This is a genomic window from Planctopirus hydrillae, from assembly GCF_001707835.1.
In the GTDB taxonomy this organism is placed as follows: domain Bacteria; phylum Planctomycetota; class Planctomycetia; order Planctomycetales; family Planctomycetaceae; genus Planctopirus; species Planctopirus hydrillae.
In genome coordinates this window covers 57,672-115,342 of the sequence record NZ_LYDR01000116.1, presented here as the reverse complement: position 1 = coordinate 115,342, position 57,671 = coordinate 57,672, and the positions used below count along the sequence as shown (strand labels likewise).

Sequence of the window (57,671 nt, the reverse complement as noted above, 5' to 3'; positions counted from 1 at the left end):
AATCGGGAAAGATTCCGTGAGCGGGTGGAGGTTGGAGCACAATGCGGAGTGCCAGTGGTTGGTTCATGGTTGGATGAGATCGATGGGAAAAGAGAAAGAAGAGATCTTCAATCGGCAGGGGAAAGAGCGTGGGCTGAGATCACCAGGAGTTCGGAATCCGGGAGTGGATGGACGTGGGTGACGGCCCAACTTCCCTGGGGAGTCGATAATTCAAGCAATGCACCGGTGGGAAGGAGAGGCCATGTGCTGGCTCGGACGAAGAAGCGGGTTTCTTGTGTGGCTGCTGATAATGTGCCTTGCAGAGATGACGCGGGTTGTCTGGCCAGAGTGTGATCGGGCAGGACGATGAGTGGCACGTCGTGAGACGTCAGCCAGGTGCGGCTGGGTGGCTCATGAGGCGAGGTTTCGAGCACAGCCAGCAATTGGGCCGGTTGGCCCCAGTCGCGAAACATGAGGTGCAGGTCGGTGGAGACCAGATCTGTCAGGGCAGGAGCGGGCATGATGACCTTTGAATCGGAAGCATCAAAGAATGCTCAGATGCGGGTGAACCACTGGGTGATGGCGACAGTCGCCATCGAAGTGATCAGAAAGACAAGGCCACCCACGAGTGGTGTCAGCCGGTGCTGATGAGTTTCCACAAGGCGCAGTCGCGTTTCGTGGTCTTTGGAAAGTTCCACCAGGACGTCGAGAGAGACCCTGAGCTGTTCGAGTTGAATGGCGAGGGACTGCAACGTATCGAGCAGGCGGTCGAGTCGTTCGTGAGCTGGTGGGGGTGGCATGGAGTGAGATCCTCAAGGGAAGGGATGTGAGGGTGAGCTGGCGATCAGGGAGGAGTGAGATCGGCGGAAGTGGTTTGCCAGAGGGGCAGATTGTAGAGGAGTTTCTGATAGCTTTCGCGGGCCTGGAGGAGAGCCTGGAGGTTGGCGGCACGATCGGTCTGCGGCCCGGCCCCTGGGGCAGAGTACTTGAGAGCGGCGAGTTTTCCATCACGGAGAAGATTGAGGATATCGAGATCGATCTGGGCGAGGATGCCGCAGATTTGCGACTCGGTGAGTGGCTCGCCTGTGGTTTGTGAGAGATCGGGGAGATCGGTCATGCTGAGGCCAAGTGAGGGGGGTTGGAAGTTGGAAGTTGGAAGTTGGAAATTTGGTGCAGGCGAGTCGCGCTGGATGGCAGCTTACGGTTGGAAGAGGGGAGAAGACCCTCACCCTGCCCTCTCCCACGAAGACGTGGGCGAGGGTTCCAGAGGGGATATGCGGTACTCATGATGATCTTCTTGGAGAACTTCGCGGCTACGAGTGAGGAGGGTTTGGAAGTTCGGAGGTTCACCACGAAGGGCACGAAGAACACGAAGGGAATTCAGAGATAAGATTGGGGCGATTGGCAGAAACGGGGAGAAGACCCTCACCCTGCCCTCTCCCACGAAGACGTGGGCGAGGGTTCTCGAGGGGCTGTTCAGATTGCTTCTTCGGACTGGCGGAGGAGTTCGTAGCCGAGGAGGTGGATTTGTTCTTCGAAACTCAGTTCGTAGAAACTGGCTTCTGCAAGATGGAGTCGTTCACAACAGCGGAGGATGTAGTAGTTGATTGAGCGGGTCGTGGATGCGGGGTTCAGCCGGTCGAACTCCCGCTGTCCGAGAAAGAGGCTTGAGCTGCCACCAGACGGTCGCTGATCAGATTGCTCAGGCGTGTGATCTCTGTGCAGGTGGCCAGGAGATCGCCCGCGAGCCAACCCGCAGAGACCAGCGTCTCGAAGAGTTGATCAGCCCAGGCCGTCCATTCTCCGGCGGGCGGTTGCTGCAGCACTGGCCAGCAACCTGCCAGAGGTGATGTGGGGTCGTGCCTTAAGGCAAAGGCCACCGCCAGGACCGCGATGCGCTGGTGATAGAGTTCACACTCGTTCTGATAAGTCTCGTTGGCTTCATCGATCAGACGGATAGGCTGACCGTGGCCATCTTTGACAGGTTTGCCGTTGCTGTCGCGAGCCAGACGCATGGGTGGAGCCGGGGCGATGATGCCATGCCGCTTGAGCAATTGCTGGAAGCCGAGCGGCAAGGGTCTCAGATCGAGCACGACGGGATCACTGTGGGGTCGAGGAAGGCAGAAAGGCATGGCCTGAAAACCTGCACGAGGATGGTGGAAGAGTCGGCAACAGAGGGATTGAGAGGCTCAGTGAACGATTATTCTTCGCTGCCATCGACTTTGGTGACAAAGACCGTATCGACGGCGGAAACTCCGCCGAAGTAACGGGCTTTCACCCGCAGGACGACATCGCGATCGAAAGCCGCTTCGCTCGTTTCCCGCTGGAGGAAGGTTTGCACCGGCCAGATTTCTGTCCAGACGAACTGACGCTTGAAATCGCCCAGGTACCACGCAGAGAGAGCACTGCCTCCCTGCTCATCAATGAACGGGGACGAGAGGACTTCGAACTGATCGCGAATGGGGTTGGCGAGGCGGGTTTCGCGGTCTTCGGTGGTGACGATGATCTCGCTGGCATGCACGAGGCTGCGCGCGGTACCACGCAGTTTTTCGGGGACAAGAATCTGCCGGGCGGGAACGAGAATGGGTCGTGGGGCACCATCGATGCGATCGTCTTTGATCTGTGTGGCGCGGTAATTGAGCACTTTGTCGATGTCGTCCCAGTTGGTGAGCGGGAGACTTTCGGCAAAGTCGATCGAGGTGATGTTGTCTGGCCCGATAACGTTCTGATGCGAACCATCCGCCTTGTAGAGGACCTGGCCCTGCCCCGAAGGTCGATAGACAAATCGCTGCTGGCCCGCGTCGGCATCAGTCACGGCCCGCACAATCGTCCGCTCTCGCTCCTGACGCAGATAGAAGCCCAGGGCCAGTGCCCGGCGGTTGATTTCGCCCGTCTGGTCAAAAGCAATCAGCTCTTCATTGATTGAGAGAATGCGGCCACGTTTGGCTTCTTCGGTGGTGATGAATTTTTCGCTGAAGGTCGATTCTTCATAGGGATGACCTTCCGAGACTTCCGTCGGGCCGCTCAAGGCGCGAAAGCCCGCGAGCTTCTGCGATCTTCCCCGGCTGGGAAGGACAGTCACCAGGCGATCGCCAATGAAGCCGGAATCGTCTTCGTAGCCTTCGAGAACTTTGCGGCCAATAAGTTCGGCCGTAACGACTTGAAAGAGCGACGAGTTCACGCCCGGGTTGGATTCTCGCAACAGTGCAGGAATGGGTAGATCGGTCGCGAGTGGTCGCGTGGAGCGCAGCTCCGGGAGGACACCGCAGGCTTCGGCGAGTTCGTAATAACTGAAATCATCGACGGAGAGCTGCTTCTCATTGAGCAGCGTACAGACCTTGTGATAGAAGCCTTCGGGGCCGAGTGAAGCGATGAGTGGTTGCAGGTGTGGCATGTGTGGGGTTCTTGGTAGGCGAAAAGAGGGGAAGGTAAGAAGGGGAGAAGCCAGAGGGATGAACCAGATGATTGAGAGGAAACTGCGAGAGTGGATTACGCTTCTGACTCCGGAATTGGACCGAGCTGAGCGTGAACGTTGCTGCTGGCGACGCTATAGGCACTCGCAAAATTGACCCGCAGTGTCGTCGCGCTGCTCACCGATTCAGCCGCCCGGGCAATAGCAGCCGTACTGACGGCAGGGGCTAACTGCTGCTTCGACAAGGCACTGGGAGCCCCATGAACTGCGATCGTCTGGCCCACGGTGTAGTTGCCGGATGAGACCGCGTATTCGTAAGTGGCGAGCGGGCTGATATCGATGGAGACGGGAGCATTTTGCCCCGCGGCCGAAGCCTGATGAGCCACACCCACGAAGGCAGCGGCAAAGTTTGTCTGAGTGGTGACGAGATTGGTTGTCCAGGGGAATGACGAAGCGGGCTTGATCGAAGTGCCATCGAAATAGACGAGATCGCCCGGTTCGATGACGGTTTCACTGGCGACGGGCCAGCGCTGAAGTTGAACCTGACCAGAACGGAAACGGAGTGCTGGAAGCATGAGGAGCCTTCAAGAGTGAGAGAAAGGAATCAGGAGATGAGCAGTGACTAAGAGGGCAGGGCTAGCGGGAGAAGCGTTTGCGGATGGTCTCGATGATCGACGCGTCCGTCGGGTTGGCAGAGCTGTGAGAAGTGCGTGATAGGCTGTGCGGGGTGGGTCTCCATTGTCGAGCGAGAGTGATGCGTTCCTGGATGAGAGCGGGCCTCAGGCCCGGAGGTATTTTCTCCAGCAGTTGACGAAACTCGGAAGTAAGCAGGTCGGGTGGCAGTTGGGCCGCTTCGAGCAGCGTCTGGACTTGTTGAGTTTGCAGCAGCTCGCGTTGCGATTCCTGGAGTCCCTGGATCTGCTGCCGCAACTCGGCATTCTCGCGCTGCAATTGCGTCAATTCACTGATTTGCGGCTGGCAGGCGGCACACGAATTCGCACAAGACGGGTTTGCGTGACATGTGGCGCCGGAAGTGGTTGACTCAGGCGGGATCGCACTTTCCGTTTGCTCGGCAAAGGTGGCGGCCGTGGCGGGAAAAGCGACGGCATCGACACTGATGACATCGACAATCGCCGTAATCGTTTTGGCAGCCGGATCCTGCTGGGCCAGGACGACATGGCTCATTCCCAAAGCCGGGCTTTGAGTTTCCACGAGCCCTAAGAAAATGCGGCCCGCTTCGGTATCGACCACTTCAATATCGCCACGAATGCGGCCTTCGACGTAGCGTGCCAGACGAATTGTCCCCACCAGATCGCGCATACTGCGATCACGGGGACGATTCGCGGCGGGAGCATGATCAAGAAAGACAGGTTTTCGCTCGTAGAGCGAAACGGCACGCTCCAGAGCTTCGGGGAGATAGCGATAGCCATTGGCCGATTCAGCGGCCGTCAAAGCGACGTCGTAAACCATGCGGGCATCGCGATCAACACGGAGGCTGGCCGAATGCCAGTCGTGCAGATGTTCAACAAGTGGTGTGGGCATGTGGAGACTTTTGACCGGAAGTGAGGTGGTGGAAGGGGAAGAAGGAGAGAAGGTGGGAAGGAGAAGAAGGAAAGAAGCGAGGAGGGGAGTGGGAGAGTTTCCAGCTCGTCTGGCGGGTATCATGAGACGGATCATGCAATGGGTGCGGCTTCTTCATTGAGTTCACGCCGCATGGTCTGTGGATCGGCGTGATCGCGGCGGGCCACTTCCGCCCGGCTGAGAATCCCCTGCTCAACCAGTTGCACATCCGCCAGCCGTTCGCGAGGACGATCTCGATTGACGAGTTGTGGAAATGACCAGTGAGGGACGATCCGATCGAGCAGATCTTCGGGCCAGCCTCGTGACATCGCGGCCGCCCGCAACACCGCCCGGCTCAAATGTTCGAACTCACGGGCGAAGAACTGCTGCTCACTCTCAAAGAGCTTGACGGCCGGGCCTTCTGCCACCATTGTCGACGAGTACGAGGCATTCGAGGCGTCGCTCGAAAGCATGAACTCCGGCAGACCTGCACCAGCCGCCACACATAGCAGCAGCAATCGACCCAGGGGGACGGCATCACCAAAGTTCGTATTGGGCGAGAGAAACTGCAGATCGGTGGTATGAGATGTCGTCAGGATACTTCCCGGCAGATAACGTTCGCGGGGAGCATGGCCACTCTCGGCCATTTGAGAGAGCTGGGCCGGTGAACCTTGAATCTTCCGCCATAAGACCAGCGAAGCCTGCAGCTTGCGGGCTGTCAGCTCGGTCTCCAGCCAGTGATCAAATCGGGACAGGGAATCGAGGATCGGAGCGAAGAGACTGATGCCGCGTCGTTCGTTCGAATCGATTCCGATTCGCGTGTGAATCACCTCTTCGGCGGGAAGATCTCCTTGCCACTGGCCCGTGAGTGGATCGACATGATGATAGGCCACCACCGATTCGACATCGCCCGGCAGAGTCACAATCCCCTCGTCTTCCGGCGTATGAGGCAAAGGAGCAATCGCTTCGGGATCGATAAACCGAACTTCGAGTGAACCATCGGGCATGGGGAAAAGTCGCAGGAAGACTTCACCATCCCGCCACGCCCGCCGGGCATATTCTCGCGGCGAGAAGTGGCGGGAATTCCGACTGAGAAACTCCTTCCACAGCCGGGAGGCGGCATTGGCCAGTTCCTGATCTTCCGGACGATGGGCCTGAAAAGTGAGTTCCAGACCGGCACCGACCACATAAATCTCCATGAGCCTCAGCAGGTTGCGAGCATGGGGATTTTCGCTCACCAGTTGACGGGCCTGATCGCGCAGATGCAGCTTGCGGGAGGCCCGCCAGGCACTCGCATGGCCGACGGAAAGCGAACTCTGCGGAGTGGCACCCGAGATCTGTTGCCAGCCAGCCGCATCATCGTCTTTCAGCGAGGTTTTTCGCTCAACCAGTTGAAGCAGTTGTTCACTCACACGGCGCCGGTAACGGGCCTGTGTCTGCCAGCGAGCCAGTGTATCTGCCAGAAATGTGAGCATGGAGCTTTCCGCCGTTAGAAGTGTGAGTGAACCGGCCTCTCACCCTAGCAGCGGTTGTTGCGCAAAATCTGGCGGAAATGTCTCCTTTCTGGCGATTCCGTCGGGTGATCGGGCGAACCTTTCGAGAGTTGCATCTGTCCGTGGCGAAAAGCTGTCCGGGAAACTTTTTGAAGAGGATTTCATCACGCATGACTATCCGCCGGAGTTTCCCTCCAGCGTCATTGCGGATACAACAAGAGGACAAGTTCACCATCCCGAGTGCCCCCAGGATTGTTCGTCATGCCTTTGAAAATCTTCCTTTCGGATCGCCTGGTTGACGAGGCCGATGCCAAAGTCAGTGTGTTCGATCACGGTCTGCTCTATGGCGACGGCGTCTTCGAAGGGATTCGAGTTTACGGCGGCAAAGTCTTCCTGCACGACGAACACATCGAACGACTCTACGAAAGTGCTCGCGCCATTCGTCTCGTCATCCCCATGGAAGCGGCTGCCCTGAAGAAGGCGGTCGAAGAGACTGTCGCCGCCAACAACCTTTCGGATGGATACATCCGTCTGGTCGTCACCCGTGGCGCCGGGAGCCTGGGTCTCGATATTCGCAAGACCTCGAATCCGCAGGTGATCATCATTGCCGATACGATCACGATGTACCCTCCCGAGACCTACACGAACGGCATGAAGCTGGTGACTGCCAGCACCATTCGTAATCATCCCGGCGCTCTCAGCCCGCGGATCAAATCGCTCAATTATCTCAACAACATCATGGCCCGTATTGAAGGGACAGATGCTGGTATGGTCGAAGCGTTAATGCTCAACCATAAAGGCGAAGTTGCCGAATGCACGGGCGATAATATCTTTATCATCAAGAAGGGAGTCCTGCTGACTCCTCCCAAGGATGCCGGCATTCTCGAAGGGATTACCCGCAATGCCGTCATGCGTCTGGCTCGCGAGGCGGGCTATCCCGTCAGGGAAGAGCCACTCACCCGGCACGATCTTTACGTGGCCGATGAATGCTTCCTCACAGGGACAGCCGCCGAAGTGGTGGCTGTCGTGAGCCTCGATGGTCGCCCGATCGGCACCGGCAAGCCCGGCCCCATCACCAACGACCTGCTCAAGCGCTTCCAGGAACTGACGAAAAAGGGCGGCTTCTAAAAACAGCCACTCACCCCACTCACCCGATTCACAAGCGTCGGGTGGCTGGGGTCAAACGTCCTCGTTTGCCCCCAGATCATGGGACTCACCTTATCAACGGCGCTCACACTCTGGTGCCATGCTTGCAGCTCTGGGCAAGCATGTTTCTGCGATCTTCAATGTGCGATTCCTGTTGCGGGAGAGTCGACACCTGAAGATGGTGCATTCCGAAGACTCCATGCACCCTACAAAATTCCTTCGCGCTCTTTGCGAGAGCCTGTCTTTTAGCTTCAAATTGGGAAGAAATCGGCTCACGCGAAGACGCGAAGGATTCCAAGAAGAGGATGCGCCTGGATGGGTGGTAGGGGTCAAACGTCCTCGTTTGCCCCCAGGTCATTGGACTCTGATCGTCACTGACGAACTTTCTCAACCGCCATGAAGCATCTTTTCAGATGCAATTCGGCTGGTGACCCGGATTGACCAGGGGGCGGATGAAGACATCCGACCCCTGCCACCCGTTCCAACGGGATGCTCTTGACCTTTTGCCACTGCCAAATCATCGGCGATGCTGCAACAGCCTGGCTAGTTGCGTGGAGGGGCCATGTTGCTGCTTTGACGGGGAGCATTGCCTGAAGGGGCGGGCTGCTGATTGCCAGCCGGGACCAGCTCGGCATCAACCTTGGGAGCCACCTGAACCATTTTGTAGCCATTCAAAGCCGGCTTAAACGGATCGCGACCCCAAAGGTTCGCCATGGCGGCTCGAATGCCCGCCTGGTTCGGCTGAAGATCACTGAACACGTAGACTGTTTCGAGCGTACCGGCAGGATCGATCAGCTTGACAGCACTGGGCAGGAACGACTTGAGATCGAGCATGATCTCGGCCCGTTTGTAGTTGTTGGCATCCATCTGCAAGCGAGGAATGACCTCGATCTTGGCCAGTTTGTCATTAGCAGCAAGTAACGTCAGCGAAAACCTGCGGCGAGCTTCATCGACCTTCATGCCAAACAGAAAAGGCAATGGCCCGTTGATAATGTTCTGCCCCTGCATATTGGGTGGCAAAGGGTAGATTTCGTAGGTCTTTTCGGTGTCGTTGATCTGCAGAACTTCCTGGCCAGTGCAGATCCAGCGTTCCTGCTTATCAGCTTCGATGCGAAAAGGCTTTCCCGAAGCACCAATGCGGCGTGAGACCGCATCTCGCGTGGGTTCAACACCCTTCATATCGATACGGCCCTGATCGGGCTGTTCGTAGAAGAACTGGCCTGTCGAGCGACGTTCGGTTTCGAAGACAACGTTGTAAACAATCCGGCTGTGCTTGCCCGTGAGTGTTTGAATCCGAGCCGAGTTGTACTCCCAGTCCTGCATGATCTTCAGCAGGTCTTCGGGCAGTTCTTCGACCACCATGGGATTGGGGGCAGGTCTTTGCAGTCGAACTTCACCAGCAGGGGCGGGGGGCACCTGTGCGGTGGCCTCCCGAATTCCGCTGCCGGAAAGGTGCATCATGCCTGGTAAAGCGGCGGCGAGTGCCAGACCAAGGAACTTGGCTGACCATTTTTTTGGCGCATTCATCGGAGCGCGGATCCTTCCGTAGCCAGGCAGGAAATTGACCGAATCCATTCGGAAATCTACTGCCTGCGGCCCGACAGTCTGTGGTGAATTTGATTCTCCAGAAAGGAACCACAAGCTGGTGCCTCTCCAGAGAACGGTGAGTTTAGCAGCGCACTTCAAAACCGGCCAACCCCACTTTTGACAATGGAAAACTGGATCTTTCGCGAGACTGGTGCATGACTTCGTCAAAACAGGAGAAGACAGTGGAAATGATGTCAGCGATGGGAGTTCGGTGAGCTAACGAGGTGTTTCTGGTACCAGATGACTGGCTTGTCGCAAGGGTCTTTCTTGGGACGGTGGTCCAGCAAAATCTGTGGGAACCGGTTGATCAAAAAGTAACTGTACATTCCGCAGCCAGTTTTCTTCAGACGCTGTCTGATCAGGTAAGGCATCGATGGCGAGGAGCCGTGGCCTGTTGAGATCTGACGTGGGTGTTGCCTGTTGAATGGCAAAGGAGGCTGGGGTCAGATCCGGATCGGGATATAGTCGTTCGAAAGGATCCAGCGTCCCTTGAAAGGCTCTGGAAAACGCATCTGAGAGCGGGAGTTCTGCCGGCTGACTTTCCAGCATCGCAATATGAAACTGCAGTGGTGCGATATCGGAACTCGAACTCCAGTTCACAATCACCGAGGGCTCGAACTGTGCATTGGGAAAGCGCGCCTTGATTTGCGCTGCAAAGTCATCGGCGTCCTCGCCCGCTTCCCAGACAATCATGCCGCCCGCAGAAAGAAAGGCCTGATCGTTGAGCCAGAGGCTCTTTTCAGGATCGAGATCGACATACACGCGCGATTGACCTGGCAGATAAAAGGCCACATTCCCTGCCGTCCACCACGGACCGGCGATAATCGGCGGTGAACCTGTGTGATTGCGTGCCCAGATGCGATCAATTTCCTGTGCGAGTTGTTCGCCGGGAAAATTGACGCGGGAGCCTTTACCAAGGACGTAAGGAGAAGCCATCCGCTGTGTGGTAAAGATGGCCACAAAGATCAGACTCACGACGGTAAACGAAGGCCAGAGCTGCTGTTCCTTCCAGGAAAGATGATGGGCTCTGGTCACGACCAGGAATGTCAAAGGTGCGAACGTCCACATGGGTGCTCCCCACATGGTGAGGATTTTGGCACCGGTGATCAACGACAGCAGCAGGACAAATCCGCAGGGAACAAGCGTGACGAGCAGCAGGTACTGTCGAATCCAGAGCTCATGGCTGCCAGTGGAATCGTGGGGATCGGGATCGATGTTGGAAGTGGCCAGAGTGACAGCAGAGAGCTGATTGTGCCGACGAGTCCACCACCAGCAGGAGGCAATCGACGGGCCAATTGCCAGAAGTTGAGCGATAAAAAACTTGGAGGGATGTTCGAGATGATCAAACCAGTTTTTGCTCCCTCCGGATCGCGCGAGGAAGTATCGAAACGTGGGGAAATCGTTGGCCGCCACCCAGATGAGATGCGGCAGGAAGACAACCAGAGAGATCGCGAGCAACAGCCACGGGCCGGATGTTCGCCAGCACGATCGTCCTTTTTGAGTGAACAGGGCAAACCCAAGGATGGCCATTGCCAGAAGTGCCGTGTCGTACTTGCTGAGCATGCCTAAACCCAGGCCCAGCCCTGCGAGCATCCAGTATCTGGGTTGTTGCCTGAGAACGCCAAAAAACAAACTGCTGATAGTGATCGCCCAGCAGCAGCGGGAGACAATATTGTTATTGAATTCAGGCGTGGTCAGTGTGAAGTAGTAAGACAGTTCCAGCGAGACCACCGCGAGTGCTGCAATGGGCCGGGGGGTAATGACTCGAGCGACGCACCAGACGCACCACATCGTGATGACGGTGCAGATTTGTGAGGCCAGGTAAATGGGCCACTCGCTGTTATCGCTCAGAGAAGAGAACGCCTTGGCAATCCAGGCTGGCAATGGGGGATGCTTGTAATAGCCCAGTTGCCATTCATGCCCCCAGATGGCCATTTCGATGCAGTCGAGAGGCAGATTGGGCTGGATCATCGCGGGAATGGCAGTCCAGACAACGAGATGCCCCAGCAAAAAGGCAAGGAGAATACGGGAGTATTTCCCCTCGAACATCTAGGCGGCCCTTCGCTCGATGATGGCGGATGCTTCCGCAATCTGGGGAGAATCGAAGGTCCTGGCGGCTCCCGATTCCTTCTCAATCGCAAATTCGGGTGCGGGAGTAAAACTGCCGCGCGACAGATAGATCCGCGCCAGTTCGCCAATCGCTTTGAGAAAGTCACTCGGTTTCAGTTTCGATCCCGCCACTTCCTGCCACGAATCCAGTGGGAATTCGTAAAGTGAATGCAGACTTTGCGGCTTCAGATCGATCAGCCTCGAAATCACTTCCACATCGAAAATCCAGCGGGAAAGAAACGGACGGCTGAACGCCATCTGCATTTCCGGTGTCACTCGAAAGAGCTTGGCACCACACTGGGTGTCTCGAAGCGCAACTCCCAGCACCTGAGAAGCAACTGTGCTGAACAGCCGGCCGAGAATACGACGCTGGCGGTTGCGATCGATGTTCCGCCCCTGGAGCTTGAGGCGGGTTCCAATCACAAGTTCAATCTGAGGAAGCCGGTTAAGGACATCGATAAAGCTGGGAATCGCCCCCAGTGGTGTCGCCAGATCGGCATCCCAGTAACCGACGAAATCGACCGATGTTCGACAGGCGGCAAGCACACCTTGCCGGACAGCTTCCGCCTTTCCTCGATTCTGAGGGAGATCCAGCACCGAAATGCGGCCATTCGAGGCCGAAGCCATATCTTCCAGCAGCGTGATGGTTTCATCCGAACTGCCGTCGTTCACCATGAGAAGGTGAACATCCGTCGATTTACGAATAAACTGGAAAAACGCCAGAGGCTTCAGTCGCACCGCTTCATTGAAGCAGGGGATGACAATGGTCGTGGTGGAGTTTGACACAGGTCATCCTTGACGGCTGAGTCGGATCGTATGAAAAACTATTGGCCAATACGGGGCGAACTACCAATACTCAGGCCATTCTTGCCTGAAAGTACTTCGCTGTAGCAGAGAATGCCCCAAAGCTGCAAGATCAGGTTTTTCCGACATGTGCCGAAAAGTCAACATCGGTCGTGGAAACACCAGGATTTCCGCCTGTGCGACTGCCAATTCGATCAGCCCATGGCTTCCAGTGTGCTGAGCGAGATTTCGGCGTCGTCCATCACCGGGAGCGTGCGGAGACCTTTGGGTTCGAGCCGCCACAGGCCAGCCGAACATGGTTCAAAAAACTGCCGGAACCAGAGCATGCTCTGCACGTTCGGCTGAGGATTGAGCAGATAGAACTGCACTTTGCGTTTTTCGAACCAGTCGAACAGCATGCCAAAGAAACCGCTGGGAATGTACTTCACAAAAGTCATATCCACAGCAATATCGCGATCGCGGTCGCGTTCGATAATCTGAGTCAGGCCTTCGCGCAAGAGAGCCAGATCGGCACCGTCCCAGATTTCCATATCGCCGATATGCAATAAGGTATGCCCGGCATGCGGTTCAATTCGCATCCGCTTAAAGAATCGCTCAACCTTCATGGTGGCGTCTTCCGTCACGTTTATCGCCTTGTGTAAACGATCGTTCGAGCGAGCAATCATGGTTATTCCTGACAGCAAACGTTGGGCCGACACATCACAAGCTGCGATTTCACGTCGAATCGTGCGGCAATGTTTAACTTTAGCACTGGAATTGCCGCGTGCTGGAAATCTGCGAAAATGTCTGATGTTGTTTTTCAGGAACGCGATGTTGCTGAATGACAACAACTGCCGGTGAATCGATCCCTCGTGCTCAACAGGTAAATACGTCGCGATCCATCAAATCGTTGGCCACTGCGAAATCGACACAGATCGCATAAGCTGTCGAACTGCGGCTCAAACGCCGGAAGTCGAGCCGCTCAAAATGGAGACTCTGATTCGGGCAGGGCGGACACGAGTGGGATCAGGCAGGGAATAAGTCATGACGCGCGGTCAACGACTGGCGGAAACCAATCCGGAATTTATCCACAGGCTGGCCAGTCTGACTCTGGATGAGGCCCGGCAGATGCTGGGAACATCCGGCGAAGCTTTACTGAAAAGCGTTGAATCCGAGCCGTTTGACAGTGAGCAGGCTTATCTCGCGGATGGATTGTTCCGCGTGATGATTCCTCAACGAAAAAATGATGGCAAAGCGTCCCGCCGCAAGGTGGTCGTGGCTGTCCGGCCTGATCGCAGACAACCTTCCGGCCTGGCACTTTCCTGTACAGCGTGCAGTGATGGTTGTACGCATCAGGCATTGGCACTGCACTATCTTCTGGCTTACAAAGTCGAACTGGGGCTCTTGCCCCCGTCTGACGAAGCGTTGCTGCAACTGGCACCGGAACCAAGTCCCGAAGAGTTGCAGAATCAGGCGATTTCGGATCGTCGCGAGCGAGCCCGGCTCGAATCGATGGAGATTCGTCCCCTCGCCCCGGATGTTGTCTGGAGTGATTACCTGGTGACCAGCCGCAAAAGTGGGCGGAACTATCGCGTCGCCTTACGCGGGATGGAACCGGGAGAGTCGTATTGCAGTTGCCCCGACTTTCGGGCCAATACGTTAGGCCTGTGTAAGCATCTGCTGCGCGTGCAGGAACACGTCAAGCGCGTCTACACAGCCGAAGCCCGGTCGAAGAAGTTTGTGCCGGAAGAGATTGCTGTCCATCTGACCTACGGCGAGCAGGTCGAAGTTCGCTTGCTGATCCCTGAAAACTTACCTGCCGAGATCGCCCCGTTACTGGAGTTGTACCGTGATCGCGCGGTGACCGATTTGAGCCACCTGGTGCATACTCTCGCGAAGGTTCGCATGGCTCAGGTGCCCGTGGTGATTTACCCGGATGCCGAAGAATTTCTGCAGCAGGAGTTTGATCGCCGCCGGATGAAAGCGATGACGGAATCATTAGGTCATGACGCGGAACATCACCCCTGGCGGACGGAGCTGCTCACCACACCTTTACTGGGATATCAGTTGGAAGGGGCAGCGTTTCTCGCCTGTGCGGGCCGCGCCATCCTCGCCGACGAAATGGGGCTGGGGAAAACAATCCAAGCCCTGGCCGCCATCGAGATTCTCTTTCGAGAGCTGGATATCTCGAAGGTCCTCGTGGTTTGCCCCGCTTCTGTCAAATCGCAGTGGCGAAATGAAATTCTGAAGTTCACCACGCATTCCGTACAACTGGTGGGTGGCTCGATAGAAACCCGTCACGAGCAATATGGGGCGGCTCCATTCACCATCTGCAATTACGAGCAGGTGCTGAAGGATCATGTCAGTATTGCTGCCAAACGCTGGGATGTCGTGATTCTCGATGAAGGGCAGCGCATTCGTAATTGGGAAACCCGCACGGCACAGGCCATCAAAAGTTTGCGATCCCGCTTTGCGTTTGTCCTGACGGGAACACCGCTGGAGAACAAACTCGACGACCTCTATTCGATCATGCAGTTCATTGATGATCGCCGACTTTCGCCCGCCTTTCGATTCTTTCCCAGGCACCGCATGATCGATCAAAAGGGGCGGTTTGTCGGTTATCGCAATCTTGACGAACTGCGTGAGAGGCTGGCCCCGGTCTTTCTCCGCCGCACGCGATCTCAGGTTCAGCAGCAGTTGCCTCCCTGCAGTGTCCATCAGGTGCTGATCGCCCCGACATCGGCACAAAGGCAGGTGCATACCCGGCATTTTGCCCAGGTTTCGAGAATTGCCCGCAAGCCGCACCTCCATGAACTCGACCTGATGCTCTTACGGAAAGAGCTGTTGTATTGCCGACTGGCGGCGAACAGCCCGGAACTCGTCGATGATCAAATCGTGGGGGAATCATCGAAGCTTGACCGACTGAGCGAGATGTTCGACGAGATGTTTGAAGGACACTTCGAGAAGGCGATTGTCTTTTCCGAATGGACGCGCATGCTCGATCTCATTGAACCGTTGCTCGACAGCCGCAATCTGCCGTATGTCCGGATCGATGGGCAGGTCTCGCAGCGTGAACGGGCCGCATTGGTCTCGCAGTTTGAGGATGATCCCGGCACCCGCGTGCTGCTGGCCAGCAATGCGGCTGCGACGGGTCTCAATCTTCAGGCCGCCAGCATTGTGATCAATGTCGATCTCCCCTGGAATCCGGCAATTCTGGAGCAGCGCATCGCGCGGGCGCATCGCATGGGACAGGAAAAACCGGTTCAGGTCTATGTTCTTGTGACGGAAGAAACCTTTGAAGAGCGGCTGCTCAAGACACTGGAAGGGAAAGAACAACTCGCTCGTGCTGTGCTTGATGAGGGGGCCGAGATCAAGGAGGTCTGGCTGACCAGTGGCAGCGACAGTTTGAGGGCCGAATTGCAAGGCCTGCTGGAGCCTGATCCTGCTTCGACGGGTGAACGACAGTCCGCGCTTCCCTCTGCGGGAACGCTCGTTGATCAGGCGACATCGGCCCAGGTGCACGCCATTCGCGACCGGTTGAAGCATTATCTGGAGCGCGATCCCCAAGGCCGCTGGCAATTGCGAATTCCTCTCGCCAGTGAAAACGCCCTCGATGAACTCGCGAAAACATTCCAGCAATGGGTGGGCGAGGCCATCGATTAAACACACGATGACCAGGCCCTTGCCTTAGATCTGCGAGCTGGTGAAGTGAATCGACCGCTCTGGCGACTGTTCGGAGGGCGACTGAAAAAGCGGGTGGCCATCCAGCGACGTTACGGCCCTGAAGACAAAGGGTGGATGAAGTTCCGACGAAGTGCACCAGATTTTTCTTCAGTCTTCCCCCAGCCTTCTCGATGAAATCTTCTTCTGGAACCCTCACCCGCGTCTGCATGGGAGAGGGCCAAGTGAGGGCACCTTTCTGCATCGTCGTGCCATGCTCACGGCTCGGAGTGAGCATGCCGGTTTGCGTCGAAAATTCTTCCTGAGGAAGCCGGACAACATGCTTGCGCAAAGGTGCCCATCCCTCAGCGTTTGAACGTGTATCGACCTGATACCTTGCATATGGTCAGCCATTCTTTGTGTCTATGAAAAGGCGGAACTGACAGTTCTATGACCCATTCCGAACCAGTGTCAGATACGGAGATGTCTGCATTACGTGACACGCCATTTAGTGCAGCAGCACCTAGCTCAAATGCACGCTCTTGGCTTTCCACGCAACCTCCTCGCAATAAGACAAGCCTAAGTTCATTGACCTTGATGAAGCTTACTACCTCAGGACGGTCTGACCCAAGCAAATGCCCGATCGTCCTTCGGATTTCCGTCTCGGCGTCAGCGTGCCCACGAAGAACCCAGAACATGAGGCTGAAATCCATGATGGAAAGGCAGTAGTTTGATTTTGGGCACGCAGGGTCCTTTGCCAATTTGGCTAAAAGCGGATAGTGCTCATGGTGCACCCCGAGCACGAGATCCTCATCTTGGCTGCAAAACAATAGATCCTCATCGTACGCCCAAGCCAATACTGCAGCTTCATCTATTGGTCCGCTATGGATGCGTTCAGCCATGAGTCGGGCTCTGTTTCTAAAATGAAAACGGATTTAGGATACTTAGCTCCGCTCTGCGGACCAAGTTCAGCCCACCACCACCCACACCATCTTCAAAAGTAGGGTGCATGCCAATGCACCAATCACTGCTTAATTCGACATGGCTGGTGCATTCCGAGGACTCCACGCACCCTACGGGCCGGCCAACATGCTTGCTCCGGGCCGCAAGCATGCCACGATCTTCAGAGCCGTTTTCCCTCTCCTAACCAACAATCGACAACCAACAACAATCAACCCCCAACTCACCCTCACGCCACCCGATTAAACCCATTCAATGCCGCCACACGATATGCCTCAGCCATCGTCGGATAGTTGAACGTCGTGTTGATGAAATAGAGCAGCGTGTTGTTCGGGGCCGGCTGGGCCATGATGGCCTGACCAATGTGAATAATCTCACTCGCATTGGCACCAAAACAGTGGATCCCCAGAATCTCCAACGTCTCACGGTGGAACAGGATCTTGAGCATCCCGGTCGTCTGGCCGGTAATCTGTGCACGAGCGAGACTCTTGAACTGTGAATGCCCCACTTCGTAAGGGACTTTCGCCTCGGTTAACTCGCGTTCGGTTTTTCCAATCGAGCTGATCTCGGGGCTTGTATAAATCCCGGTAGGAATCTCGCCAATCCCCACGAGTTGATCTTCCCCCAGCAGGTGCGAGGCGGCATGCCGGCCCTGCGAATACGCCGCACTCGCCAGAGCCGGGAAGCCAATCACATCTCCCACTGCGTAAATTGTAGGGACAGCCGTCTGATAATGCTCGTTGACCTTCAGATTCCCCCGCTGATCGGGCGTAATTCCGACGGCTTCCAGGTTCATATCATCCGTATTGCCCGTTCGCCCTGCTGCATAGAGCAGAATATCGGTCTTGAGCTGTTTGCCCGACTTCAAGTGGACAATCACGCAATCTTCGCGAGGTTCCACAAAGTCGAGTGTTTCATGATGGCGAATCAGCATGCCGCGATCGCGGAAGTGATAGCTGAGTGCATCGACAATCTCCTCGTCGAGAAACTCCAGCAACTTGTCGCGTGTATTGACGAGATTCACCTTGCAATCCAGGTTCCGGAACATGCTGGCATATTCACAGCCAATCACCCCCGCACCATAAACCGTGGCCGAGCGTACGTCGTAAGCCAGATCAAGAATCGTATCGCTGTCAAAGACTCGCGGGTGATTGAAATCGACTTCGGCTGGACGATAAGGCCGCGAACCCGTTGCCACCACAATATGTTCAGCGGTCACCAGCTTATGACCTTCATCATGTTCGGTGATCAGGATCGTATGCTGATCGATGAACTTGGCTGTCCCCTTGAGGACAGGTACGTCGTTCCGCTCATAAAATGTGCTGCGCATCTGCACCTGGCGTTCAATCACCGCCCGGGCTGTCCGGCGGAGTTTCTGAAAACTCAAATGAGCCGACAGACCATGTTCCGCAAACAGCTTGTTCGAATTCACTTCCATCATCTGGAAGATCGCGTAGCGCAAAGCCTTGGAAGGAATAGTGCCGCGATGAGTGCAGTTGCCACCAATCTGATGGTACTTTTCGACCATTCCCACCCGTTTGCCATGCTTGGCGGCCTGCATGGCCGCTCCTTCGCCACCCGGCCCGGAGCCAATCACCAGGACATCAAAGTCGAATGTCTCAGGCTTTGCGGGTGCAGTCGTCGCAGGCAAACCAGTCATCTTTCACGATTCCTTAGATCATCAAAACTGATCAATCCCCAACCTCCCTGAGCGCCCCGTCAAAATATCAGTCCCGCACAAGATCGGCTAGTGCGTCTCCCCGGGGAAGTTTTCGCCACGGCTCATCCACGGCTTATCCCACCAGTTGCCATGGCATTTCCACGATGGCCAGCTAACTCCAAAACCCTCGCCCGCGTCTGCCGGGAGAGGGCAGGGTGAGGGCCTTCTCCCTATTCCGACCAATCGCCCAAATCTTATCTTTGAATTCGCTTCGTGTTCTTCGTGTCCTTCGTGGTACCCCCGCATCTCCCCCGTTGCAGTTTGCCTTGCATTTCGTGCCATGCTTGCAGCTCTGGGCAAGCATGCCTTCTTCAACCAACACAACGATGTGGTTTCCCAGGAAACCTAGCAGTTCAGCATCCCCTCTATAACCCTCGCCCGCGTCTGCGTGGGAGAGGGTGGCACGAAGTGCCGGGTGAGGGTCTTTCCGCTGGATGTGTATGTTTCACGAAGGCTGCCGCAGGGGTGCCGATTGTTGGCAAGTCGCTAGAAATCAAGAGCGTCATGCGTTGAGACCGCTTGTTGATTGCTCGTCCAATACGTTCGAACTCACCCTCATCCCAACCTTCTCCCGTCAGAACGGGAGAAGGAGCAAAGAACCCTCGCCCGCGTCTGCGTGGGAGAGGGTGGCACGGAGTGCCGGGTGAGGGTCTTTCCAATCGATATGCCTCAATCACAAGGGCTTCCGCAGGGACGCCGATTGTTGGCAAGTCGCTAGAAATCAAGAGCGTCCTGCGTTGAGACCGCTTGTTGATTGCTCGCCCAATACGTTCGAACTCACCCTCATCCCAACCTTCTCCCGTCAGAACGGGAGAAGGAGCAAGAAACCCTCGCCCGCGTCGGCGTGGGAGAGTGCCGGGTGATGGTCTTGCTGTTCGATGCGTATCAGCACCGAGGCCTTTGCCGGCAATGATTCTGTTGCAGTCTGATGCAGGGACTCTCAGAATTCAGAGAGAACTTTTCCAGACCAGCTTTCTGGATTGTCGAAGTTCAGACTCCATCAGCGAGCTTCGGAACAAGTCCCTCGACGGTCGAAGATCCCGGTCGGCTTGCGTTCTTTCCCGCTGGCTGACAGGCTGTGAGTCATAACACTGTCAACGCTCTTCCTTAGATAATGGTCCTTGTCGATGTCTGCAGATCAACCCGGAACTTCGCTTCCCCGTTTCAAAGTCGGAAGCCATGAGCTTTCTTCCCGACTGATTGTCGGCACAGGCAAGTACACCACCTTTGAAGAAATGCGCGATTGCCTCGCTCTCAGTGGTGCCGATGTGGTCACTGTGGCAGTCCGGCGTGAGCGGCTGGTCGATAAAGAAGGCCGCAACATTCTCGACTTCATCGACCTCGAAAAAACCACCATTCTGCCCAACACCGCCGGTTGCTTCACCGCCGAAGATGCCGTCCGCACGGCCCGGCTGGGGCGAGAAATTCTCGAAGGGCTCGAAAACCCCGGTGCAAGCTGGGTCAAACTCGAAGTTCTGGGAGACAAAAAGACGCTCCTCCCGGATCCCATCGCCACCGTGGAAGCCACACGCCAATTGGTGAAAGATGGCTTTGAAGTGCTGGTCTACACGACAGATGACCCGATCACCGCCAAACGGTTAAAAGACGAAGGGGCTGTTTCCGTCATGCCGGCCGGTTCACCCATTGGCAGCGGGCAGGGTGTGCTGAACCCGAATAATATCCGCATCTGCCTGGAGTATCTGAAAGAGAACGACCCGGATTACCCGGTCATTGTCGATGCAGGAGTGGGCACAGCGAGCGATGTGGCCTTTGCCATGGAGTTGGGTTGCGATGCCGTCCTGCTCAATACAGCCATTGCCAGCGCTGCCCAGACACGGGAGATGGCCGTCGCGATGAAGCTGGCCTGCCAGGCGGGCTATCTCGCAGCGCGGGCCGGGCGCATTCCCCGTAAGCTGTATGCGACCGCTTCGAGCCCGGAAACCGGATTGATTTCTCCCGCAGTGCGGGGTTAACCGTTCAAATTCTGACAAATGGCCGACTGATAACTCATACGCTGTTGCTCAATCGATGGAAAATGCGACATGTCCGACGTAGTGGAAATTGATGGTGTCTCGCTGCATCTCTCTTCGCCCGATCACACCCAGGAGCAGTGGATTGGTCAACGCGAAGTGCTGATGCAGCTTCTGGCCTGCTGGCTGGTAGTCGACGATCGCGATCTGCCGCTCTCTCCCCGCCTGATTGGTGCCCCCGGGATTGGCAAAACCACTCTGGCCATTGCTGCCGGACGACAGCGCAAACAGGAAGTCTACATCTATCAATGTACGGCCGACACCCGCCCAGAAGATCTGCTGGTCACACCTGTCCTCGCCGAAGACGGGAGGATTCGCTACCACGCTTCGGCCCTCGTCACAGCCATGATTCGAGGCGGAGTCTGCATTCTCGATGAAGGGAACCGCATGAATGAGAAGTCGTGGGCCAGTCTGGCTCCGCTCCTCGATCATCGCCGGTATGCGGAGTCGATTGTGGCCGGGATTACCATTCAGGCCCATCGCGATTTTCGTTGTGCCGTCACCATGAATGAAGACGAATCGACCTTCGAGATTCCCGATTACATTCTCAGTCGCCTACAGCCCACGTTGACGCTTGGTCATCCGGCTCGAGAAGATGAACTGGCGATCCTGCGCTATCATCTCCCCTTTGCTGCCGAAGACATTCTGAACCTCACCGTTGAGTTTTTGCAGCAATCGCACGGCTTAAAGCTCGACTTTTCCACGCGCGATGGCATCAACGTCCTGCGGTATGCCATGAAACGGGCTGCTCAAGACCCGGAGCACCCCCTGGCCCACGATGAAGCCTGGCGGCAGGCTCTCGAAGCCTGTTTAGGTTCAGAGGCTCTCGATCTCGATCGTCTGGCCGCCAAAAACCGGCAGACGCTGGGTGGAGATGTGATGCCCATGGGCCTGGGAGATTTCTTCTTCTCCCCCAACGACCCCCTTCATCCCGACCGTCATGACGACGATGATGAAGATGATGATCTGGATGACGATGATGACGACATGTACGACGACGACGATGACGAAGACGATCGTCCTTCACGCCGGTAATCGATGGCCAGCCGATGGTCTTCGACGCACCACGACCAGGCCGTTGGGTTTCTTACCCCTTCTCCCGTTCCGACGGGAGAAGGCCGGGATGAGGGCGAGCTCGAACGCATTGGGCGTGTGATGCACCAGCGGCGGGTGGCTGGGGTCAAACGTCTTGGTTTGCCCCCAGTTCATTCAACTTTGATCGTCCCTGGTGAACTCTCGTAACCGTCATGAAGAATCTTTTCCGATGCACTCGTGCTCGTGAACCCAATTGACCAGGGGGCGGATGCAGACATCCGACCCCTGCCACGCAGTCATGAGCAAGAAGTCTTTTCTCCTTCTCCCGTTCCGACGGGAGAAGGCCGGGATGAGGGCGAGCCCGCACGTATTTGGGGATCAATCAACCCTCGACTTTATCGCTATAAGATCTGATACGGATTCCAACAGTTAACTACACTCCACGAACTCAGGCAAACAGTCTGAGTCGTCCTACGGCGTACCGGTCTTGGCGGGGGTATGCGGCCAGTCGGGCAGCTTGCGGATGAGTGGCGGCTTGGTGACTGTCTGAGAGACCGGTTGCGATTGTGAGACAGCCTGTGACTGTGAGACCGGCTGCGAGCCAATCCGTTGACCCGAAGAGGCCAGTCCGGCGGCATCGTCCGTCACTGCCGGTGCGGGATCATCCTCGAAGGGATTCGCAGGTCGTTGCGAGCGATCTTCAATGATGTCCACAATCTCAATCGCTGGCTGCACATTAGCGATCGACTCTTCTCCGGCCGGAGTACCAAGCTGCACGGGATTACCTCGTCGTTTGGCAAGCATCGATTCGGTGCGAGGTGCGAACTTTGTCACCAGAGAGTCATCGGCTCCAATATGGGCCAACTGCCAGCGCGGGCCGCGCTGTGCGACAATCGCATTTTCCGCAGGTGGTTGAGGATCGAGAGCCAGCCGGATGGGTGGCAACTGGGGATATTCCAGCACAATCGTCGCTCGGTTCAAACGTTCGGTTGTTCCGGAAAGGGGGTGTCCCCATTCGGCCACTCCACCAAAGCTGGCGGTCACATACCCCTGTTGCATGGCGACCTGCGGCTTACCATATCGCTGGCCATTCACTTCGAGGGAAATCTTCGCTCCTTCGAGATTCCAGTTGGGTTGAGCAGCGATCACGTAATCGTCAGCTCCAAAGTTGAGCTTGGGCATGCCTTGAATTGACGCCATGAGCTGCCGCCGCAATCCGGGGGGTGTCTGATCGGCGAGCACTGAACTGCACGCAACAAGCACAGGGACAGGAACCTGCTTGAGGAGCGTGGCATCTGCTAATCTCGCCTGCAGCTTTTCCGTCGCCCCACTCGAACAGTACAGCGACAGCAAAGCGACCTGACTCGGCAATACGAAGGCTTTGCTGTCGAGATTTCTGAGAATCGCTTCTTCGGCAACGTCGAACTCACCGGCTCGCTGTAGAACGGCTGCGGCGAGCAGGTGCGACTCCCACGATTCATTCGAAGCGGCCAGTGCTTTGCGAGCGGTGACGGGAGCTTCGGGCAAGCCCAGCACTGTCTGTATTGCCGACTGATTAGCCAATGATGCCGCCAGCATTTCGTCTTTACGGAAATGCCCCTGCTGCAGTTTGGCGAGCTTTTCGTAGGTTTCATTGGCCTCAGCGAGGCGGCCCAACCCCTGTTCTGTTCGCGCTACGTAATAATGGTAAGGTGGCCAGGCCTCCATAAAAGGTTCGGTGCGTTTGAGCCGCCGCAATCTGGTTTCCAGATCGGGTTCAGCCCATGCCAGTTCGAGTTGATCGAGATCGTCGCTGCGAACGAGCCAGGTATCGGGAATCTGCCGTGTGCGAGCCAGGCGCCAACTGGTTTCGAGAAACTGAATCGACTTCTGATTGATGGCCTGCAGCCGGGCTTTTTCGACCCGCCACAAATCGAGATCACGATTCAATGTCGTCGTGCGGTAATCCCACCAACTGGCTGCTCCCGTACGAATCGCTTCGGGATAGCTGGCAGTGGCCAGTTGGGCGGCCACCGTAAACGCACTGAGAGTCACACTTTGAGCAATCGCCCCCTGATACTTATCTGTCAGAACAGTTCGTTCCTGATCGGCCAGACGCTGCTGACCGACTTCATCGAGAATCGACGAATACAGTTTGACCACCTCTTCGTCGGCCACACCGTTGAAGTCGAGATGGTTGAGAATCTTCGTCTGCTCTTCGTGTGTCACCCGCACGGAAGGATTCTTGCGGATGCGATGCAGCGAGGCTCGACTGTAGTTGAGTGCGACGGCGGTTGAACGGGCCTTCACGGGATCGAATGGCTGGATGGCCTGCGGTGGATTGACAAACACCCCTGCCGCAGGAGCCTGCTGTCCTGGAAACGGTTGCGTGGGAACTGGTGCGACCTGACCTGGCGGCAATTGAGCAAACTGTGTCCCGGCTCTGGGCTGAGCCGGATCATTCAGTGGTCCAATGGATGTCGGTACAGGGGGTTGAGCTGTCCCCTCACCAGTGAAGAGGCCCAGCAGTGAGCTCTGGGCCAATCCAGGGACGATCATCACACCCAGCCAGATCGCTAAAGGGAGTGCGACTCGATTTGCTGCAGCGTGAATTGCCAATACCTGACAATTCTCGACTGGCCTGCCGGGCTTTGAAGCGAGCTTTCGCCACCAGTCAGCGGGCCGGTGTTTGCAAAATCTCAGACAAAACACGGGTGTCCTCATATCAACCAGATTCAATCGATGCCGTGGTTTGGTACTGCAAGCTTTGATACTTCACAGGCACCCACACACCGTGCCGCAAGGCATGGCTCCATCCTGATTGGTAATTTACCCCAGTCCCGTTCACATGCTGGGAGAATGTCGTCCTGCGTGCGAACTTCAACCGAATCACCTTCGGATCAGTGAAGCGTGGAAGACTTTGCGGGCGGGTTTGATCAGTGGCTCTTCAGTTGGCTGCGAGATTGACCGTCAAGATTTTCCGAAGAAACAGAGTTTGCCGGGTAGCGGTTCGCGAGAGATGAAATGGACTGGTAGTTGCCCGATTTTCCGGCGGCCGATAAGGTAAGGAGTGAAAAGGTGACGGGCGATAGCGACTCGGCCCACAAGGCAGATGGCTGTGGCCGCAAGATTCACGGAATGTCACTGTTTATATCTTCTGTCCAAAGGATGCGATGATGGGTTTGCTCACGGGCAAAAAAGGGGTAATTCTCGGGCTGGTGAATGATTATTCGATTGCCTGGGGGATCACTGAGAAGCTCCACGCTGAAGGTGCCGAACTGGCTTTTACCTTCCTGCCCGACAAAGATCCTGCCAATCCAAAAATGGAACGCCGGGTTCGCAAACTGGTTGAGCCACTGGGTGCCAAGCACATTATTCCCTGTGACGTTCAAAAAGACGAAGACCTCGACAAAGCCTTCGCTGCCATTCATGAAGGGATGGGCAATATCGATTTTGTCGTGCATTCGATTGCCTATGCCCCGATTGACGATCTCAAAGGCGATGTCCACGCGTGCAGCCGTGAAGGCTTCAAGGTGTCGATGGATATCAGCGTCTACAGCCTGCTGGCCGTTGTGCATCGCGCTCAGAAAATCATGAATGACGGGGGGAGTATCATCACTCTCACTTATCTGGGTGGTGAAAAAGTGATCCCCGGCTACAACATCATGGGCCTGTGCAAGTCGGCTCTGGAATCGGCTGTGGAATATCTGGCCGCTGAACTGGGCCAGCGCAAGATTCGCGTCAACGCCATCAGTGCCGGGCCGATTCGCACATTGAGTTCATCAGCCGTCAAGGGGATCGACCTCATGCTGGCGATGTATGACACCATGTCGCCCATGCGGCAGAACGTCACAGCCGAAGACGTGGGCAAATCGGCTGTCTACCTGCTCAGCGATCTCTCGACCGGTGTGACGGGCGAAACGCTGCACGTCGATTCGGGCTATCATGTGATGGGTGCCCCACCTCTCGACGCCTTCCCTGCGAAGTCATCCAGCTAAACATTTTGTTGTGCCAGATTTTCAACAAAGGGTGCCTGCTGTATTGATGGCAGGCACCCTTTGTTCCATCGTCTCCTGTTTGAGACGAGCGGGACAAGGAGAATCTGACCAACGGACTGACCACACTTTTCGTGGATTGACCAGCCCTGGATGAGACATTGATGAACTCCACTCTGCATCAACCACGACTTAAAAAGATCGGCGTTGCGATTGTCATCGCCTGCGGCCATGTGATCGTGGGTCAGCGACAACCGGGTCAATCGTTCGCGGGGCTGGCTGAGTTTCCGGGTGGAAAAGTTGAGTCTGGAGAAGACTTCGCAGCGGCGGCCTGTCGCGAGTGCCTTGAAGAGACGGGTCTGGCGGTGACTGCTGAACGCCTGCTTGATGCGTGGCAAAGCACTCGAATCGCGGATGATGGTATTGAAGAGACTTTTCGGATCGAGTTCTGGCTGTGCCGACCTGCGAGCCCCGCGACCGACCTACGCGAATCATCCTTATTCACATCTTCTCTGCTCACATCTTCTCTGGCGGGTGCATTTCACTGGGTGCCCATCGTAGAACTTGCCCAGCTCAAATTCCCTTCGGCCAACACAAAAATCATTGAGCTGCTGATCAAGAACTTCATCACTAACGAAGAACCTCATCTTGAATCATGAATCGTCATCAATCGATGATTGTACTCGTTACGTCGCCAGCATCTGCTGGGCATGCTCATGAATCATCGCCTTGAGCGTCACGGGTTCCAGCACCCGGGCATAGCGGCCATAGCCCAGAATCCACCAGACGATTTCGCTCAAACCATCCACTTTAAAACTCAAGACCACTGACCCATCTTCGAGCCACTCCGCCGTCTGTGTTTTATGCCAGCGCACTTCAGCCACATTCATGGCCACCTGCTGATCGAACTGCACTTTGACCGTCTGGCCTGTCGGTGTTCCTCGAATGAGATGCCAGGCATTTCCCAGATAACGATCGAGGCTGAAGCGAGGTGGAATCTTGTAGAAAGTTCCCGCCAGTTCCAACTGCTCCAGCCTGCCGACATTGAATGTCCGCACGGTACGATGCCAGCTTGATCGCCCAATCACATACCAGCTCCTCCGGCTGAAAAGGAGTCGATAAGGGCTCAGCAACGTCGATAGAGGCGATGCCTCCGTGAGGCTGTGATACCGCACGCGGATCTGTTCCCGACGGATCAGTGCCGAGAGGAGCACTTCGTATAACGACTGGCTGCCAATCAACTGATTTCGCGAATCGATACGGATCGACATTGATTCGGTAATCTCTGCCACTGTCTCCCGCACACTCCGCGGCAAGCCTTCGAGAATCTTCATGGCCGCTTGCCGGGCATCCTGCTGAAAAGGGATCCCCGTGGTGGAATCAGAAAGTTCACTGCAAAACAGCAGCAGCGAGATCGCCTCACTTAAACTGAGCTGACTGGCAGGTAACGACAGCCTCAAAGGCATGCAGTAGCCTTGCCGCTCTTCGTCGTAGAGAACATGAATGCCCGCTTCCTGCAGGATGCTGATATCCCGGAAGATCGTCCGGCGGCTGACACCGCACTCTTCTGCCAATTGGACAGAATTGCACAGTCTGCCCGATTGCAGTGCCTGAATCAGCCTGAGTAGTCGAGGAAGGCGCGCTGCCCCCATAGGTACAACCCCAGCTTCCTCGGGCGGCCTGAACGCGCGATGAAGACATTCATTCTCAAGAGTGTGTCGGATGATCGAACGGACCGGCCATGCTTCGCCGGGTGCTGGCACCTTTAAGAACCATGGAATGAGCCGGGCGAAATCGAATTCCCTGGATGAGCGCTTCCCGCAGGGAGATGGCCTGCTGGAAAATCATCGCCGAAATGTGTGATCACTGTTAATCTTCTGCACCCACTATCAACCAGTGTGCGTTTGTTCTGGAAGAGTAATTTCGCGTATTCCAGCAGCGGGATATCACGATTATTCCAGCTTACCAATGGGAACTCATGCCCCGGATCGGAAATTGAGGCTCTGCCAACCATGGCCAGCCCATGCTGAGAGTCGTCATTCGGGGTGTACTCACGCATAGGTACTTCACAGAAGATAGCCATACGGCCCTCACGCATCCCAGCACCATGGTGAGTTCATGTTAAGTTCGTGAATTTTTGGCTTCTGGCATCTTCATGGAAAAGCTGATATGCCAGTTCGTTCAAATCTTCGCAGACCATGCATTGACGAACATCCCAGACTGTCGGTTCCAAAGCTGTTCTCTTCAACATGACCATCCTTCCACAATCCACCGAGCGGCCCACAGACGAAGCCAGGTCGTCGGATGATGAACCCTACGGAAGGGTTGTCTTTATTGACCACCAGGGGACGAAACTTCAACGCGATCTCTTGCGAGGTTCTCTATTGGTCGGTTCGGCCCATGGCTGCAATCTGCGGTTGCGATCCAATGATGTCGCACCGCAGCATTGCCTGATCTTCCGCGATCCGCACGGACTCATGGTTCGCGACCTCGGAAGTTCCACAGGGACTCTGCTCAATGGTCAGCCCATTCGCGAGATGTGGCTGCGCGGCGGAGACCATCTGCAGGTCGGTGGATTCGAACTCATTGTCGAATCCAACCTGGCCGATCCCGCACCGCCCGGCTGGAAACTCGAAGACTATCTCCTCGTCGAACTTCTGGGTTCCGGCGGCATGAGCTGGTTGTTTGGCTCCCGACATGCCACCTCAGGTTACAAGCGAGCCATCAAACTCCTCCCCAGCAAGTACTCGCAACGGATGTTCGATCATTTCCAGCGCGAGGCCAAAGTCGGGGTCGGTCTCGTTCATCCGCAGATCATTCGTACGGAACGGATTGTCTCGTGGCAGAACCACTGGTTTATTGTGCTCGAACTCTTTGAAGGAGCGAGCCTATCGGAACTTGTAGAGCTTCACGGCCCGCTCCCCTGGCAACTGGCGTGTCATTTGATTCGACAAGCCGCTCTGGGTGCTCATTACCTGCATGGAGCCGGTATTGTTCATCGCGACCTGAAGCCCGGCAATCTGCTCGTCGCTTACGATGGCAATCTCAAAATCATCGACTTCGGTCTCGCCCTCTTACAAGGCGAAGATCTCTCCCATGAACGAGTCGATGGCAAAAGTCAGATCCTCGGGACTGCCGACTATATTTCCCCCGAGCAGACACGCGACAGCACTCAAATTGATGGCCGGGCCGATGTCTACAGCCTGGGTTGTGTGCTCTATTTTCTGCTGACTGGTCAGCCTCTTTTCAGTCGAAAAACCGTCTCCGAGAAAGTCCGGGCTCATCGTCAGGAGGCACCTCCTCCACTGCACGAACTTCTTCCTGAACTCCCTGCTTCTGTGCAGGAAACGCTGGTCGCCATGCTTGCTAAAAATGTGGATGATCGACCAGCCACAGCCGAGGAAGTGGCCAACCGACTGGCTCCGTGGTCAGTTCGGCAACCTGTGGAATTCGACTTCCCGAAGCTCCTCCGCAACCGTTGGGTGCAAGCGCATCGTCGGCTCAAGGAATGGGTTGGCCGCCAGCAAAACGCCCTCCTGGACGATTCGTCCGATGATCTGACGAATCACGACTCCGAGTCCAACGGCCAAAAACGTTCGTCTTCGAATCGACCCGTCGAACTGGCAATCTTCGACGCCATCCTGCGTTCACAATCGCCAGGCGTCCCACGGCTCAAGAAATAGTGGTTCTCACACCGCCAGCAGCTCGTACACCTGCCGGTCAGTCAACGTCTCGACCCGTAACTCGGCACCCGTAAAGTCATGGCTGGCTGTGAACTCATGAGGGACCGCAATGGTCCTTGCCCGGGCCAGCACAGCCGCCCGCGTTCCTGCGGCACTGTCTTCGAAGACCGCCATCTGCTCGGGCCGAACTCCAAAGGTGCTGGCCGCCTTAAGATAGATCTCCGGGTGTGGCTTTCCTTGAGTGACATCTGCCGAGGTGAGAAAAAACTGAAAGTGGCTCATCAGCCCCGCCTGCTCCACCAGGCTCTGCGCATAATCCCGTGGCGAAGATGTCGTTACTGCACACGGAATTCCGCGCTTCGACAAAGCCTCCAGCAGCTCGACCACTCCTGGCATGGGTGCGAGCTTCTCACGGATCAGCTCATGATGAGCCTCGCGAGAAATTTCTAAAAGATGAGCAGGATCAACATCAATCGCCAGATACTCGACCAACCGGGTGAACGACTCCATCGGCCGGCGACCAATAATCACATCCATCACTTCGCGGGTCATCCGCCGCTCAAATTTTTGAAGCACTGTATCGCCAGCTTCAAAAAATAGATGTTCGGTATTGAACATCGTCCCATCCAGGTCAAAGCAGACAGCTTCGACTTCAGGTCGTTGTCTCGGAACACTCTGTTGCCCGGAAGCCATCGTCACCACCGACATTGATCTGCCTTTACGTTGCGAAAAGGAGTTCAGCTCAAACAAGTTCGAACCGAATCCATTCATTCGACATTGATTTCTTTAATGAAGATAACGGGCATAGACCCATCCAAAGACCACAATTCCCACGCCAAAAAAGATCAACAGCCAAGAAAAAACGGTAACTGCCAGAACGTAAGGTGCAGAAAGGGAACCCAACAGATTGCCTGCATATCCCGGTAACTGAAGTGCCAGACTGACGATACCGACACCAAGTCCTACGACTAATTCAGGTCGCTTCCACCAAGGCTGCCGATTGAATGCCAATCGACCGAGGACTTCAAAGGCCGCATTGATATGCCGAACTTCGATCTGTGTTCCGCCCTCATGCTTCACACAGGTTTCAGCGATTTTGGCAATGTCGTCGCGGAAAGCGGTCTGCAATTTATCGAGACGATCTTTCCCACTGGAGGTCATCTCGACACCTGGTCTCCTGAGTGCCACGTCGAGTCACCTTCCCGCTATTTTGAACACAACGAATCATCGATGACATGCAGTTGCACATCCACACGACCCGGGATCTGACCTTCCACGATCAGTCGTTCGATCGCACTTTGAACAATCTTCCCTGCATGAATGACATCAACGTCTTCGATACGAATATGTTCCGGACTTTTCGAAAGTGTCGCTCGTTCGACTGCAAAGCCTTCGGCAATCTGACGAACCACGTCATCAAGCCCATCGGTCAAGTTGGCTAGACGTTCGAAAGCCTCCATCGAAAGTGGCATACCACCGACTTGTCCAGGTTGATGTACGACAGCCATTTTTCAAATCCTGGTCTCTTGCGAATGATCTGCTTCAGTCAATCCGACACTCACAACTGGCGCGATTTCCAACAAATCAGCTACCGGAAAACATTTTTAATCATATCGGTAAAATCTGCACAGGGGAGTAGCGAACAGCTCCTACAAAACACGAATCTTGACACGAACAAAATATGCAAAATGGTTTATGAACTCATGTCAGCTCGCGAATGTTAATGCCAGAACCACACTTCGACCCATTACCGGGGTGGTGCCAGTTCTAATGGAAGCTTGAGTGTCTCGGTCTTGCGTTTCACAGTGAAATCGACCTTGTCGCCAGCCTTGAACTTCCGCAATGCCAGATCGAAATCATCGAGGTTGGTCACTTTATTGCCACCCACGTCAATCACCAGATCACCAGGCTTCAGCCCGGCCTTATCGGCTGGAGAACCAGGTGCTGTCCCACTGATCGCATAGCCTGGTTCCTGAACGCCAAAATCCGGAATCGTGCCCACATACGGCCTGTTCCCGGAACGCATCACATTGGCTGATCCCTTCACTTCGACATATTCAGGCCGGGCAGGAGTGTTAATGACCACTTGGGCGATCTCATTGACGAGAGTCGCCACGCGCGTCATGCCATCGACATCAAGCTTATCCGTATCGTCAGAAGGGCGGTGATAATCGGGATGTAACCCGGTAAAGAAGTGCAACACAGGGATCTTCTTCGTGTAGAACGACGAATGATCACTCGGGCCAAAACCTTCGGGCTTCTCGATGAGTTCAAAGCCTGTTGTCTTATTGCCCTCGCGCAGCCACTCTTCGAACTGCTTCGCGGTCTTCACACCAAACACAGTCAGCTTGTTCTCCTGCAGCCGCCCGACCATATCCATATTGAGCATGGCCACGGTCTCATCCAGCGGGAAGATCGGCTCTTTGCAATATCGTGCCGAGCCTAACAGCCCCAGCTCTTCACCGGTAAATGCCATAAACACCACACGACGGGCAGGCTTTTTTGGCTGTGAAGCCAATAACCGGGCGACTTCGATCAGAACGGCTGTCCCAGAAGCATTGTCATCAGCCCCGTTGTGAATATCTGTCGAGCCCGGTGCCAGCGAACCGGCACCACCACGCCCCACATGATCGTAATGCGCACCTATCACCACCGTTTCATTCGCCAAAGGCCCTTCACCTTCCAGCACGCCAATCACGTTATGCACATCTGCACTCTGGCGGATGACTGTGGCTTCTCCCTGGGCCTTCCAGCCCGTCAGAACCCTGCTGCGTGGTGTCATTGTCGCATCAATCTCTTCAGCCAGTTCCACAGCATTGGCCGAACCCACACTGCGCAGCATCTGGTTGAGAAAGTCGATTCGCAGATGGAACGCGGGGAGGCTCTCGCCATCATTCGCAGCCGCATAACCAAAAGGCATGAGTTCATCCACAGGACTTGTCGCTGCATCCCGTGAGCGACGGAATTGCGTGACCGCATCCTTCAAAGCCGTCAGTTTGGCCGATTGATCCTCAAGACTGGCGTCGGCCAGTTGCTCGGCACTGGTCACGACTTTGCCTTCGGCTTTCTTGATCGCTGCTTCACGAATCCGCTCTTTATCGGCCAATGTGTAAGGATCATTCACAAACAGAATGGCGACCGCTTTGTGAGCCATGGCTGCGACAATCTTGCTCCGCAGATCACCTTGCCGACCGCCACCTTTTGCTGGAGAAAACGGTCCATCCTTCTGGCCTTGGCCCGGAGTTCTGCGAAAACAAACCACCACTTTGCCCGCCACATCGATCCCGGCATAGTCGTCGTACTTAGCTTCTTTGTCTTCCAGTCCATAGCCAATAAACGCAACTTCTCCTGCAAATTTTCCACTTGTCCCAAAGGCACCGACTTCGAAGTCGCGCCCCTTTTCGAGCACCAGTTCTTCACCTTTGGGCGAAATCAGCTTAAGTGAATTCGGTTCACCCAGTTTCGTCCCTGTCGGCAGCGAGAATGTCTGAAAGGCACCCCCATTCACCCGAGTGACATCGAGGCCCGCCTTCTGGAACTCCTGGCGAATGAACTCCGCCGCTTTGTTCAAACCTTCAGTACCAACGCCCCGGCCTTCCATCTCATCACTGGCCAGGACGCCCACATCCTGCTGAATGCGAACTTTCGACTCTGCCAGCTTGGTCGCTTCGGATGCTACACCCTCAACAGGTGAGCACACCACCGCCAGTAATGCCCACAATCCCGAAAGCACCATCGCTGAATTCAGCCCAGAGACGCACAAACTCTTCATATTCCATTCCGTCCTGACAGAAGTTCCTGCGGTACAGACTCTCTTGAACAATTCACGCGAGGTTTCGATGGTGACCTCTGCCAAGAGATCAATTGGCAGCCAGAATCATAACTCAAAGAGCTCTTAAGGCTCGGCCCTTTTTCTCAAACGGCCAGAAATGCTTCCAGCACCAGTTCGCCCATGCGCACTGTCGAAACAGCCGGGCCACCCCCCGCAATGTCAGCCGTCCTGTGTCCACGAGATAAAACGTGATCGACCGCCTTCTCGATGGCCACAGCTTCCGTCTCCAGATGCAACGAATGACGAAGCAGCATGGCGGCTGCGAGAATGGTCGCCAGCGGGTTCGCAATTCCCTTACCGGCAATATCCGGTGCAGATCCATGAATCGGCTCATACAGCCCCGGGCCATCGGCACCCAGAGAGGCCGAAGGCAGCAGGCCCATCGAGCCGGGGAGCATTGAGCCTTCATCGGTGAGGATGTCACCGAAGAGATTCTCAGTCACCACGACATCGAAGTTCTTGGGCTTCGAGATCAGGTGCATGGCCATGGCGTCGATCAACACATGCTCCGTCTGCACATCCGGGAACTCAGCCTGCATGACACGATCGAATGTCTGCCGCCAAAGTCGCGAAACTTCAAGCACGTTGGCTTTATCGACGCTGGTCACTTTCTTGCGACGGCCCCGCGCTGCCTGTCCCGCGAGACGGACAATCCGCTCGATCTCGTGAGTGCTGTAGATCATCGTGTTGAAAGCGGTTTCGCTGCCATCCGGATTGGTCTTGCGGCCTGATTCGCCAAAATATAACCCGCCGGTCAACTCGCGGAAGAACAGGATATCCACACCTGCGACAATCTCGGTCTTCAAGGGCGAGGCCTGCACCAGATATGGCGAAGCCTTGATGGGTCGCACATTCGCGAACAATCCCAACTCTTTACGAATCTTGAGCAGACCCGCTTCGGGCCGGGTCTTGGCACTCGGGTTATCCCACTTCGGCCCACCCACAGCCCCCAGCAGAATCGCCTGGCTGGCCCGGCAGATCGATAATGTTTCATCAGGAAGTGCTTCACCCGTCGCGTCGATGGCGCAGCCGCCAATCAGACCGCGCACGAACGAGAATTCGTGGCCAAACTTCTTCGCCACAGCCTGAAGCAGCTTTTCTGCTTCAGCCACAACTTCCACACCAATTCCATCGCCAGGCAACAAAGCAATCTGAGCACGCACAGCTAACGCTTTCTCGAAGAGGTAGGCTTCTGACAGTTTCCAGCTTTCCCATCTCCTCCCGATCACACCTCATCCCGTGCAATAACTGCAACCGGCAGGATCATCGTTCAGATTCGGGCAGGCCTTTTAAATTTAACGCTTCAACAAAGCATACGCGGTCGATTCCTCCTCCAACAGCCTCCGACGATGCGACTTTTCCAACGCCCGCATTTCTCCCACAGCAGATTCGAGGCCCTGTCCGCTGATACTCCCGTCAGGATCGCGGCCAGCCCACCAGTCTCACACCACTTGAGAGTTTTCGAAGATCTGGTCCTCAACCTCCCGGAACAACCACAACTTCCCCCGCAGCAAAAAGCCTCTGCCGAATCGATCACCCTGCAAAATGCACACACAATCGCCACATTCCTCAAACCCGGAAACTCTCCTGAAGTGCCCCACAAACTCACGCCGAATTCCCAGTTTCTCACAGTCCCTCCGGTACAACTCTCACCAGAGTGGGGTTTACATTCCTGCCAGGGAATGTTGTTGTTCACTTTTTCAACGACCGTGAATCACCGGCTAAACGGCCGTCAATCACCAGGGAAAAGCGATCCCCAACAGACATAACCTCTTGCTACGTATACACTCACGCTGAACAATTAATTGATTTCCGCCGACTGGATTCTCTCCTGCGACAAACCTTCGATTCCAGAAAAGGTTGCCTGAGCCGTGCTGATTCTTGAATGGGACAAGTCACAACTGACAGCCCTCACCAGTGACACTCGCATTTCCAAGGTTCTCGCCTGGCCCAACGGCGAGCGGATCGTGGAAAGCGATGCTGGACATTCGTCCTGGCTAAAAGGTGAGCTTGCTGAATTCCTGGGCAAAGAAAGCAAAGTCACGCTCGTCTTCCCTCGTGAAGACGCCATTCTCAGGCACCTCGAACTTCCTCCCACTCCCGAAGACGAAGTGCTCGATGTCGTCACGCTGCAGACCACCATGCGGTCGTCAGTCGCACTCGATCAGGTATTGCTCGATTACCTCCCTCTCAATGTCAAACTCCCACTGGCCGACGAACTGACTCCCAGTGGCCACATGCGCACCATCTCTCCGGAAGAAGCGGCTGCACAATCTCTTCCCAGCAGCACTCTGCACGTGCTCGTCGCCACCATTTCTTCCAGTTTTGTGCGGAACATTCAGCAGCTTCTCGATTCGGTCGGATTCACCGTCGTTCATGTCGCACTCTCAAGTTGTGGCTACGCCACTCTTCTGCGACAAGCCCTCGATCCTGCCGATCAGGCGGCCTTTGTCTGCGAGCGGGATGGCCGCGTTGAAACCACGGCCTTTGCCGATGGCCAGCTCCTTTTCGCCCATTCAGCACGTGTTCCTCACGGAGCCCGCAATGAGCAGGGGCGACCCACACCACTCGCTGTGGGTGCCGAAATTTCCCGCGGATTGTTTGCCGCCCGGCGCATCGCTCCCGAGTTTCATCCCCGCCGCCTGATCATTGCCTCAGGCTCGGAAGTCGATGCCGATCTGAAAGAAGCACTGGCATCACAGTTTGAATGCCGGGTCGAAGAAGCGCAGGAACTGATTTCCCGCACAGCCTTGGCCGCCACAGCCAGCAAGCTGGTCGCAGACGCTAAAAGCCATTCCTCTCCAGAGAACGCGACACAGGGACTCTCCCACTGGATTGGCTGCCTGGGGTTCGTCACACCTCTTCCCGATCAGTGTCGCCTTGATTTTCTCCACCCGCGAAAACCGGCTCCCAAGCCCGATTACCGCCGGGTGAAGCTTGTTTCTGCAGCCACAGCCGCACTCATGCTCACAGCCCTGGGAGTCGCCTGGCAGGCTTCGGTCATTGCCTCTCTCGATGAGCAGCTCCTGGCCATGAATGTTCGCAATGTCGATACCAAGACCACATTGAAGAATGGCGAAGGCGATCAGAAAGTCTTCGTGGCTGTTGATGACTGGCAACGCCACGCCCCAAAAATCTCGGTCGAACTCAGCCGACAGGCCAAAGTGCTCCCGAATACCGAACGCCTCCTGTGGACCAACTGGTCAATCACGGCTGGCGCGGGCGAAGTCTATGGCCGGATGCAGGCGTCAGGTCTTGCCCGCACGAATAGCGATGTGACCGAGCTGGGCAATCGCATGGCGGAAACCAAAGAATACCGCATCGTGCCCCGCGAACTGGCAGGAATCAGCAAGGATCCCGATTACAAACAACGTTTTGAAATTGACGCCACGTTGTTACCACCAGCCCCACCACCTAAACCGGCTGTACCAGCCAAACCGGCAGGGTCGGCCAAAGATGCCAATCTGCCCCTGCAGCCACAAACGGCACCCAAGGCTGATAACAAGCTCCCAGCCTCCAAAGAACAACAGGCCAAAGAAACAGCGACCACCTCTGTGAAGTCCACTCTCGACTCGTTCGGCTCGGCAACCGATGGGGGTGAAGTATGAACACCCGCGAACGCAATCTCCTCATCGGACTGGGTGGAGCAGCCATCCTCTACGTTGCTTACGGCTATATTTATCCGGCTGTCATGGCACCCATTACCGATCGGCAGAACAAGCTCGCTGAAGTGACCGATAAGGTCGATAAAAGCGATGCCGAAATCCTTCAGCTTCTGCAAAAACGTAAACAACTCGGCCAATGGAAAGCTGTCTCGTTACCAGCCGATCCTCCCACGACCAAACGACCTGATGCACTCAACGCCCAAAGACTCTATCTCAACTGGCTGGGGTCCATCGCCGAAAAAAGTCGTCTTCAGCGGGTAAAAACAGCGCCCGAACGTCGTCAAACCAAACCCAACCTGTATATCAGCGTGGCCATTTCGTTGACGGGCGAAGGGACTGCCGCACAAATCTCCGATTTCCTCGCCCGGCTCGAACTAGCACCACTCCTGCATCGCGTGAACCGCGTCCGCATCGAATCGACTGATGTCACTGGCAATCCTCCCTTCAAGATCGATCTCGAACTCGAAGGGATCGTCTTCCCCGAATCACGCCCTCGCAACACCCTCTTCCCCGAAACATCTCTCAAAGAGACCATGGCTGCTGGCAGTACCGAGTTAACGGTTGCCGATCCACTCGCCATACGCCTCCCCACTCCCTTCGAGATTCTCGTCGGCGATGAACGCCGCCAGGTGCAGGCGATCAACACCACGACGGGCGTCTGGAAACTGCAAAAATCTCCTTCTAACAAAGCTTTTCCTGCGGGGACGATCGTGCAGGTCCCTTCTGCACCTCCCGAAGCGATGATTACCGCTCTCGCCAGTCAGATTCAAAGTGGCTGGAGATTCCTCAAGCCCGTCCCGCCCGCGAAATACGATCCACGCATCGAAGCTCAAGGCGAAGCCGTGCTTCTGACGGGGACTCCGCTGCGCCAGACCATTGAATTGAAAGGGACTGCCGGTTCCACTCCCACTCTCAAACCGACGGGGACCTGGCCTGCAGGTCTCTCGTTCGATGCTCAGTCCCGTCGCATTACGGGCGAACTCCCGAAAGGATCAGCATCGGCAGAAACCTCAAAAAATGAACTCACATTGACGTTCGATGTCCTTCCCGAGAAAGACGCTTTCCCCACCGTCGAACGTTCCATTCGCTTTACGATCAAAGACCCGAACACGCCCCCAGAAATCGCTGCCACCTCCAAACTGTTACCAGCCGTTGCTGGCCGTGTCTGGAAGCTCGAACCTCAGGCGACGGATCGAGAAACTCCTCGCGAAAAACTCAAATGGTCGGCGGTTTCACTGATCGAAGGGATGTCGTTCGACTCCAAGACCGGCAAGATCGAATGGATCCCGTCTGTCTCTGCGGAACCAGGTTCCAAATCGGTGGAACTGCGCGTCACCGATGATTCGAACCCACCTCTGGCAACGACACGCGTGTTCAACTTCGAACTCTCCGAAGATCTCCCGCAGTACACTTATCTGATTGCTGTCATCGAAGGGCCGGTCTCGTCGGAAACCACCGCTGGCAACACCGCTCCTGCCAACAGTTACAACTCTTCTGCCGGGATGGAAGTCTGGTTCTTTGATCGCCTCCAGAGCCGCAAACTCGTTATGCTTCCGGGCACTCCGCAAGTAATCGGTGACCTGGAGTTCGTGATCCAGGAAGCCACACCTCAGCAGATCATTCTGCTCGTCAACGGCCAGAGGCAGCGCCTCGAACTGGGCAAAAATCTACGCGAACTCTTGCCTCTGGAGACAGCGGCCACAGGGACCAGCGCACCCTCGACGGACACCCGCTGAGCCATTGATTCATCCTCACAAGCGAGATCAGGGCGCCGATTGTCTGTCAGCAGCCAGAGATGAATCGCATTTCGCGTTGAAGTCGCTCTTTAATTGTTCGCCAAATACGTTCAAGCTCGCCCTCATCCCGGCCTTCTCCCGTCGGAACGGGAGAAGGGGTAAGAAACCGCGTCTGCGTGGGAGAGTCAGATGCTCCTCATGAACTCAGATCGCGTGGTAATCCCGCCTTGTGAGCGGCCAGTTGTTGTGAACAGGGGCGATCCGAGCGACTGAGTGATCTCAGCAATGTGCCAAACACACGCAAAGCATCGCAGACAGCCAGGTCTTTGCGCAGAAGCCACCATTGGGGAGAGCCGTTGGTGCCCACTAAGCACTTTCGACTCGTGAGTGCTTTTGTCATTGTCTGGATCGATGCGCCGCCATCGAGAGTCACAAATCCCCACCGTTCGAAATCGGTGTGCCAATGAGCCCAGGCCGTCGTTGTCAGACAGATTTCTAATGGTTGTTGCGAGGGAGCCGTCAGACGTTCCTGAGCCAGTTCGATCGCCAATAGCAACGTCACATCCTGCATCGAGAGCCACGTCCCCTGTTCATCGAACGCAGTCAACGTTTCACCATCCGGTGCAAAATAGCACCCCAGATGGGCCTGCTTCTGACGAACAGTCTCTTCCAGAACTTTCAGCGAGGCGGAAGTATGACTCGATAAATCCCGATGCACAGCCGGCAGCGAGAGCGGAATCAACCGACACGGATGATGTTCCGTCAGTCGCTTCAATCGCTGAAAGAGGAGTTCATTCTCACTCCCGCAAACCACAGTGAGCGGGCGCAGGGCATGAAACTCCTCCTGTAAGGTTTGATCCTGCTCAAAATGGCGAAGAGGTGAGTAGCGACCCAACTGTCTGGCATGGGCATAAGTTCCCGTGCGAGATTGCTCGCTAAGCAGACGCAATGGCTCAATCGATAGCCAGGCCAGGCCATCCGGCCCGATCAGGTCAAATCCTGTCCAGGCAGGGCCATATCCCGAACCAGTAATGAAAATCGCCAGGACACTTTGGAATGATGACATGGCCAGCGTCAGATCGGGTTTTCGGCAGAAGCCCAGGTCAGCAATATCCATCCCCTGCTGTCTGAGGCCTTTCACCAGCCCTGCGGCAATCTCTGGTGAACTGACTCGCTCATCATGACCAATCACCACTGTTGATGTCATCCCGACAGGCGCGGCTTCTTCCCCGAAAGCCCCTTCGCCCAAAGCCTTGCCAATCGCTCTGCCCCACTCCACCGCACGAGTGCGATGCATCACATTCAGATACACCGCCCGGACTCCGCCCTCCGATAGGATCTCTTCTTCACGGTTTTCAAGAATCGGTGCCACAGGGAAACTGACTGGCAGCAGTCCTTGTTCGTCGCGAGCCGGGCAATTCCGACAGAGGGGATAATGAGCCGCCAGTCGCGCCAGATGCACACTGCGGCTGATCGAATACGTTTCCCCCGGACAGCGATAGGTTCCCCCCGGTACAGCGCCAGGGGCCACGGAATCGATGGGCTCAGCCGCTGCATCGATCGGAGGAAATGTTTCAGATGGCTCGTCTGCCGGTGCCATGGAACAATCTCTGCAACTGCCGGCCACTCACAAGACCACACTCACACGATCACGCAGAGTAAATCTTACACAAAAGCCGACGGGGTGGGTGGAGTCAAACGTCGTCGTTTGCCCCCAGTTTGTTTGACGCTGATCGCTTTTGACGAACGGCCTGTGCGCCATGCTTGCAGCTCTAGGCAAGCATGTTTTCGCTACCAACCCAACTCTGTTATCTCCCCGGAAACGAATGACACATCAAACGTCGTGGTCATCCCCTTCATTATGTCGCCATCTGGCATGCTTGATAGACAGCTTCTCACGCAGGAGCTTCTTCTCCATCGGCTGGCTGTACCGACTCTGTCGCGGCGTGCACTTCTATAGCGTTCATTTCTTCAGCGGGCTTCGCAGCGCGTGCTCTTTTCTCGGGTGGCAGTAATCGATCCAGAATGCCGTTCACAAATGAGCCGCTATTCGCACCGCCAAAAGATTTGGCCAGTTCGAGAGCCTCATCGATCACCACGCGGTGAGGGGTATCGGTCTGCAGAAGTTCATAGGCACCTAATCTCAGCACGTTGCGATCTGTGGGTGCCATGCGACTGAGCGACCAGTTGACCGCTGCTTCTTCGATTCTTTTGTCCAGCACCGGGCGGAATTCCATCGCCCCGGAAAAGAGTCCCCAGGCAAAACGAGAGAGCGTTTCATCCGGCAGTTCGGCCTGAATCATCTGACGAATCTGCTCGAAGCCCACATCGGGATTGAGATCTTTCAGATACAGCATCTGAAGGACGACTTCACGGGCTTTGTGGCGGCGGGACATTGACATGAAACATCCGAGGTACAAATCACGGGCGGAAACAAATGATGATAACAACCTGCAAGCAGGAAGAAACTCTCAGCGATGCGGAGGATTCGTTCAGACCACGAAACCCTATGGATCTGAACAGACAGGCTGTTCATCGTCACATCAGATGACAGGCCTGGGTCGATTGGCCTGAATCAACGGGCTATCGATCGTATCCCCCGCAGACGATGGGCGAAGGATGTATTTGTTCGAGTTATCAGTTGTTTGAGTTATTTCTCATGGCGGGAAAGTTCGATGAGCACGTTGCGGGTTTCAATCGCTGCCAGTGCCGCCTCGACACCTTTGTTCCCCGCTTTCCCGCCCGATCGATCCAGAGCATGATCCATCGTGGGGCAGGTCAGCACACCGAAAGCCACCGGAATACCACACTCCAGAGCAATCTTCTGCAGGCCAGCGGCCACCTGCTGATTGATATATTCGTGGTGAGTGGTCTCTCCCTGAATCACAGCCCCCAGGCAGACAATTGCACCATATTTCTTCGATTGTGCCAGCCTCTGGGCCACAACAGGGAGTTCGAACGACCCGGGGACATACACCACCGTGATCTGATCTTCGGGCAACCCATGCCGACGATACGTCGAAACGGCTCCCTCCAGCAGGCGGTTGGTCACGAGTTCATTGAACCTGGAGACGACAATCGCCACTGGTTCTTGAGGAGCAAGCAGTTGAGCTTCAATAGTGCGCGTCATATCAGCTTTGATATTGGAAAGAGGACAGGATTCAACAAACAGCCATCGAGAGCCAATCGACTTGAACAGAACATGATTCGGCTCAGGTATTCAACAACTCAGGCATTCATCAACTTAAGTTCATTGTATTCAGAAACTCTTCGTTCGTCTTGGTTCGCCGCAGCCTGGATGTCAGCAGTTCCATGGCTTCCACAGGGTTCATGTCACCCACGACCCGGCGCAAAACCCAGATTTTGCGAAGCTCTTCTTCGTTAAACAGCAATTCTTCCCGGCGTGTCCCCGAGCGATTGATGTCAATCGCCGGCCAGACTCGCTTTTCAACCATCCGGCGATCCAGGTGCAGTTCGGTATTCCCCGTCCCCTTGAACTCTTCAAAGATCACATCGTCCATCTTGCTTCCGGTATCAACCAGAGCGGTGGCGATAATGGTCAGGCTGCCCCCTTCTTCGACATTGCGTGCTGCGCCAAAGAATCGCTTGGGATGCTGCAGAGCGTTGGCATCGACACCACCTGTCAGAATCTTTCCCGAATGAGGAACTTCCGAGTTCCACGCGCGGGCCAGTCTGGTGATCGAATCGAGAAAGATCACCACATGCTGACCATACTCGACCATGCGTTTGGCCTTCTCAATGACCATCTCCGAAACCTGAATATGCCGGCTGGGAGGTTCATCAAAAGTGCTCGAAATCACTTCGCAATTACGTCCCTTGACCTGCCGTTCCATATCGGTCACTTCTTCGGGGCGCTCGTCAATCAGCAGCACAATCACATAGACATCAGGTTCATTGGCAAGGACAGCTTTCGCCAGATTCTGCAGCAGAATCGTCTTGCCTGCTTTGGGAGGCGAAACAATCAGTCCTCGCTGTCCCATTCCGATGGGGGCAATCATATCGACCACGCGTGAACTGTAATCCGAAGATGTTCCCGCGAGCTTGAGCCGACGCTCGGGATGTAAAGGTGTCAGGTCGTCGAAGAAAACCTTCTCCGTCAGCAGATTGGGATCTTCACCGTTGATGGCCTCGACCCGCAACAAAGCAAAGTAGCGCTCGTTTTCTTTCGGGGGACGAATCTGGCCAGCGACAGTCGCTCCATTCCTCAGCCCGAAGCGGCGAATCTGGCTTGGTGACACATAGATGTCATCCGGGCACGGCAGATAGTGATAATCGGGACTGCGCAGAAACCCGAAACCATCGGGAAGAATTTCCAGTGTGCCTTCACCGAACATCAGGCCATGCAGCTTGGTGCGCTCTTTGAGAATCTTGAAAATCAAATCCTGCTTTTTGAGCCCGGTGTACTCGGTAATGTTCTCTGCTCGGGCAATGTCGATGAGTTCTTTCATCGTCAATCGCTGGAGTTCAGCGACATGGATTTCGTTCTCTCCATTTTTCGCCTGCTCATACTTGTCGTCGCCGGGCAGCGGCTGGTCGTCATCATCAGGTGGCAGGGCCTGAGATCGAGCGAGTGGTGGCGCAGTGAACTCTTCTGTCTGGCGATCGACTCGATCCTGACCTTGTTCACGCACAGGTTCTCGACCGGCAGCAGAGCCGCTCGTAGACGTCGCACGACCTGACTGAGATTCCCTGCGGAAGGAACCTAACGGGATCGGCGGGGCCTCTCCGGTGGCAGAGGCTTCTGTCGAACGATTCATCGAGGCACGAGGTTTCATGGTCATGGCGAGGGCTGCCTGACTAACTGAGAGGTGATTTTAAGGGGCTGGTGCCAGATTGACAGGTTGGCACACCACCACGCGCTTTCAAAATTTGTCAACGAACGAACGAGTGGCCAGCCCATGCCGGAAAACGGCCCAGGCTCGTCATTAGGCCACTTCACAGCACACAGGCTGGCGGCACTTTTTACGAAAGATGAAACACCATTCTGACCAACAGCGTTTCCCGGTTCCTGCGCGATCGTCTCGACATCGGAACTCTCCGCATGAGACGACGTGACAGGTGGTCTTTTTAACCACGTTTGAATCGCGTCTCGGAGAGCCGTTGTTGCCGCATTCGTTTTGAGGTCGTTGAAAATGACCAGATCGGCCACGGATCGCTTGGCATCGAGTGACCACTGGCTCGCTTCCCTTCGGGCCAGTTCTTCCATCGACCAGCCACGCCCTGCGATCTGTGTATGACGATCGACTTCGTCTGTATCGATGTAAACCAGCAAATCACAAAGAGTCCGCCAGCCAGTCTCCAGCAGGATTGCTGCATCAAGAATGACAGCCGCGTATCCGGAATGAGCAGCATGCTCAATCTGCCGGAGTAGCCTCGATCGAATCTGCGGATGCACCACCTGTTCGAGTTGTTTTCTCGCAGCCTGCTGAGTGGGGAGTTCTCCAAACACCTGGGCCGCCAGTTGGCGACGGTCAATCTCACCATCGGCACCAAGAATCTGACTGGTGAAAAGTTCCACCAGCCGGGTGCGAACGGTTGCTTCCCGCAGAACCTCATGTCCCACACGATCTGCGTCCAGCACCAGCCAGGGCGGTTCCACATCGACGGCAGCACTCCGCGCGACGAAACTCTTTCCGGAGCCAATCGCTCCCAGAATTCCGACGACAGGGACTTTTCGAGTGCTGATCGCAGACTGCGATGTCATGGAAGATTACCAGCAGTGCTTAACTAAGGAAGGTGGTTGAAATTGCAGCGAGAGATGACGGACGACGGGTTCGATGAATTCATCCAAGGTTATTAAGGAATGATGCCCATGTTTGACACACAGGTGATGAGGTGCAGTTGAAAGTGCCTCTAGGGCGAAATATCGGAACGTTGATCTATAGAAATGGTTCGTTGTGAATGATTCGTTGCAGGTGGGTTGGTGCTGTATTGATATGGCAGGCGATGTTATCGACAGATTCCCATTCAGGATTGCCAGAAGATGTCGTGAGAAGTCGGAGCCGGATGGGAAAGTCGTTAGAATCGAGGGACAGATCAAGACGACACAAGGACTTGTGCTCAATTGGGTGAGTAGGACTGATTTCAGAACATGACCGGAGAATCACACAATACGGATAACTGCGTTCTTATTGGAAGTTGGCTCCTTGCCAAATTCAGCGACAAAACACTGGAATCACGTCCCTTATTACCTATATCCTGCCCCTCCACACCGCGAGTGTCAACCAAAAAGCAGGTCATCTCACTCCGCAGCATCACACAATCACATGCTTAATCATTGATGAGTCTGCCGCGTATGACAGCCAGTAACATTGCTCGAACTCTGGAAACTGCTGCTACTGACAGGCCAGATCAGGTCGCCATTTACGCTCCGCCAGCCGGTCGAACACCACTGCGGGTTGAGAATTATCGAACACTCACTTTTCAGCAGCTCCATCAATTTTCTGTTGAACTGGCCTCCGGGCTGAATGCGATCGGCATTCGCCGGGGGACGCGTATTGCGCTGATGGTGCCCCCTTCACCGGAATTCTTTGTACTGACTTTTGCCCTGTTCCGGCTGGGAGCCGTCCCCGTCCTCATCGATCCCGGCATGGGCCTCAAAAATCTCGCACAATGCCTGACCGAAGCCCGTCCCGAAGTCTTTATTGGTATCACCAAGGCGCATGTCGCGCGCTCTTTGCTGGGCTGGGCGAAAGGCTCGCTCCGCCAGTTGATTACCGTCGGCCGTAAGCTCTGGTGGAGTGGGCGGACTTATGACGAACTGCAACGACTGGGCCAGAAAAGCTCACAGGCTCCTATGGTCGATCTCCCCGAGGAGGAAACAGCCGCCATCCTGTTCACCAGTGGCAGCACAGGAATTCCCAAAGGAGCCGTTTACACTCATGAGATCTTCTTGAGCCAGGTGGAACTTTTGAAAGAGGCTCTGAAGATCTCGTCGGGCGAAATCGATCTTTGCACTTTTCCTTTGTTCGCACTCTTTGCCCCGGCTCTCAAGATGTCTGCGATTATTCCGCGGATGGATTTCACCCGCCCCGCGAAGGTCGATCCTCAAGAAATCTGGCAACCTGTTGAACTCTTTCAAGTCACGAATCTGTTCGGTTCTCCCGCTCTCATCCGCAGGCTGGCTATCGCTTCACAACAGGCGGGAAAGACCTTCCCCACACTTCGGCGTGTGGTATCTGCCGGCGCACCAGTGAACCCGAAAATCCTGGAACTGTTCCAGCCCCTCTTGGCACCAAAGACACCCATCTACACACCTTATGGTGCGACCGAATCGCTCCCGGTGGCTGTTGTTTCGAGCCAGCAGATTTTAGGTGAAACCCAGCAGAAAACGACCGCTGGAGCCGGGATCTGCGTCGGTCAAGTGGTGACTGGCATGCAGGCCCGTGTCATTCGCCTGACAGATGAGCCGATCCCCGTGTGGTCAAACGATCTGATCCGTTTACCAGGTGTGATCGGCGAAATTGCCGTCTGCGGGCCAGTCGTGACCAGGTCTTACGATGCCCGACCCGAACAGACAGCCTTGGCAAAAATCGTCGATCCACACACGGGCGAACTCTGGCATCGGATGGGAGATGCCGGCTACTTTGACGAACAAGGCGACTTATGGTTCTGCGGCCGAAAATCACAGCGGGTCGAATTGCCGGCCGAAGCCGGTGTCCCTGCACAAACCCTCTTTGCCGATCAGTGCGAAGCGGTCTTCAACGGGCATCCCGCAGTCGCCAGAACCGCTCTGGTCGGTGCTCTTGTTGATCAGCGGATCATCCCGGTCCTGTGTGTCGAAAGAAATCCCGGCAACCGTACACCGTTTGCCCAACTCGAAGAAGAACTTCGCTCTCTGGCCATCAGCAGCCGGGTCACAGCAGCGATTGAACACTTTCTCGAACACCCGGCGTTCCCCGTGGATACCCGACACAACTCCAAAATCTTCCGGGAGAAACTCGCCCCCTGGGCCGCCAAACAATTGAGCAAAAACCACCGTAAACCATAACCGCGCTATCAACGAATGCTGCGTTTGGGTAACCCGTCCAGATGGATCATCGATTTCACTCTCGACTTAGTCATAGGTGGCACGGTCCTGGGCGGCGAAAAATCCTTTAACATCATGTTTTCATATGGCCGGGTGGCAATGGTCGGATGTCTTCCTCCACCGCTTGGTCAATTCAGGTCACCAGCACGAATGCATCTACAAAGGTGCCTGGTGCTTCGTGCCATGCTTGCAGCTTTGGGCAAGCATGCCTTGGTAACCAACACCACGCGATGCTTTCATAGGAAACACGACAGTTGAAGACTCACGACGTTCCCAGCTTCAGGCCGGTCACCGCTCCCAGATCATTGACACACAAAGCCTCGCGACTCCCGATCGGCTCGCCATAGGCTTTTCCGATGGCCCAGCCCCAGTAGCGGGCCCGGTCACGGATATCATCCAGAGCTGTGGGAAAGGTGAGTGTGCGACCCGTGACAAACTGGCTGGCATAAGCCTCGACGGCCCGCATCTTCTCATCGATCGTCTCGCTGATATCGACGACAAATGCCGGCTCTGGCTGAATTTTGAGGTGAATGCTCCAGTAGTAGAAAATTCGGGGAGGGTGATAAGGCTCACCCGCCATGGTTGTTTTCGTCAGTTTCGACCAGAACCGTGCCGCCTCGATGATCTGTGTCGCAGCCACATGATCGGGATGGGCATCCTCGGGCCACGGTGCCAGAATGACTTTGGGCTTCGTTAATCGAAACACCTCTGCGACAGCCCGACGATGATCCAGTGTGGCCTCGAGCGCGCGATTTGGTAAACCCAGGTTCAGACGAAAATCCAGCTCGAGAAGTTTTGTCGCCACTTGGGTTTCTGAGCGTCGAATCTCAGGTGTTCCAAAGGGGGTGGGTTCACCCGAAGTCAAATCGAGAACACCCACACGCTGCCCCAGCCGATGCCACTTGAGCAACGAACCACCCACACTGATCTCCGCATCATCCGGATGCGGTGCCACACACAGGATGTCCAGCGGCTCGAAATCGACAGGTATTTCTGCAAGGCTCGAAGACAAGGAGGCTCTTCCTGACAGAGATAAGGAATCCACGATTCAACGCTCTTTAACACGGCCTGACTGAGTATGTTGATTCGAAGTGAGGCCGGGGTCAAACGTCCTCCTTTGCCGCCAGCTTGGCTGACGTTGGTTTTTCATTGCACTTTAGCCCCTTCTCCCGTTCCGACGGGAGAAGGCCGGGATGAGGGCGAGCTCGCACGTATGGGGCGTGCAATTAAAGAGCGACTTCATCGCGGAATGCTTGTCATCTCTGGCTATGGGCAATCAATCGGCGCTCCTGCGGAAGCCTTCGTGACTCTTGCATTCCCATCGGCCAGACCCTCACCCGGCCTTCGGCCACCCTCTCCCACGCGGACGTGGGCGAGGGTTTTGCCCCTTCTCCCGTTCCGACGGGAGAAGGCCGGGATGAGGGCGAGCTTGCACGTTTGGGGCGTGCAATCCACGAGCGGCTTCATCGCGGAATGCTTGTCATCTCTGGCCATGGGCAATCAATCGGCGCTCCTGCGGAAGCCTTCGTGACTCTTGCATTCCCATCGGCCAGACCCTCACCCGGCCTTCGGCCACCCTCTCCCACGCGGACGTGGGCGAGGGTTTTGCCCCTTCTCCCGTTCCGAGGGGAGAAGGCTGGGATGAGCAAGTCAGATCCGATGGCCGGTCACTTCGGAAGCAGCATCGTGAGCGAGTCGCCAGCTGTCGAAGGTGGAAATGACCACCATCCCGCCAATCAATCCAAGCGTGATCTGGAAGTCGATCAGTGAGGGAACGGCTGTCGCCAGATCAATCGACGATCCTGTCCAGAGTGACGAAAGCCTGAGTGACAGAGCTGCGGCAGCGATCCCGACGCCGATGTTCAGTTGCCGCCCGAGGCTGAAAATGACATTGGCCTGTCCGGTTAAAGTCGGCGGGATATCTGAGAACGCCAGCGTATTCAGGCAGGTAAACTGCATCGAACGCGAAAGCCCGCCGGCAAACAGAATTGCCATGATCACCAGCATCGGGGTCTGGGCCTGGATTGCGGTACAGGCCCAGAGCGTGATTGCACAAATCAAGCCGTTCACGATCAAGACGCGTCGGATCCCATAGCGTCTGAGCATGAATGTCGTCGCAGGTTTCATCCCCAGATTTCCCGCGAAAATGGCGAGCATCAAGAACCCCGACTTCGCTGCACTGTAACCAAACCCCACTTGAAACAGTTGTGGAAACAGAAAACTGGTCGATCCCACCACCATGCGGAACAATCCTCCCCCCAGCATCGTGACCTGAAACGTGGGATACCAGAAGACCCGTAGATCAAACAGGGGATGAGGTGTTCTCAGCAGATGGACAATCATCAAACTCCCCGCGAACAGGCTGCCAATCAGCAACGAAACAGCCAGACTCCAGTTTTCGCCCGGTTGGCCAATCAACTCCATGCCATACAACAGACAGGACGACGCCAGACCGCACAGGAAAAAGCCAATGACATCAAAGGGGTGCTGATGCTCACTGGGAATGGGCGGGATCATCCGCAGCGTCAGCGTGAAGGCCATCACTCCTAAAGGCACATTCAAATAAAAAATCCACGGCCACGAAGCATACGTCGTGATCAGTCCCCCCAGTGGAGGCCCGATTAATGGCCCAAACAGCGCAGGCCAGGTGAGATAGGCAATTGAGCGTAACAGATCCTGCTTCGATGTCGCCTGCAGCACCACCGCGCGGCCGACGGGGACCATCATCGCTCCACCCAGCCCCTGCAGGACACGCGCACAGGTAAACTGCCATAAACTCTGACTGAACCCGCACAGCACCGATGCCAGCGTAAAGACGACGATTGCCGTCGCAAAGACCCGTCGCGCTCCCAGTCGTTCTGCCAGCCAGCCACTGAGTGGAATAAAAATCGCCAGGGCAAACAGGTAAGCTGTTAACCCCATATTCAGATCGACAGGGTTTTCGCCGAACGAGATGGCCATTTGAGGCAACGCCGTGGCAATCACCGTACTGTCCAGATGCTCCATAAAAAAACACGCGGCCACCAGCAGTGCGATGGCTCTCGACGAACGAGAACTCTTTCCCTCCGCCGCCAGGTTGTCAGGTTGCTCTGATGGATTCTCAGCCCGGCTCGCTTCCACATTGCTCCTTATCGAAATTCACACATTCTGCCATCGGCAATCCTTGCCGGAAATGATGTTGACGAAATTGCCGATTTCCCCAACATTCTCACTGCGGCCACTGACCAGCTCTCAAGGGCCTTCGTGCGAACTGTTCCCGCTCGATGGTTCGTGAATGATTGATCAATCGCCAGTCCACTCGTCATGAGGATCATGCGAGTGAAATTGACGGGCAGGAATTGTGGCTGCTGGAGCTTTGCCATGGATGGATCTCCTGACTATTACAAGCTTTCGGGCTCTCGCCAACTCTCTTCATTCGCGTGGAGATGGGTCAGCGTGGTCTTGGCATGCACCTTTTGCCTCCTCCACAATGTTCCGGCACAGGCTCAGAGTTTTCTGCCACAAGGGCCACGATTCACTTATGCCAATGATCAGACATCGTCTCTGATTGGCTACAATCGCTCGGAAGAATTCGAGCAGGCCATTCGAGCGCAATCTCCTTCCCCCACATTTGAGCAACCTTACAATCCTTCGTTGGGGGCTCCACCAACTGGAGCATCTCCTCAATATCAGGTTCCGACCGATCAGGCCCCTTATCTGGCCCCGCAAGGGGGTTATCAGGATCCTTTTCTGCAATATCCAGGAAACGCCGTTCCTGATTCGATGAATGCCTTCGGAGGTTCCCAGGTCTTTGGAGTCAATGGCCCGCAACCTTTCCGTACCGGATGGATTCCCAGCCTTGAACTGGGCTATCTCGCTCCCGCCAGCGCTACCGGTGGTAATGCCAGTGGCCGGATGGAAATCTTCGAAATCGATAGTGAACTGCGCTATAACACGATCATCGGACGCGGCGGCTTGTTCTCCATCGCCCCGCAATTCGGCATGCGATTCTGGGATGGCCCACTTTCTCCCAACCTGCCGGGTGAGGTCTATCGTTTTGGCCTTGATATGCAGCTCGATACCGTCCCGGTCAATGGCTGGGGTGTACGGGTGGGCTTCAATCCTTCGATCAACACGGACCTGGCTGCCAGCCTCGATTCCGATGCGTTCAACTGGGATGGTACTGCTGCTCTGGTCTATCAGGCATCTCCCACATTCACCATTGTCGGTGGTGTCACCTACTGGGATCGCGTGGATAACTTTCTGTTGCCTTATGGCGGTGTGATCTGGTTGCCCAATGATCGCTGGGAGTTTCAGGTACTCTTCCCCCGAGGCAAGATCAGTTACTTCATGGGGAATTTCCTCAATGGGAGCCACTGGCTTTATGTCTCCGGTGGTTTCTATGCAGAAAGCTACCAGATCCAGATGCAGGGACCGGATATCGCCGAGCAGATTCAGTTCACTGATTGGCGCGTCATGCTGGGTGTGCGGAGCGATCACTGTTACTACGAGAAGTTTATCGAAGTCGGTGCTGTCCTCGGACGTGATGTCGATTTCAAGTATGGCACACCAAACTTCAACCTCTCTGATACCTTCATGGCCCGCTTTGGTATTCGCTTCTAAACATCGCTGCCAGATGGAGTCTTTGCGTAGGGTGCAGGTAGGGCAGGCTCCCGCCTGCCGCAGTCAAACAACATATTACAACGGGTGGCACGTCCCTGAGGTCCGCCGAAGGGCGTGGGCGTTGACACTTCCCGCTGAAATCGTCTCGGGAACTGGGCGCAAACGAAGACGTTTGACCCCAGCCACCCCCAGGCAAATGTCAAATCAGGTAGGGTGCATGCAGCGCCAGCGGAATGCACCACATTCGACGTTGCTATCGACAAGAAGCTCATGAAGTCACAGAAGATTGGTGCATTGGCATGCACCCTACAGTTGCCTTTGAAGGGTGCATGCAGGGAGCAGGTAGGGCAGTCACCCGCCTGCCGCAAGTCGCTTCGTGCCATGCTCACGGCTTTGAGTGAGCATGCCAGACTTGCGTTTGAAATCGATCCTCAAAAGACAACAGAGCATGCTTGCTCAGAGCCGCAAGCATGGCACAAGGCAGCAGAAAACATAGAAAAGACACTTCCCGCTGAAATCGTTCCAGCCACCCCCAGGCATGTGTCAAATCAGGTAGGGTGCATGCAGCGACAACGGAATGCACCACATTCGACGTTGCTATCCACAACAAGTTTTTGACGCCACAAAAGATTGGTGCATTGGCATGCACCCTACACATGGCTTCTTTCAACACAAGGTCTCACGCTCACATGGCGGCTCCACTGGCAATTGTTCTCGCGGCTGGCAAAAGCACTCGCATGAAATCGGCACTCCCGAAAGTCGTGCATCCACTCTTCGGTCGCCCCATGGTCGAATATGTCTTTGATGCTGCCCGCGCCGCTGGTGTTGAACGACTCGTTGTCGTTGTGGGCCATCGAGCCGAGGAAGTCCAGGCGATTCTGGCACATCACAAAGATGTCGAATTCGCTTTACAGACCGAGCAAAAGGGAACGGGCCACGCCGTCAAAATGTGTCTGCCAGCCCTGCAGACGCATCAGGGGCCAGTGCTGATTCTTTCTGGTGATACTCCACTGCTCAAAGTCGATTCACTCAAAAAACTCCTCGCTGCGCAAGGGGCTGGTGCGGCGGCTGTGATTGGGACAGCCAGGACTCAGGCCAATGAAGGGTTGGGCCGCATTGTCCGTTCTCCCGAAGGTGAGTTTTTGCGCATTGTTGAAGAACGCGATGCGACACCTGCCGAAAAGCGAATTCAGGAGATCAACACCGGCTGCTACGCCTTTGATGGTCAGAAGCTCGCCAGTGCTCTTGAGCGACTCCAGCCCACCAATGCTCAGGGCGAGTATTATCTCACAGATGCACCGGCTCTGCTTAAAGCCGATCGAGAATTAGTGATTGCAGCCGACTGCTTCGATATCGAAGAAGCGATGGGCGTCAATACGCGTGTTCAACTGGCCGAGGTGGCACAGGTCATCAAAGATCGAACCGATCGGCACTTGATGGCTGAAGGTGTGACCATTGTGGATCCCCGGCTGGTGTCGATTGATCCTCAGGCGAAGATCGCGGCCGATGTCGTCATCGAACCTTTCGTTGTCATCCGCGGTGCGGTCGAAATCGGGCCGAACAGCCACATTGGCCCGCATGCCGTTCTGGAAGGCCCGTTGACACTCCCTGCCGGTTCAATCGTCAAACCTTTTGAGCATCTTCCCTCACGATAACGATGGCTGCTGAGAGGAAAGTTCTGGCGACGGAAGTTCTGGCGAAAGGTTGAGGGCGTCGATCAATTGCCGCAGACGCCCGGTTTCCCGCCGCTGGAAATGAAAACGCAAGCGGGGGAGATCTTTCAAATGGGGCTCGTCCGCTTCGAAGGGATGGGCGGCTGTCCGTTCGATCGTGCCTGAAATAAGAAGATCGGCAAACTCGACATTCAACTGATCCAGCAGTTCATCGCTGATGGGGTGGTTCAGCCGGAGCACCAGATTCTGTTTGACGAATCGCATGCTGTTATAAACACGGTAAAAGCCCAGCACCTCAGAAACAGCGGCTGCCGGCGAATGGACGATTCGATAGAGCGAAAGATCAGCCGGTGAGATCAGGCCACGCTCCAGAAGTTGATGGCGAATGAAATCCTGCAGGGCACACCAGTAATTGCAATCGGGCTGATCGACCAGCACGATGGGCAGCATGTCCCGCTTCCCGGTCTGAATCAGCGTGAGTGTTTCAAAGAGTTCATCGAGTGTTCCGAAGCCACCCGGATAGACCACGATGGCATGGACTTCTTTGACGAACATCAGTTTGCGGGTAAAGAAAAACCGAAACGTGACCAGCTTCGGATCACCATCAATGATCGAGTTGGCCTGCTGCTCGAAGGGAAGCAGGATGTTCACACCCATCGACATGGGCAAACCGGCACCGACATGAGCTCCTTCCATGATGCCGCCCCCGGCTCCGGTTAAGACCATCCAGTTGTTTTTGGCCATCAGGCGGCCAAACTCGACCGATGAGAGATAATCGGGATGATTGGCCGGAGTGCGGGCCGAACCAAACACAGTCACCTTGCGATGGAGTCGATAGGGAGTAAAGACCTTGAAGGCGTAACGCAGTTCTTTGATGGCCCGGGCAATAATTTTGATATCGCCGCGCGTGGCCTGATCATGTGCCAGCTTGTCGGCCACTTCGCGAATCTGGGCCAGGAATGCCGACTTGCCACCAATCTCTGGTTCCTGTTCAGAGATCAGCGTGTGTTCTTCGGCTTCACCCGCAATCGGGAGTGGGAGTTCGTCTTCCATGGTCAATCTCTTGGCTGTGTCATCGAGTCTGTACTCATCGTGGGTCTGTTCAAAACAAGAACGGATCCCGGAAACGAATGGATCATGCCGATGATTGACAATGAATGCGAGCGGAGACTTTTTCCGGAACATTAGTAACAGACCGGATAACTCCGTTTATCCCGCAGGCGGAACTTCACCACCATCCCAGATGATCCGACAGTTCGGATGATTTTTCTGAAATCGTTGGACGCCATCCTTGGTCACTGGAGTCTTCTTGAGCTCCAGGATGCGGAGTTTGGGTAGAGCTTTGTTCAACTGATCAAGACCAGCATCGGAAAAGCGGGTCTCATTGAGGTAGAGTCCCTCCAGACTTTCCAGGGTGGCGAATACCTGCGCCGATTGATTCGTGATTTTGCTGGCGTTGAGTCCTAAGTAGGTAAGTTGTTTCGCGTCCTTCAGGCAGGCGACGCCTTTGTCAGTCAGCCCGGTGAGATTTAACGTGGCCCATGTCAATTTTGAAAAACCGCCAAAAGCTTCCAGCGAGGCATCGGTGATCCGGGTCGCACCGAGATTGAGCATGGTGAAATGTGGATTGGCCACCGATTTGACGAACTGATCGGTCACTGGAACAGCCCAGGCAGACAACCTCGAGAGTTGTTTGCAATTCCGAAAATACTCGAAACCAGCCTCAGAGAATTGGTTCGTATTCAGCTTCAATTCCGTAATGGTCTCAATGCCGTCAAATGGCTTGAGGCAATCGTCGTTCAGCCCGCAATCCGACAGATCTAAACTCTGGAGATTTCGGCAGTTCGCAAACACTTTGAAATCCTCAGCACGAAGGTTTTTAACTCTCTCCAGACTGATTCCCTGCAACTGGAATATTCCAGCAGGAATTGTTGCGTGAGGGCCCTGAAGTCGGTCATTCGCCACATTCAAGGTCACTGAACCACCAAGTCTCAAAACCAATCTCGCGGCACTCCGGTCGGCTCGGATACGTTTCACCTGCTGGTCACCATCTTTGGCAAAGCGAGGCAGTACCTCTCCCTCGAAGGTGACTTCACAAAGTGGCTTCTGCTCCCGAAATTTCTGAACCGCGTCGCGCGTGACTTTGGTTTTGGTGAGATTCACTTCAAACAGCATGGGCATCTCTACCAATATCGCCAACACGTCATCATCAACCAACGTTTCACTCAGGTCGACTTTCTGCAAGTTGGGCAAGGCTTTGAAGGGAATCACTGCCCGGTTGGTAATCTTTGTCGCTGCGAGATTGAGCGATTCGAGTGGAAGAGCCTCTTTGAAACGCTCCAGATCGGCAGTCTGAATCTTCGTGTAGGCCAGATTCAATTCGCGGAGTTCCGAGAGATCCTTCAAGAAACCTAGTGCTTTCCCGGTGATTTCGGTACCACCCAGATTCATAACCTGAACTCGATTCTTCCCGATCACTTCCAGATCGCCATCCTGCAGAGGTACCAACCAGGCAGCAAGGTCTGTCAGATGCTTGAACTGACGGACTTTTGATCCCGTCACTTGAGAACACTGCGTGATATTCAATTTGGCCAGTTGCGGCAGATCCTTCAGATGTTCCAGGTGTTCATCATCGATCTCAGAGAATTGAAAATCGGCCCGTCTCATGGAAAGCGACTGCTGAAAGACCGAAAAATCCTTGGCCTTCAGTTGATGACGTTCCACCAGGTGAATGCCGGTCAGTTCAATTGGTTTGGTGAAGTCGAGTTCTTCAAGTACCCAGACCGAAGAGTTTCGTCCCTCAATCCAGACACCACCACCATTCTGCAAGACATAGCGAATTGCCTCCCGGTCATCCTGAGGCTGCTTCGTCACCTCTGGAATTTTCAAGGTCGGTGCCATCCCTGATTTCGAACCGTCATTCCAGAGCACTGCGCAGTCCGGCCGCTCCTGGCGATACCGGGCCACACCTTCGGCTGTGGCCTTTGTGCCACTGATCAACACATATTTCAGTTTCGGCATCCCGGCCATTTTCAAAAGTGATTGATCTGTGATCTGCGTGTTGTAAATCACTAAAGATGCAAGTGCCGGCATTTGCGAAATGGGTGCGATCGCCTCATCTCCCAGCTTTGTTCTGTCGATTGCCAGAGCGTAGAGGTTGGGAAGTGACTTGAGGAATTCGAGGTCGGCCACATCGACTCCTGTTCCCGACAAACGCAGGTTATTTAACTGATTCAGATTGGTGAAGGTACGGATTTCCCCCGCTGGTAACCCCGTGTGAGCCAAATCCAAAGACTCGAACGGGCTGTCGGCAAAATGCTTCAAATCACCCGCCTGCAATGCGATGCCCCAGAGTTCCAGCTTTTTCAGGGATTGATTCGGTCGAAACGAAATCAGCGATTTTCTTGTGACGCGCGTACTGATCAGGATAATCTCTCTGAGCGACTCCATTTGATCGAAGACCTGCAGATGCTCGTCGGTGATAATCGCCGACCGGAAGTGCAGCTTCTTGATGTGTTTGCAGGGACGAAACACGGCAAACTCTTGGGGATCAATCGCGGAGATCGGAAAGAATTCCACCCCGGTCAGCCGGAATGGCTCTTTCGTCGAAACCCCATCCAGGCTGGTGCGGCTCTCCTGTTCATCATTGATCCAGATGCGACATTTTTTCGAAAGGACATACTCGGCGGCTCTTCGATCCGCGTCAATCTGAGCGGCCCGATACAATTCCATCGGTAAGTTCCAGACTTTGACGATTCGATCCTCGCCTGCTGTGGCTAGTCGCTGGCCATCTGCCGAGAAGGTCAGATCATGGACTAAGCCGGTATGGCCCTTCATCCGGGTTAACTCGCGAACATTACCAATCTCGTAGAGGATGATTTCACCCGAGGAAAAGCCCACCGCTAGACAAAAGGTTTCTGGGCTGAAAGCCACACAAACGGGGCGATCATCCAGAATTTCATCATCACCGATGCAGAGAATCTGCTTGCCGGTCTGCCAGTCCCACAGGCGAATGGTGAAGTCTGGTGCGCAGGAGAGTGCGAGGCGGGCATCGGGCGAAAGCACCACATGACTTGGTGGCGAGGTATGGCCTTTGAACGTTTTGACGATCTCTCCGTTCTCGGTATTCCACGCAAGCCAATCACCCGGCCCATTCCAGACCGCACTCAAGAGGTAATTCGCATCCGGAGAAAATGACATGCGCGGTGCTTCCACGCCGGGCGGTGTCTCTTGAAAAACGACCCGGGGCAGTTCATTTCCGCCTGGTAATGTCCATGAGTTAATGCCCCCTTTGCCACTCCGGGTGAGCTTTACCACACTTCCCCGAGGCGAGAATGCCACACACCGCACGCAGTGATTATCGGCCAGCGGGAAGTGATGCAGTCGCTCGCCGGTTTCCAGGTTCCACACGTAGACTCGCGGCTCCGAAGGGCCATTGGCTGTTGCCCAGCCCGAAGAGGCTGCGAGCGTTGTTCCATCGGGTGAGATGGCAATTCCCTGCGGCCCGTAATGACTCCCTTCCGTCATGCGCAGGCGGCACAACTCGTTCCCGGTTCGGGAATCCCACACGCGAACTGTGTTATCCTTCCCCGCCACGTGATAACGAATCCCGCCGCGAATTTCGTGATCATCCCCATTGCTGGCGGAGACAATCCGCGAACCATCTTTATTGAAAGCCACCCAGCGCACAGGGTCGGTATGCTGCAAAGTCAGGACGGGTGCAGGAGCTTCCGTTTTCGACGTGGGTGGAATTGGTGCTGCTGGTGAAGCCTGCGGCAGATCAGGCGCGCCTTCCCAGAGCAGATTTCCCTGCGGATCGGTGACGCGAATGTTGCGAAAGCGCACAGCCGAGTTCCAACTGGCGAATCCCACCTTTCCTTGCAGACGATGAGGATCAGTCATTGTGAGCACCTGTGTTCCATCGAGAAAACAGGTGGTTTTATCGCCTCGAAGCTGCAGCTTGACCTGATACCACCGCTGCT

45 protein-coding genes (2 of these 45 cut by a window edge) are annotated in these 57,671 nt (G+C 55.4%); 13 read left to right on the top strand and 32 right to left on the bottom strand.

All coding sequences use genetic code 11. From position 1 onward, the window contains the following. The 9 genes from A6X21_RS14215 to A6X21_RS14175 form a co-directional block, all read right to left on the bottom strand. On the bottom strand, positions 1–67 hold the 5' end (the start) of the coding sequence (locus tag A6X21_RS14215; protein WP_068848936.1) for an HK97 gp10 family phage protein. It extends 323 nt beyond the left edge of the window; 67 of the gene's 390 nt are visible here — the first part of the coding sequence; it begins with the start codon at positions 65–67; the stop codon falls past the left edge of the window. 40 nt (positions 68–107) lie between these two features. Next, the gene (locus A6X21_RS14210) at positions 108–500 is read right to left on the bottom strand and encodes a hypothetical protein (RefSeq protein WP_068848934.1); all 393 of its coding nucleotides are present in this window, start codon (positions 498–500) and stop codon (positions 108–110) included. Between the two features lie 33 nt (positions 501–533). Further along, complete coding sequence (locus A6X21_RS14205; protein ID WP_068848932.1) at positions 534–779, bottom strand: hypothetical protein; 246 nt, start codon at positions 777–779, stop codon at positions 534–536. Positions 780–823: 44 nt separating this feature from the next. Further along, positions 824–1,096: a hypothetical protein gene (locus tag A6X21_RS14200; RefSeq protein WP_068848930.1), complete on the bottom strand. Its 273-nt coding sequence runs from the start codon at positions 1,094–1,096 to the stop codon at positions 824–826. Positions 1,097–1,610: 514 nt separating this feature from the next. Beyond that, a complete protein-coding gene (locus A6X21_RS14195; protein ID WP_068848928.1) occupies positions 1,611–2,111 on the bottom strand; it encodes a hypothetical protein in 501 nt (166 codons plus the stop codon). A gap of 68 nt (positions 2,112–2,179) precedes the next feature. Further along, positions 2,180–3,373: a phage major capsid protein gene (locus A6X21_RS14190; protein ID WP_068848925.1), complete on the bottom strand. Its 1,194-nt coding sequence runs from the start codon at positions 3,371–3,373 to the stop codon at positions 2,180–2,182. A gap of 95 nt (positions 3,374–3,468) precedes the next feature. Then, positions 3,469–3,966, bottom strand: coding sequence for a hypothetical protein (locus tag A6X21_RS14185; RefSeq protein WP_068848922.1), 498 nt, complete (start codon positions 3,964–3,966; stop codon positions 3,469–3,471). Between the two features lie 61 nt (positions 3,967–4,027). Further along, complete coding sequence (locus A6X21_RS14180; RefSeq protein ID WP_068848920.1) at positions 4,028–4,933, bottom strand: hypothetical protein; 906 nt, start codon at positions 4,931–4,933, stop codon at positions 4,028–4,030. A gap of 131 nt (positions 4,934–5,064) precedes the next feature. Next, complete coding sequence (locus A6X21_RS14175) at positions 5,065–6,426, bottom strand: phage portal protein (protein WP_068848919.1); 1,362 nt, start codon at positions 6,424–6,426, stop codon at positions 5,065–5,067. A gap of 279 nt (positions 6,427–6,705) precedes the next feature. Here A6X21_RS14175 and ilvE point away from each other — a divergent pair, with 279 nt between their 5' ends. Further along, positions 6,706–7,572, top strand: a complete 867-nt coding sequence (ilvE, locus tag A6X21_RS14170; protein ID WP_068848917.1) for a branched-chain-amino-acid transaminase — start codon at positions 6,706–6,708, stop codon at positions 7,570–7,572. Positions 7,573–8,133: 561 nt separating this feature from the next. Here ilvE and A6X21_RS14160 read toward each other — a convergent pair. The 4 genes from A6X21_RS14160 to A6X21_RS14145 form a co-directional block, all read right to left on the bottom strand. Beyond that, positions 8,134–9,117, bottom strand: a complete 984-nt coding sequence (locus A6X21_RS14160) for a hypothetical protein (protein WP_131818345.1) — start codon at positions 9,115–9,117, stop codon at positions 8,134–8,136. A 276-nt stretch (positions 9,118–9,393) separates the two neighbouring features. Then, positions 9,394–11,226, bottom strand: coding sequence for a glycosyltransferase family 39 protein (locus A6X21_RS14155; protein WP_068848911.1), 1,833 nt, complete (start codon positions 11,224–11,226; stop codon positions 9,394–9,396). Further along, positions 11,227–12,072, bottom strand: a complete 846-nt coding sequence (locus tag A6X21_RS14150) for a glycosyltransferase (RefSeq protein WP_068848908.1) — start codon at positions 12,070–12,072, stop codon at positions 11,227–11,229. A 212-nt stretch (positions 12,073–12,284) separates the two neighbouring features. Next, entirely contained in the window at positions 12,285–12,755 is a 471-nt protein-coding gene (locus tag A6X21_RS14145; protein ID WP_068848906.1) for an STAS domain-containing protein, read from the bottom strand. 358 nt (positions 12,756–13,113) lie between these two features. Between A6X21_RS14145 and A6X21_RS14140 the strand changes: the two genes are divergently transcribed. Continuing rightward, positions 13,114–15,732, top strand: a complete 2,619-nt coding sequence (locus A6X21_RS14140; protein WP_068848903.1) for a DEAD/DEAH box helicase — start codon at positions 13,114–13,116, stop codon at positions 15,730–15,732. Between the two features lie 362 nt (positions 15,733–16,094). Here the strand turns inward: A6X21_RS14140 and A6X21_RS14135 are convergent, their stop codons facing one another. Further along, positions 16,095–16,631, bottom strand: coding sequence for a hypothetical protein (locus tag A6X21_RS14135; RefSeq protein WP_068848901.1), 537 nt, complete (start codon positions 16,629–16,631; stop codon positions 16,095–16,097). A 287-nt stretch (positions 16,632–16,918) separates the two neighbouring features. Beyond that, positions 16,919–18,349, bottom strand: coding sequence for a Si-specific NAD(P)(+) transhydrogenase (gene sthA / locus A6X21_RS14130; protein WP_068848899.1), 1,431 nt, complete (start codon positions 18,347–18,349; stop codon positions 16,919–16,921). A 1,187-nt stretch (positions 18,350–19,536) separates the two neighbouring features. Here sthA and A6X21_RS14125 point away from each other — a divergent pair. Both A6X21_RS14125 and A6X21_RS14120 read left to right on the top strand, forming a co-directional pair. Further along, positions 19,537–20,382, top strand: a complete 846-nt coding sequence (locus A6X21_RS14125; protein ID WP_068848897.1) for a thiazole synthase — start codon at positions 19,537–19,539, stop codon at positions 20,380–20,382. A 69-nt stretch (positions 20,383–20,451) separates the two neighbouring features. Beyond that, positions 20,452–21,474, top strand: coding sequence for an AAA family ATPase (locus A6X21_RS14120; RefSeq protein WP_068848895.1), 1,023 nt, complete (start codon positions 20,452–20,454; stop codon positions 21,472–21,474). 471 nt (positions 21,475–21,945) lie between these two features. On the opposite strand, the gene A6X21_RS14110 is transcribed toward A6X21_RS14120, so the two are convergent. Then, positions 21,946–24,072: a tetratricopeptide repeat protein gene (locus tag A6X21_RS14110; RefSeq protein ID WP_068848891.1), complete on the bottom strand. Its 2,127-nt coding sequence runs from the start codon at positions 24,070–24,072 to the stop codon at positions 21,946–21,948. 557 nt (positions 24,073–24,629) lie between these two features. Here A6X21_RS14110 and A6X21_RS14105 point away from each other — a divergent pair. Next, on the top strand, positions 24,630–25,451 hold the full coding sequence (locus A6X21_RS14105) for an enoyl-ACP reductase FabI (protein WP_068849127.1): 822 nt from the start codon (positions 24,630–24,632) through the stop codon (positions 25,449–25,451). A 161-nt stretch (positions 25,452–25,612) separates the two neighbouring features. Beyond that, positions 25,613–26,107 (top strand): NUDIX domain-containing protein, encoded by a 495-nt coding sequence (locus A6X21_RS14100; protein ID WP_068848889.1) that lies wholly within the window; start codon positions 25,613–25,615, stop codon positions 26,105–26,107. Between the two features lie 27 nt (positions 26,108–26,134). Here A6X21_RS14100 and A6X21_RS14095 read toward each other — a convergent pair whose 3' ends face one another. Next, positions 26,135–27,100, bottom strand: a complete 966-nt coding sequence (locus tag A6X21_RS14095; RefSeq protein ID WP_083233615.1) for a helix-turn-helix transcriptional regulator — start codon at positions 27,098–27,100, stop codon at positions 26,135–26,137. Positions 27,101–27,170: 70 nt separating this feature from the next. Here A6X21_RS14095 and A6X21_RS24715 point away from each other — a divergent pair, with 70 nt between their 5' ends. Together A6X21_RS24715 and A6X21_RS14085 are read left to right on the top strand one after the other, a co-directional pair. Continuing rightward, positions 27,171–27,311: a hypothetical protein gene (locus A6X21_RS24715; protein ID WP_165603804.1), complete on the top strand. Its 141-nt coding sequence runs from the start codon at positions 27,171–27,173 to the stop codon at positions 27,309–27,311. 386 nt (positions 27,312–27,697) lie between these two features. Beyond that, on the top strand, positions 27,698–29,131 hold the full coding sequence (locus A6X21_RS14085; RefSeq protein ID WP_068848885.1) for an FHA domain-containing serine/threonine-protein kinase: 1,434 nt from the start codon (positions 27,698–27,700) through the stop codon (positions 29,129–29,131). A 6-nt stretch (positions 29,132–29,137) separates the two neighbouring features. Here A6X21_RS14085 and A6X21_RS14080 read toward each other — a convergent pair whose 3' ends face one another. The 5 genes from A6X21_RS14080 to leuB all read right to left on the bottom strand — a co-directional run bounded on the left by A6X21_RS14080 (position 29,138) and on the right by leuB (position 34,126). Further along, positions 29,138–29,839, bottom strand: a complete 702-nt coding sequence (locus tag A6X21_RS14080) for an HAD family hydrolase (RefSeq protein WP_165603803.1) — start codon at positions 29,837–29,839, stop codon at positions 29,138–29,140. Between the two features lie 78 nt (positions 29,840–29,917). Then, complete coding sequence (locus A6X21_RS14075) at positions 29,918–30,319, bottom strand: hypothetical protein (RefSeq protein ID WP_165603802.1); 402 nt, start codon at positions 30,317–30,319, stop codon at positions 29,918–29,920. Between the two features lie 17 nt (positions 30,320–30,336). Next, a complete protein-coding gene (locus A6X21_RS14070; RefSeq protein WP_068848882.1) occupies positions 30,337–30,639 on the bottom strand; it encodes a hypothetical protein in 303 nt (100 codons plus the stop codon). A 239-nt stretch (positions 30,640–30,878) separates the two neighbouring features. After that, positions 30,879–32,903 (bottom strand): M28 family peptidase, encoded by a 2,025-nt coding sequence (locus tag A6X21_RS14065; RefSeq protein WP_068848881.1) that lies wholly within the window; start codon positions 32,901–32,903, stop codon positions 30,879–30,881. Between the two features lie 143 nt (positions 32,904–33,046). Further along, on the bottom strand, positions 33,047–34,126 hold the full coding sequence (leuB, locus tag A6X21_RS14060; RefSeq protein WP_068849121.1) for a 3-isopropylmalate dehydrogenase: 1,080 nt from the start codon (positions 34,124–34,126) through the stop codon (positions 33,047–33,049). A gap of 708 nt (positions 34,127–34,834) precedes the next feature. On the opposite strand from leuB, the gene A6X21_RS14050 reads away from it, so the two are divergent. Together A6X21_RS14050 and A6X21_RS14045 are read left to right on the top strand one after the other, a co-directional pair. Continuing rightward, the gene (locus tag A6X21_RS14050) at positions 34,835–36,571 is read left to right on the top strand and encodes a type IV pilus biogenesis protein PilM (protein ID WP_068848877.1); all 1,737 of its coding nucleotides are present in this window, start codon (positions 34,835–34,837) and stop codon (positions 36,569–36,571) included. After that, on the top strand, positions 36,568–38,364 hold the full coding sequence (locus A6X21_RS14045; protein ID WP_068848875.1) for a putative Ig domain-containing protein: 1,797 nt from the start codon (positions 36,568–36,570) through the stop codon (positions 38,362–38,364). Before A6X21_RS14050 ends, A6X21_RS14045 begins: the two co-directional genes overlap by 4 nt. 196 nt (positions 38,365–38,560) lie before the next feature. Here A6X21_RS14045 and A6X21_RS14040 read toward each other — a convergent pair whose 3' ends face one another. The 5 genes from A6X21_RS14040 to coaE all read right to left on the bottom strand — a co-directional run bounded on the left by A6X21_RS14040 (position 38,561) and on the right by coaE (position 44,089). After that, the gene (locus tag A6X21_RS14040) at positions 38,561–39,964 is read right to left on the bottom strand and encodes a phosphohexomutase domain-containing protein (protein ID WP_068848873.1); all 1,404 of its coding nucleotides are present in this window, start codon (positions 39,962–39,964) and stop codon (positions 38,561–38,563) included. 295 nt (positions 39,965–40,259) lie between these two features. Then, entirely contained in the window at positions 40,260–40,766 is a 507-nt protein-coding gene (nusB, locus tag A6X21_RS14035; RefSeq protein WP_068848871.1) for a transcription antitermination factor NusB, read from the bottom strand. A 248-nt stretch (positions 40,767–41,014) separates the two neighbouring features. After that, the gene (ribH, locus tag A6X21_RS14030) at positions 41,015–41,494 is read right to left on the bottom strand and encodes a 6,7-dimethyl-8-ribityllumazine synthase (RefSeq protein WP_068848869.1); all 480 of its coding nucleotides are present in this window, start codon (positions 41,492–41,494) and stop codon (positions 41,015–41,017) included. 109 nt (positions 41,495–41,603) lie between these two features. After that, a complete protein-coding gene (rho, locus tag A6X21_RS14025; protein ID WP_438822578.1) occupies positions 41,604–43,160 on the bottom strand; it encodes a transcription termination factor Rho in 1,557 nt (518 codons plus the stop codon). Positions 43,161–43,162: 2 nt separating this feature from the next. After that, complete coding sequence (coaE, locus tag A6X21_RS14020; RefSeq protein WP_068848867.1) at positions 43,163–44,089, bottom strand: dephospho-CoA kinase; 927 nt, start codon at positions 44,087–44,089, stop codon at positions 43,163–43,165. A 591-nt stretch (positions 44,090–44,680) separates the two neighbouring features. On the opposite strand from coaE, the gene A6X21_RS14015 reads away from it, so the two are divergent. Then, complete coding sequence (locus A6X21_RS14015) at positions 44,681–46,375, top strand: fatty acid CoA ligase family protein (protein WP_068848865.1); 1,695 nt, start codon at positions 44,681–44,683, stop codon at positions 46,373–46,375. A 301-nt stretch (positions 46,376–46,676) separates the two neighbouring features. On the opposite strand, the gene bshB1 is transcribed toward A6X21_RS14015, so the two are convergent. The 3 genes from bshB1 to A6X21_RS13995 all read right to left on the bottom strand — a co-directional run bounded on the left by bshB1 (position 46,677) and on the right by A6X21_RS13995 (position 49,776). Next, positions 46,677–47,426: a bacillithiol biosynthesis deacetylase BshB1 gene (gene bshB1, locus A6X21_RS14010; protein WP_068848863.1), complete on the bottom strand. Its 750-nt coding sequence runs from the start codon at positions 47,424–47,426 to the stop codon at positions 46,677–46,679. Positions 47,427–48,064: 638 nt separating this feature from the next. Continuing rightward, positions 48,065–49,534 carry an MFS transporter gene (locus A6X21_RS14000; RefSeq protein ID WP_068848859.1) on the bottom strand — a complete coding sequence of 490 codons (1,470 nt, stop codon included), beginning with the start codon at positions 49,532–49,534 and terminating at the stop codon, positions 48,065–48,067. 8 nt (positions 49,535–49,542) lie between these two features. Continuing rightward, a complete protein-coding gene (locus A6X21_RS13995; RefSeq protein WP_068848857.1) occupies positions 49,543–49,776 on the bottom strand; it encodes a hypothetical protein in 234 nt (77 codons plus the stop codon). On the opposite strand from A6X21_RS13995, the gene A6X21_RS13990 reads away from it, so the two are divergent. Continuing rightward, positions 49,775–51,016: a hypothetical protein gene (locus tag A6X21_RS13990; protein ID WP_068848855.1), complete on the top strand. Its 1,242-nt coding sequence runs from the start codon at positions 49,775–49,777 to the stop codon at positions 51,014–51,016. The genes A6X21_RS13995 and A6X21_RS13990 overlap by 2 nt on opposite strands. A 656-nt stretch (positions 51,017–51,672) precedes the next feature. Further along, positions 51,673–52,671 (top strand): NTP transferase domain-containing protein, encoded by a 999-nt coding sequence (locus A6X21_RS13980; RefSeq protein ID WP_240490266.1) that lies wholly within the window; start codon positions 51,673–51,675, stop codon positions 52,669–52,671. On the opposite strand, the gene A6X21_RS13975 is transcribed toward A6X21_RS13980, so the two are convergent. Beyond that, positions 52,663–53,742 carry an LOG family protein gene (locus A6X21_RS13975; protein ID WP_068849117.1) on the bottom strand — a complete coding sequence of 360 codons (1,080 nt, stop codon included), beginning with the start codon at positions 53,740–53,742 and terminating at the stop codon, positions 52,663–52,665. The genes A6X21_RS13980 and A6X21_RS13975 overlap by 9 nt on opposite strands. A 156-nt stretch (positions 53,743–53,898) precedes the next feature. Further along, positions 53,899–57,671, bottom strand: partial view of a protein kinase domain-containing protein gene (locus tag A6X21_RS13970; RefSeq protein WP_068848849.1) — the 3' portion only. It continues 2,014 nt past the right edge of the window; the window shows 3,773 of its 5,787 coding nt (coding positions 2,015–5,787); its start codon lies beyond the right edge, outside the window; the stop codon is at positions 53,899–53,901.

What these genes read in the sequence shown, in the direction of transcription:
- A6X21_RS14210 (WP_068848934.1), bottom strand. Translation starts at nt 500, where the DNA reads ATGCCCGCTCCTGCCCTGACAGATCTGGTCTCCACCGACCTGCACCTC.
- A6X21_RS14205 (WP_068848932.1), bottom strand. Translation starts at nt 779, where the DNA reads ATGCCACCCCCACCAGCTCACGAACGACTCGACCGCCTGCTCGATACG.
- A6X21_RS14200 (WP_068848930.1), bottom strand. Translation starts at nt 1,096, where the DNA reads ATGACCGATCTCCCCGATCTCTCACAAACCACAGGCGAGCCACTCACC.
- A6X21_RS14195 (WP_068848928.1), bottom strand. Translation starts at nt 2,111, where the DNA reads ATGCCTTTCTGCCTTCCTCGACCCCACAGTGATCCCGTCGTGCTCGAT.
- A6X21_RS14190 (WP_068848925.1), bottom strand. Translation starts at nt 3,373, where the DNA reads ATGCCACACCTGCAACCACTCATCGCTTCACTCGGCCCCGAAGGCTTC.
- A6X21_RS14185 (WP_068848922.1), bottom strand. Translation starts at nt 3,966, where the DNA reads ATGCTTCCAGCACTCCGTTTCCGTTCTGGTCAGGTTCAACTTCAGCGC.
- A6X21_RS14180 (WP_068848920.1), bottom strand. Translation starts at nt 4,933, where the DNA reads ATGCCCACACCACTTGTTGAACATCTGCACGACTGGCATTCGGCCAGC.
- A6X21_RS14175 (WP_068848919.1), bottom strand. Translation starts at nt 6,426, where the DNA reads ATGCTCACATTTCTGGCAGATACACTGGCTCGCTGGCAGACACAGGCC.
- ilvE (WP_068848917.1), top strand. Translation starts at nt 6,706, where the DNA reads ATGCCTTTGAAAATCTTCCTTTCGGATCGCCTGGTTGACGAGGCCGAT.
- A6X21_RS14160 (WP_131818345.1), bottom strand. Translation starts at nt 9,117, where the DNA reads ATGAATGCGCCAAAAAAATGGTCAGCCAAGTTCCTTGGTCTGGCACTC.
- A6X21_RS14155 (WP_068848911.1), bottom strand. Translation starts at nt 11,226, where the DNA reads ATGTTCGAGGGGAAATACTCCCGTATTCTCCTTGCCTTTTTGCTGGGG.
- A6X21_RS14145 (WP_068848906.1), bottom strand. Translation starts at nt 12,755, where the DNA reads ATGATTGCTCGCTCGAACGATCGTTTACACAAGGCGATAAACGTGACG.
- A6X21_RS14140 (WP_068848903.1), top strand. Translation starts at nt 13,114, where the DNA reads ATGACGCGCGGTCAACGACTGGCGGAAACCAATCCGGAATTTATCCAC.
- A6X21_RS14135 (WP_068848901.1), bottom strand. Translation starts at nt 16,631, where the DNA reads ATGGCTGAACGCATCCATAGCGGACCAATAGATGAAGCTGCAGTATTG.
- sthA (WP_068848899.1), bottom strand. Translation starts at nt 18,349, where the DNA reads ATGACTGGTTTGCCTGCGACGACTGCACCCGCAAAGCCTGAGACATTC.
- A6X21_RS14125 (WP_068848897.1), top strand. Translation starts at nt 19,537, where the DNA reads ATGTCTGCAGATCAACCCGGAACTTCGCTTCCCCGTTTCAAAGTCGGA.
- A6X21_RS14120 (WP_068848895.1), top strand. Translation starts at nt 20,452, where the DNA reads ATGTCCGACGTAGTGGAAATTGATGGTGTCTCGCTGCATCTCTCTTCG.
- A6X21_RS14105 (WP_068849127.1), top strand. Translation starts at nt 24,630, where the DNA reads ATGGGTTTGCTCACGGGCAAAAAAGGGGTAATTCTCGGGCTGGTGAAT.
- A6X21_RS14100 (WP_068848889.1), top strand. Translation starts at nt 25,613, where the DNA reads ATGAACTCCACTCTGCATCAACCACGACTTAAAAAGATCGGCGTTGCG.
- A6X21_RS14095 (WP_083233615.1), bottom strand. Translation starts at nt 27,100, where the DNA reads ATGGGGGCAGCGCGCCTTCCTCGACTACTCAGGCTGATTCAGGCACTG.
- A6X21_RS24715 (WP_165603804.1), top strand. Translation starts at nt 27,171, where the DNA reads ATGATCGAACGGACCGGCCATGCTTCGCCGGGTGCTGGCACCTTTAAG.
- A6X21_RS14085 (WP_068848885.1), top strand. Translation starts at nt 27,698, where the DNA reads ATGACCATCCTTCCACAATCCACCGAGCGGCCCACAGACGAAGCCAGG.
- A6X21_RS14080 (WP_165603803.1), bottom strand. Translation starts at nt 29,839, where the DNA reads ATGTCGGTGGTGACGATGGCTTCCGGGCAACAGAGTGTTCCGAGACAA.
- A6X21_RS14070 (WP_068848882.1), bottom strand. Translation starts at nt 30,639, where the DNA reads ATGGCTGTCGTACATCAACCTGGACAAGTCGGTGGTATGCCACTTTCG.
- A6X21_RS14065 (WP_068848881.1), bottom strand. Translation starts at nt 32,903, where the DNA reads ATGAAGAGTTTGTGCGTCTCTGGGCTGAATTCAGCGATGGTGCTTTCG.
- A6X21_RS14045 (WP_068848875.1), top strand. Translation starts at nt 36,568, where the DNA reads ATGAACACCCGCGAACGCAATCTCCTCATCGGACTGGGTGGAGCAGCC.
- A6X21_RS14040 (WP_068848873.1), bottom strand. Translation starts at nt 39,964, where the DNA reads ATGGCACCGGCAGACGAGCCATCTGAAACATTTCCTCCGATCGATGCA.
- nusB (WP_068848871.1), bottom strand. Translation starts at nt 40,766, where the DNA reads ATGTCAATGTCCCGCCGCCACAAAGCCCGTGAAGTCGTCCTTCAGATG.
- ribH (WP_068848869.1), bottom strand. Translation starts at nt 41,494, where the DNA reads ATGACGCGCACTATTGAAGCTCAACTGCTTGCTCCTCAAGAACCAGTG.
- rho (WP_438822578.1), bottom strand. Translation starts at nt 43,160, where the DNA reads ATGAAACCTCGTGCCTCGATGAATCGTTCGACAGAAGCCTCTGCCACC.
- coaE (WP_068848867.1), bottom strand. Translation starts at nt 44,089, where the DNA reads ATGACATCGCAGTCTGCGATCAGCACTCGAAAAGTCCCTGTCGTCGGA.
- A6X21_RS14015 (WP_068848865.1), top strand. Translation starts at nt 44,681, where the DNA reads ATGACAGCCAGTAACATTGCTCGAACTCTGGAAACTGCTGCTACTGAC.
- A6X21_RS13990 (WP_068848855.1), top strand. Translation starts at nt 49,775, where the DNA reads ATGGATGGATCTCCTGACTATTACAAGCTTTCGGGCTCTCGCCAACTC.
- A6X21_RS13995 (WP_068848857.1), bottom strand. Translation starts at nt 49,776, where the DNA reads ATGGCAAAGCTCCAGCAGCCACAATTCCTGCCCGTCAATTTCACTCGC.
- A6X21_RS13980 (WP_240490266.1), top strand. Translation starts at nt 51,673, where the DNA reads ATGGCTTCTTTCAACACAAGGTCTCACGCTCACATGGCGGCTCCACTG.
- A6X21_RS13975 (WP_068849117.1), bottom strand. Translation starts at nt 53,742, where the DNA reads ATGGAAGACGAACTCCCACTCCCGATTGCGGGTGAAGCCGAAGAACAC.